The sequence below is a fragment of the Azospirillum sp. UENF 111221 genome (genome assembly GCF_058780625.1).
Map to the genome: position 1 here is coordinate 1,410,363 of NZ_JBSNCH010000005.1, position 56,508 is coordinate 1,466,870.

48 protein-coding genes and 2 pseudogenes (2 of these 50 running past the window's edge) are annotated in these 56,508 nt (G+C 67.9%); 12 read left to right on the forward strand and 38 right to left on the reverse strand.

The window, feature by feature from the left end; genetic code table 11:
* Nucleotides 1-218, forward strand: the 3' portion of a protein-coding gene (locus ACWPN3_RS21210) for a DUF2934 domain-containing protein (protein ID WP_492241063.1). Its footprint begins 49 nt before the window's first position; only the last 218 of its 267 coding nucleotides appear in the window; its start codon lies off the left edge, out of view; its stop codon occupies nucleotides 216-218.
* A 17-nt stretch (nucleotides 219-235) separates the two neighbouring features.
* Here the strand turns inward: ACWPN3_RS21210 and ACWPN3_RS21215 are convergent, their stop codons facing one another.
* From ACWPN3_RS21215 to ACWPN3_RS21225, 3 genes are all read right to left on the reverse strand, one after another.
* A complete protein-coding gene (locus ACWPN3_RS21215; protein WP_452026619.1) occupies nucleotides 236-1,015 on the reverse strand; it encodes a cold-shock protein in 780 nt (259 codons plus the stop codon).
* Nucleotides 1,016-1,188: 173 nt separating this feature from the next.
* The gene (locus ACWPN3_RS21220; protein WP_109445473.1) at nucleotides 1,189-1,374 is read right to left on the reverse strand and encodes a hypothetical protein; all 186 of its coding nucleotides are present in this window, start codon (nucleotides 1,372-1,374) and stop codon (nucleotides 1,189-1,191) included.
* A 41-nt stretch (nucleotides 1,375-1,415) separates the two neighbouring features.
* On the reverse strand, nucleotides 1,416-2,000 hold the full coding sequence (locus tag ACWPN3_RS21225; protein ID WP_492241064.1) for a hypothetical protein: 585 nt from the start codon (nucleotides 1,998-2,000) through the stop codon (nucleotides 1,416-1,418).
* 242 nt (nucleotides 2,001-2,242) lie between these two features.
* On the opposite strand from ACWPN3_RS21225, the gene ACWPN3_RS21230 reads away from it, so the two are divergent.
* Nucleotides 2,243-3,190: a DMT family transporter gene (locus tag ACWPN3_RS21230; RefSeq protein WP_492241065.1), complete on the forward strand. Its 948-nt coding sequence runs from the start codon at nucleotides 2,243-2,245 to the stop codon at nucleotides 3,188-3,190.
* A 9-nt stretch (nucleotides 3,191-3,199) separates the two neighbouring features.
* Here ACWPN3_RS21230 and ACWPN3_RS21235 read toward each other — a convergent pair whose 3' ends face one another.
* The 7 genes and pseudogenes from ACWPN3_RS21235 to ACWPN3_RS21265 form a co-directional block, all read right to left on the reverse strand.
* Complete coding sequence (locus ACWPN3_RS21235) at nucleotides 3,200-5,764, reverse strand: ATP-binding protein (RefSeq protein ID WP_492241066.1); 2,565 nt, start codon at nucleotides 5,762-5,764, stop codon at nucleotides 3,200-3,202.
* Nucleotides 5,765-5,924: 160 nt separating this feature from the next.
* On the reverse strand, nucleotides 5,925-6,575 hold the full coding sequence (gene maiA, locus ACWPN3_RS21240; protein WP_109445470.1) for a maleylacetoacetate isomerase: 651 nt from the start codon (nucleotides 6,573-6,575) through the stop codon (nucleotides 5,925-5,927).
* Nucleotides 6,576-6,626: 51 nt separating this feature from the next.
* Nucleotides 6,627-7,332 (reverse strand): annotated as a pseudogene (locus tag ACWPN3_RS21245) (ABC transporter ATP-binding protein).
* Between the two features lie 12 nt (nucleotides 7,333-7,344).
* On the reverse strand, nucleotides 7,345-8,169 hold the full coding sequence (locus tag ACWPN3_RS21250) for an ABC transporter ATP-binding protein (protein ID WP_109445468.1): 825 nt from the start codon (nucleotides 8,167-8,169) through the stop codon (nucleotides 7,345-7,347).
* Nucleotides 8,166-9,113: a branched-chain amino acid ABC transporter permease gene (locus ACWPN3_RS21255; RefSeq protein ID WP_109445467.1), complete on the reverse strand. Its 948-nt coding sequence runs from the start codon at nucleotides 9,111-9,113 to the stop codon at nucleotides 8,166-8,168. The genes ACWPN3_RS21250 and ACWPN3_RS21255 overlap by 4 nt, the downstream gene beginning before the upstream one ends.
* A gap of 14 nt (nucleotides 9,114-9,127) precedes the next feature.
* Nucleotides 9,128-10,003 (reverse strand): branched-chain amino acid ABC transporter permease, encoded by an 876-nt coding sequence (locus ACWPN3_RS21260; RefSeq protein ID WP_492241067.1) that lies wholly within the window; start codon nucleotides 10,001-10,003, stop codon nucleotides 9,128-9,130.
* A 247-nt stretch (nucleotides 10,004-10,250) separates the two neighbouring features.
* Nucleotides 10,251-11,417: an ABC transporter substrate-binding protein gene (locus ACWPN3_RS21265; RefSeq protein ID WP_492241068.1), complete on the reverse strand. Its 1,167-nt coding sequence runs from the start codon at nucleotides 11,415-11,417 to the stop codon at nucleotides 10,251-10,253.
* Between the two features lie 442 nt (nucleotides 11,418-11,859).
* On the opposite strand from ACWPN3_RS21265, the gene paaX reads away from it, so the two are divergent.
* From paaX to ACWPN3_RS21285, 4 genes are all read left to right on the forward strand, one after another.
* Nucleotides 11,860-12,804 (forward strand): phenylacetic acid degradation operon negative regulatory protein PaaX, encoded by a 945-nt coding sequence (paaX, locus tag ACWPN3_RS21270; RefSeq protein WP_492241069.1) that lies wholly within the window; start codon nucleotides 11,860-11,862, stop codon nucleotides 12,802-12,804.
* A gap of 233 nt (nucleotides 12,805-13,037) precedes the next feature.
* Nucleotides 13,038-13,523, forward strand: a complete 486-nt coding sequence (locus ACWPN3_RS21275) for a BLUF domain-containing protein (protein ID WP_109445464.1) — start codon at nucleotides 13,038-13,040, stop codon at nucleotides 13,521-13,523.
* 252 nt (nucleotides 13,524-13,775) lie between these two features.
* Entirely contained in the window at nucleotides 13,776-14,804 is a 1,029-nt protein-coding gene (locus tag ACWPN3_RS21280) for a hypothetical protein (RefSeq protein WP_492241070.1), read from the forward strand.
* A 94-nt stretch (nucleotides 14,805-14,898) separates the two neighbouring features.
* The gene (locus ACWPN3_RS21285) at nucleotides 14,899-15,951 is read left to right on the forward strand and encodes a 2Fe-2S iron-sulfur cluster-binding protein (protein ID WP_492241071.1); all 1,053 of its coding nucleotides are present in this window, start codon (nucleotides 14,899-14,901) and stop codon (nucleotides 15,949-15,951) included.
* A 15-nt stretch (nucleotides 15,952-15,966) separates the two neighbouring features.
* Here the strand turns inward: ACWPN3_RS21285 and ACWPN3_RS21290 are convergent, their stop codons facing one another.
* From ACWPN3_RS21290 to ACWPN3_RS21300, 3 genes are all read right to left on the reverse strand, one after another.
* A complete protein-coding gene (locus ACWPN3_RS21290; RefSeq protein WP_492241072.1) occupies nucleotides 15,967-18,051 on the reverse strand; it encodes a methyl-accepting chemotaxis protein in 2,085 nt (694 codons plus the stop codon).
* A gap of 297 nt (nucleotides 18,052-18,348) precedes the next feature.
* Nucleotides 18,349-19,365 (reverse strand): fumarylacetoacetate hydrolase family protein, encoded by a 1,017-nt coding sequence (locus tag ACWPN3_RS21295; RefSeq protein ID WP_492241073.1) that lies wholly within the window; start codon nucleotides 19,363-19,365, stop codon nucleotides 18,349-18,351.
* A 64-nt stretch (nucleotides 19,366-19,429) separates the two neighbouring features.
* Entirely contained in the window at nucleotides 19,430-20,554 is a 1,125-nt protein-coding gene (locus tag ACWPN3_RS21300; RefSeq protein WP_492241074.1) for a homogentisate 1,2-dioxygenase, read from the reverse strand.
* A gap of 157 nt (nucleotides 20,555-20,711) precedes the next feature.
* Between ACWPN3_RS21300 and ACWPN3_RS21305 the strand changes: the two genes are divergently transcribed.
* On the forward strand, nucleotides 20,712-21,257 hold the full coding sequence (locus ACWPN3_RS21305; protein ID WP_455177504.1) for a MarR family winged helix-turn-helix transcriptional regulator: 546 nt from the start codon (nucleotides 20,712-20,714) through the stop codon (nucleotides 21,255-21,257).
* Nucleotides 21,258-21,266: 9 nt separating this feature from the next.
* Here ACWPN3_RS21305 and ACWPN3_RS21310 read toward each other — a convergent pair whose 3' ends face one another.
* Complete coding sequence (locus ACWPN3_RS21310; RefSeq protein ID WP_109452603.1) at nucleotides 21,267-21,893, reverse strand: acyltransferase; 627 nt, start codon at nucleotides 21,891-21,893, stop codon at nucleotides 21,267-21,269.
* A 245-nt stretch (nucleotides 21,894-22,138) separates the two neighbouring features.
* Here ACWPN3_RS21310 and ACWPN3_RS21315 point away from each other — a divergent pair, with 245 nt between their 5' ends.
* The 3 genes from ACWPN3_RS21315 (at nucleotide 22,139) to ACWPN3_RS21325 (ending at nucleotide 25,552) form a co-directional block, all read left to right on the forward strand.
* Nucleotides 22,139-23,806: an FAD-dependent oxidoreductase gene (locus tag ACWPN3_RS21315; protein ID WP_109445457.1), complete on the forward strand. Its 1,668-nt coding sequence runs from the start codon at nucleotides 22,139-22,141 to the stop codon at nucleotides 23,804-23,806.
* A 27-nt stretch (nucleotides 23,807-23,833) separates the two neighbouring features.
* Nucleotides 23,834-24,031, forward strand: coding sequence for a DUF2783 domain-containing protein (locus ACWPN3_RS21320; RefSeq protein ID WP_109445456.1), 198 nt, complete (start codon nucleotides 23,834-23,836; stop codon nucleotides 24,029-24,031).
* Nucleotides 24,032-24,148: 117 nt separating this feature from the next.
* Nucleotides 24,149-25,552: a CocE/NonD family hydrolase gene (locus ACWPN3_RS21325; protein ID WP_492241075.1), complete on the forward strand. Its 1,404-nt coding sequence runs from the start codon at nucleotides 24,149-24,151 to the stop codon at nucleotides 25,550-25,552.
* Between the two features lie 86 nt (nucleotides 25,553-25,638).
* Here the strand turns inward: ACWPN3_RS21325 and infC are convergent, their stop codons facing one another.
* From infC to ACWPN3_RS21350, 5 genes are all read right to left on the reverse strand, one after another.
* Nucleotides 25,639-26,166: a translation initiation factor IF-3 gene (gene infC, locus ACWPN3_RS21330; protein WP_042696225.1), complete on the reverse strand. Its 528-nt coding sequence runs from the start codon at nucleotides 26,164-26,166 to the stop codon at nucleotides 25,639-25,641.
* Nucleotides 26,167-26,250: 84 nt separating this feature from the next.
* On the reverse strand, nucleotides 26,251-28,215 hold the full coding sequence (thrS, locus tag ACWPN3_RS21335) for a threonine--tRNA ligase (protein ID WP_109048017.1): 1,965 nt from the start codon (nucleotides 28,213-28,215) through the stop codon (nucleotides 26,251-26,253).
* A 175-nt stretch (nucleotides 28,216-28,390) separates the two neighbouring features.
* A complete protein-coding gene (locus ACWPN3_RS21340) occupies nucleotides 28,391-29,668 on the reverse strand; it encodes an EAL domain-containing protein (protein ID WP_492241076.1) in 1,278 nt (425 codons plus the stop codon).
* A gap of 128 nt (nucleotides 29,669-29,796) precedes the next feature.
* Nucleotides 29,797-30,870: a quinone-dependent dihydroorotate dehydrogenase gene (locus ACWPN3_RS21345; RefSeq protein ID WP_492241077.1), complete on the reverse strand. Its 1,074-nt coding sequence runs from the start codon at nucleotides 30,868-30,870 to the stop codon at nucleotides 29,797-29,799.
* Entirely contained in the window at nucleotides 30,867-31,241 is a 375-nt protein-coding gene (locus ACWPN3_RS21350) for a DUF952 domain-containing protein (protein WP_109048020.1), read from the reverse strand. The genes ACWPN3_RS21345 and ACWPN3_RS21350 overlap by 4 nt, the downstream gene beginning before the upstream one ends.
* 343 nt (nucleotides 31,242-31,584) lie before the next feature.
* On the opposite strand from ACWPN3_RS21350, the gene ACWPN3_RS21355 reads away from it, so the two are divergent.
* A complete protein-coding gene (locus ACWPN3_RS21355; protein WP_109048021.1) occupies nucleotides 31,585-31,803 on the forward strand; it encodes a hypothetical protein in 219 nt (72 codons plus the stop codon).
* 13 nt (nucleotides 31,804-31,816) lie between these two features.
* On the opposite strand, the gene ACWPN3_RS21360 is transcribed toward ACWPN3_RS21355, so the two are convergent.
* From ACWPN3_RS21360 to ACWPN3_RS21440, 17 genes and pseudogenes are all read right to left on the reverse strand, one after another.
* Nucleotides 31,817-32,137, reverse strand: a complete 321-nt coding sequence (locus tag ACWPN3_RS21360) for a hypothetical protein (RefSeq protein WP_492241078.1) — start codon at nucleotides 32,135-32,137, stop codon at nucleotides 31,817-31,819.
* Nucleotides 32,138-32,171: 34 nt separating this feature from the next.
* Nucleotides 32,172-33,692 (reverse strand): phage terminase large subunit, encoded by a 1,521-nt coding sequence (gene terL, locus ACWPN3_RS21365; RefSeq protein WP_492241079.1) that lies wholly within the window; start codon nucleotides 33,690-33,692, stop codon nucleotides 32,172-32,174.
* Nucleotides 33,689-35,719 carry a glycosyl hydrolase family 28-related protein gene (locus ACWPN3_RS21370; protein ID WP_492241080.1) on the reverse strand — a complete coding sequence of 677 codons (2,031 nt, stop codon included), beginning with the start codon at nucleotides 35,717-35,719 and terminating at the stop codon, nucleotides 33,689-33,691. Before ACWPN3_RS21370 ends, terL begins: the two co-directional genes overlap by 4 nt.
* A gap of 33 nt (nucleotides 35,720-35,752) precedes the next feature.
* The gene (locus tag ACWPN3_RS21375; RefSeq protein WP_492241081.1) at nucleotides 35,753-36,538 is read right to left on the reverse strand and encodes a hypothetical protein; all 786 of its coding nucleotides are present in this window, start codon (nucleotides 36,536-36,538) and stop codon (nucleotides 35,753-35,755) included.
* Nucleotides 36,539-36,558: 20 nt separating this feature from the next.
* Entirely contained in the window at nucleotides 36,559-38,454 is a 1,896-nt protein-coding gene (locus ACWPN3_RS21380; RefSeq protein WP_492241082.1) for a phage tail protein, read from the reverse strand.
* 13 nt (nucleotides 38,455-38,467) lie between these two features.
* Complete coding sequence (locus ACWPN3_RS21385) at nucleotides 38,468-39,037, reverse strand: phage connector family protein (protein WP_492241083.1); 570 nt, start codon at nucleotides 39,035-39,037, stop codon at nucleotides 38,468-38,470.
* 69 nt (nucleotides 39,038-39,106) lie between these two features.
* Nucleotides 39,107-39,379: a hypothetical protein gene (locus ACWPN3_RS21390; RefSeq protein WP_492241084.1), complete on the reverse strand. Its 273-nt coding sequence runs from the start codon at nucleotides 39,377-39,379 to the stop codon at nucleotides 39,107-39,109.
* Between the two features lie 63 nt (nucleotides 39,380-39,442).
* A pseudogene (locus ACWPN3_RS21395) lies at nucleotides 39,443-39,610 on the reverse strand (phage capsid protein); the annotation flags it as partial.
* Nucleotides 39,611-39,991: 381 nt separating this feature from the next.
* Nucleotides 39,992-40,306: a hypothetical protein gene (locus ACWPN3_RS21400; RefSeq protein ID WP_492241085.1), complete on the reverse strand. Its 315-nt coding sequence runs from the start codon at nucleotides 40,304-40,306 to the stop codon at nucleotides 39,992-39,994.
* A gap of 16 nt (nucleotides 40,307-40,322) precedes the next feature.
* On the reverse strand, nucleotides 40,323-40,931 hold the full coding sequence (locus ACWPN3_RS21405) for a CatB-related O-acetyltransferase (protein ID WP_492261728.1): 609 nt from the start codon (nucleotides 40,929-40,931) through the stop codon (nucleotides 40,323-40,325).
* 203 nt (nucleotides 40,932-41,134) lie between these two features.
* On the reverse strand, nucleotides 41,135-41,722 hold the full coding sequence (locus tag ACWPN3_RS21410) for a glycoside hydrolase family 108 protein (RefSeq protein ID WP_492241087.1): 588 nt from the start codon (nucleotides 41,720-41,722) through the stop codon (nucleotides 41,135-41,137).
* 51 nt (nucleotides 41,723-41,773) lie between these two features.
* Entirely contained in the window at nucleotides 41,774-41,938 is a 165-nt protein-coding gene (locus tag ACWPN3_RS21415; RefSeq protein ID WP_492241088.1) for a hypothetical protein, read from the reverse strand.
* Between the two features lie 74 nt (nucleotides 41,939-42,012).
* The gene (locus tag ACWPN3_RS21420) at nucleotides 42,013-42,555 is read right to left on the reverse strand and encodes a hypothetical protein (protein WP_492241089.1); all 543 of its coding nucleotides are present in this window, start codon (nucleotides 42,553-42,555) and stop codon (nucleotides 42,013-42,015) included.
* Between the two features lie 10 nt (nucleotides 42,556-42,565).
* Entirely contained in the window at nucleotides 42,566-44,902 is a 2,337-nt protein-coding gene (locus ACWPN3_RS21425; RefSeq protein ID WP_492241090.1) for an SPRY domain-containing protein, read from the reverse strand.
* Nucleotides 44,899-45,861: a hypothetical protein gene (locus tag ACWPN3_RS21430; protein WP_492241091.1), complete on the reverse strand. Its 963-nt coding sequence runs from the start codon at nucleotides 45,859-45,861 to the stop codon at nucleotides 44,899-44,901. The genes ACWPN3_RS21425 and ACWPN3_RS21430 overlap by 4 nt, the downstream gene beginning before the upstream one ends.
* Nucleotides 45,862-45,863: 2 nt before the next feature.
* Nucleotides 45,864-47,447: a hypothetical protein gene (locus ACWPN3_RS21435; protein ID WP_492241092.1), complete on the reverse strand. Its 1,584-nt coding sequence runs from the start codon at nucleotides 47,445-47,447 to the stop codon at nucleotides 45,864-45,866.
* Nucleotides 47,448-47,458: 11 nt separating this feature from the next.
* Complete coding sequence (locus ACWPN3_RS21440) at nucleotides 47,459-55,408, reverse strand: transglycosylase SLT domain-containing protein (protein ID WP_492261729.1); 7,950 nt, start codon at nucleotides 55,406-55,408, stop codon at nucleotides 47,459-47,461.
* 274 nt (nucleotides 55,409-55,682) lie between these two features.
* Between ACWPN3_RS21440 and ACWPN3_RS21445 the strand changes: the two genes are divergently transcribed.
* The gene (locus ACWPN3_RS21445) at nucleotides 55,683-55,850 is read left to right on the forward strand and encodes a hypothetical protein (RefSeq protein WP_492261730.1); all 168 of its coding nucleotides are present in this window, start codon (nucleotides 55,683-55,685) and stop codon (nucleotides 55,848-55,850) included.
* A gap of 24 nt (nucleotides 55,851-55,874) precedes the next feature.
* On the opposite strand, the gene ACWPN3_RS21450 is transcribed toward ACWPN3_RS21445, so the two are convergent.
* Entirely contained in the window at nucleotides 55,875-56,426 is a 552-nt protein-coding gene (locus tag ACWPN3_RS21450; protein ID WP_492261731.1) for a hypothetical protein, read from the reverse strand.
* 18 nt (nucleotides 56,427-56,444) lie between these two features.
* On the reverse strand, nucleotides 56,445-56,508 hold the end of the coding sequence (locus ACWPN3_RS21455; RefSeq protein ID WP_492241094.1) for a hypothetical protein. Its footprint extends 686 nt past the window's final position; the window shows 64 of its 750 coding nt (coding positions 687-750); its start codon lies beyond the right edge, outside the window; it ends in the stop codon at nucleotides 56,445-56,447.

The window sequence follows — 56,508 nt, forward strand, 5'->3', positions numbered from 1 at the left end:
ATCGGCTTTGGGAAGAGGAAGGGCGGCCCGACGACCGCCATCTCGACCATTGGGCGCAGGCCGCCCGCGAGATCGGGGAGGAGGACCGCCGCAATGCCGGCGGCCCCCGCGTCAACAGCCCGGACGCCGGGCTGGCCGTTCCCGATGACGCCGCCGCCCGCAACCAGCGGGAAGCGGCGGCGCATCTGGGCCAGTCCTCGGTTCCGTCGGACAGTTGATCACCGGATGGAGGCGGTCACTCGATCTTGAGGCTGACCGCTTCCATCCCCTTTTCGCCCTGGCGGACGGTCATGCGCACGCGCTGCCCGTCATCCAGACCGCGCAGGCCGGCGCTCTCCAGCGCACGGGCCGGAATGAAGACGTCGCGCCCGCCGTCGTCGGGCTGCGCGAAGCCATAACCCTTACCGCCGTTGAACCACTTCACCGTGGCGCCCATTTCGCTGGTCGGACCGCTGGCCTGCTGCGGCCGGCGGGGGCCACCACGATCCTGGAAGCCACGGTCCTGGCCCCGGTCCTGGAAGCCACGGTCGGAGCCCCGATCCTGGAAACCGCGATCCTGGTTACGGCTCTGGAAGCCGCCACGATCACCACCACGGTCGCCGAAGCCCCGGTCGCGCGGACCGCCGGCATCGCGGCGCGCACCGAAGCCGCGATCTCCGCCCCGATCCCCACCCCGGTCACCGAAGCCCCGATCCCCGCGGTCCCCGAAGCTGCGCTCGCGCCCTTGCGGACGGGCCGGCGTGGCGGTGGAGAGGTCGACGGAATGCAGGACGCTGACCTGCTGGCCCTTGCGGTCCTCGACGAGGTCGACGACCACGGTGGCGCCGTCCGGCAAGGTGGTGTGGCCGGCGGGCACGACGAGCGAGGCCGGCAGCAGGGCGTCCTTGCCGCTGTCGCCGACCTTGACGAAGCCGTAGCCACGTTCGGGGTTGAACCATTTCACGGTGGCCGTCACCTGGGTGGCGACGACGTTGGGCTGGCGATAGACGTGGCTGCGGGGCGGCTGATTGTGCATGGGAAACCCGAACTCCGGCAAACAGAAGCGGCGCCCTTGCCGGTCCATCTCATGGACCGGTGGACGCCAACCCCTGACACATCGCCCGTCCGCGCGCTCTTGGCAAGTCGGGACCGCTCCGAATAAGCCGGACAGGCCGTTAAATCACACCCGTGGGCCCCGGTGGACCGGTCTCAGCCCATCAGGCGGTCCATCAGGCGGTCCGGCGCCGGCGGCGGCTCGCGAGGCGGAACCGGGATCGGGCCCGGCGGCTCGCCCAGCGGCGGACGCGCCGGATCGCCCGGCACCGGCATCGAGTCATCCGGCACCGACGGTTCGCGCGGCGGCGCGGGCGGATAGGGTCCAAGCTCAAAGATCATGCGCGGTTCCTCAAAGTCATTGATTAAGGCAATCGACGTCGTCAGCCGCCATGACCGCCGGGGGCGGTCCGCGACAGGCGCCGGGCATCGTTCAGGCTGGTCATGCAGCGGGTCTCGTCGCCGTCGCGGGCGGCGCTGCGGGCGGCGGTGACCAGCGATTCCACCTGGGCGTTCCGCGCCGCCTGCCCCATCGGCCCGTCGCCACTGCCGGAGCCGCCGGGACCGCTGTCCGGTGCCGTCCGCGATTTGGCCTGCGGGCCGGGTTGCGGGCTGATGGACGGAGCGGTCGGCATGTTGCTGCCGATGGCCGGCGGCTCGACCACCGACCGGTCGCCGACGGCGGGGGGCGCCACCATGCCGCCGGATTGGGCAAGCCGGTCGCTGCCGCTGCCGGACCCCGGTTCGTCGCGCGGTGTGGAGCCCGACAGGCCGGGCGCACCGTTGCCGGGGACGGCGACCGGCGGCGGTTCGGTCGACAGGCCGAGATCGGCGGCGAACTGATCCACCATCGCGCCGCAACTCGCCTGGGCCGCGGCACCCGTCTGGGCCGCAGCTCCCTGGGCGGCGAGGAGCCCGGCCGCCATGACGAGGGCGACGGGGCCGAACCTTGTGAAATTTGTCCGCATCGGTCGCGTGCTCCTCGGGTTGGCGCCTCGGGTTGGCCTCTCGAATTGGCCATGTCCATCCATGCCCATGGCGATCCCGCTCAGGGGCGTGTTCCGATGGAATCAACGGTCGTGGGCGGGGCACGGTTCCGGCGGACCGGTCGAAGATCTGCCCGGCCATGCATCTTGCTCATTTCGCAGGCAGTGGGCGTCGGCTGTAGAGTGCCTGTCCCCCTCCTCAACCAACGGTCCGCATTTCCATCATGATCGCCAACATGGCCGCGCTGGGCGCGGCGCTGTGCTGGGCCGCGGGCGGCCTGATCGCCATCGGCCCGGTGCGGGTGCTCGGCTCCATCGCCTTCAACCGCGTGCGCCTGACCATCGTCGCCGCGGCCCTGTTGGTCGCCACCACCCTGCTGGGCGGCTGGCAGACGCTGGACACCGGGGCCGCGCTGACGCTGGCATTGTCGGGGTTGCTGGGGATCGTGGTGGGGGACATGGCGCTGTTCTGGTCGCTCAGCCGGCTGGGGCCGCGCCGCAATGTGGTGATCTATGCCGCCAACGCGCCGCTGACCGCCCTGCTCGCCTATGCCCTGCTGGGGGAGGCGCTGGGGCCGTGGACCGTTCTGGGCGTGGCGCTGGTCACGCTGGGGGTAATGCTGGCAGTGGCCCTGCGCTCCGGCTCCACCCACAGCTGGGAGGCGATCCAGGGCAATTTGCTGGCCGGAGTGTCGGTCTGCCTGCTGGCGGCGGTCGGTCAGGCCGCCGGCTCGATCATCGCCAAGCCGGTGATGGCGGCGGGCGCCGATCCGATTGCGTCGGCCGCGGTGCGGGTCACCACGGCGGCCCTGATGTTCACGGCCATCGGCGTCCTGTCGACGGTTCGCGCTGGGGTTCGCGAGGGGGCTCGCGGCAGTGCGGCGGTGGCAGGCGCCGGTGGGCTCGGCGGGCTGCTGGTCCCCCGCGGGTTGACGCCCAAGCTGATGCTGCAGATCGCCGGCAACGGACTGCTCGGCGTCGGGCTGGGGATGACGCTGCTGCTGGTCGGGCTTGCCCACGGCAATGCCGGGGTGGTCGCCACCCTGTCGGCGCTCAGCCCGGTCCTGATCCTGCCGATGATGTGGCTGCTGACCGGCCAGCGCCCGTCGCTGGGCGCCTGGGCCGGCGCCGCGGTTGCGGTGGCCGGTGTCGCCCTGATCGTCAACAGATAGATGGGCGGCTCAGCGGGCCGTCTCCACCGCCACGCCCAGGGTGGGCAGCGCCGCCTGGAGTGCGGAGGAGGCGCGGTTGACGGCATCGCGCAATTCAAGCTTCAGCACCGGCTCATCCGGCCATTGCTGCTCGCAGGCATGCTGAAGCTTGCGGGCGGTGCGCGACAATTCCAGGAGGCCGACATTGCCGGCCAGCGACACCATGGCATGGGCATCGGCCGCGGCGGCCTTCGACGAGTCCGCCTCGCTGATGCGGTCGGCGCGCAGGGCCAGTTCGGCCAAGGTGCCGGCGATGAAGCGGGGCAGCACATCCGCGCCCAGCGTTTCGGCCAGCGTGTCCAGCGTGGCGCGGTTCAGCACCGGCGCGCTGTCCGACACCGTCGCCACCCCGGCCAGCACCGTCGCCTCTTCCACGGCATCCTCCTCCGGCAGGGCCCCATCCGCCTCGGCGTCGAGCCAGCGGTCGACCGCGGACAGCAGCGTGTCGCGCTCGATCGGCTTGGTCACATGATCGTTCATGCCGACATCCAGGCAAAGCTGGAGCTGATCGGTCAGCGCGTTGGCGGTCAGCGCAATGATGGGCACGGCGCCGCGCCGCCCGCCAAGCTGACGGATCGCCGCAGTCGCCTGCAAGCCGTCCATCCGCGGCATCTGCATGTCCATCAGGACAAGGTCGAACGTGCCCCGGCGCATCGCCTCCACCGCCAGGATGCCGTCCTCCGCCACCTCGACCGTATGGCCGGCCTTGCAGAGGATGGAGGAGGTGACGATCTGGTTCATCGGCACGTCTTCGGCCAGCAGGATGCGGGCGCTGCGGGTCGGTGCTGCGTCCTTGCGCTCGACGGCGGGCAGCCCTGGCGCGGTGGCGACCGGCAGCGGCAGCTCGAACCAGAAGGTGCTGCCCACCCCCGGACTGCTCTGCACGCCGATATGCCCGCCCATCAGCTCCGACAGCTGCTTGGAGATGATGAGGCCGAGCCCGGTGCCGCCATAGCGCCGGGTGGTGGAACGGTCGCCCTGGCTGAAGCGCTGGAACAGGTTGCCCTGATCGGCAGCCGGGATGCCGGGGCCGGTGTCGCTGACCGAGAGCCGCACATGCGCCGCCGGAACGGCCTCTCCCTCGCCGGTCCCCTGCCCCGACAGCAGCCCGGCCGACACCAGCACCGAGCCGCGTTCGGTGAATTTCACCGCATTGCCGACGAGGTTCAGCAGGATCTGGCGGATGCGCGCCTCGTCGCCGCGGACATAGCGCGGAACGGTGCCGCCCAGCGACAGCTGCAGCAGCAGCCCCTTCTGCGAGGCGGCGTTGCTCATCAGGTCGCGGCAGTCGCGCAGCAGCCGGTGCAGGTCGAAGGCGCGCTCGTCCAACTCCAGCTTGCCGGCCTCGATCTTCGAATAATCCAGGATGTCGCCGATGATCGCCAGCAGCCCGCGCCCGGCCTCGCGCTGGAGCGACACATACTGGCGCTGTTCCGCCGTCAGCTCGGTGCCCAGCAGCAGGTCGGCAAAGCCGATGACGCCGTTCAGCGGCGTGCGGATCTCATGGCTCATCGACGCCAGGAATTCCGACTTCACGCGGTTGGCCGCCTCCGCCTCGGCGCGGGCGGCGGATAGCTCCTCCTCGTAGCGCTTGCGCTCGGTCACGTCACGGACCACGCCGACCACCACGAAGCGGCCGTCGGACCCCACCGTCGGGCGCATGCTGGACTCGACCCACAGGTAGTGGCCGTCGCGGTGGCGCAGCCGGTGGGTGAAGGTGACGGGGGGCGACCCCGGCTGCAACCCGGCAAAGGCCAGCGCCGCGCTCTCCAGATCGTCCGGGTGCAGCAGGTTGGCCGGAGCGGAGCCGACGATCTCCGCCGGGTCGTGGCCCAGAATGTCGCGCACCGACGGCGACAGGTAGCGCACCGCCCCGTCGGCCTTCATCTCCAGGATCATGTCGGTGGCGTTGTCGGCCAGCAGGCGGTACCGCGCCTCGCTCTCGCCCAGCCGCCGTTCGGCGTCGTGGTGGCGCTGCTCGCGCAGCAGCAGGCCGCCCAGGAACAGGGTGCCGAGCGGGATGATGGCCAGCAGCGCCGGCGCCGTGCGCTGCCCCACCTGCAAGGCAAGCTCCCAGCTGGGCAGCAGCAGCAGGGTCGATGTCGACACCAGCGTCAGCAGCAGCCCGAAGCCCAGCAGCGAGCCGACGCCCATCGCCATCCCGCGCCGCTTCGACCACATCGCGAAGCCGATGCCGGTCAGGAAGGACAGCAGCGCATTGGCGACGCCGGCCTCCATCCCCACCCCGCCCAGATAGATGCGGTACCCCGCGACCGTCACCGCGGTGATGGCGGAGGAGAGCGGACCGCCGAACAGCGCGCTCAGCCCGACCAGCGGAGCCCGCGCGTCGATGAAGATGCCCGGTCCGATATGGATGGGGTGGACCATCGAGAAGATGGCGGTCAGCGCCATCACCGCGCCGAAGACGATCTGGCGGGTGTAGATGCTCCAGCCGCCGGACCGGCGGATCAGAAACGTGTAGGCAAGAACGACGAAGGCGCTCGCCGCGATGTTCTCGGCAAGGTCGTACGCCATCGAAGAGAAGTTGCCCAACATCGCCCGGCCGCCGTCCCCACCCGATTTCCCGTTACCTCTATACCACGGAAGGATGTCACGAAACCGCTAACACCAACGGAAGACGTGTGATCTGGCGGGGACAAAGGTCGGGCTTGCGATGCCGGCAGGGTGCGGCGTCTCAGGCCTCCGCGTCGGGCTGGCGGTCCGGAAGGGCGGCGGCGAAGGCCGGCAGGGCGCGGCAGGCCGCGTCGATGCGCAGCAGCGTGGGGTAGCCGTCCAGCGGGCAGTCCAGGCGGCGGGCGTTCGCCATCTGCGGCACCAGCAGGATGTCGGCCAGACCGGGCTCGTCGCCGTGGCAGAAGCGGCCGGTGCGCGGATCGCCGGCCAGCTGCGCCTCCAGCGCCGTCAGGCCGATGGCGATCCAGTGCCGGTACCAGCCGTCGACCTCCTCCTGGCTGTGGCCCATGGTCTTCAGGTGGTTCAGCACCCGAAGATTGTTCAGCGGATGAAGGTCGCAGGCCACCGCCAGGGCGAGCGCCCGCACCCGCGCCCGGCCCAGCGGGTCGGCCGGCAGCAGCGCCGGGGCGGGATGCGTCTCGTCCAGATATTCGATGATGGCGAGCGACTGGGTCAGCACATGATGGCCGTCCGGCCCGTCGACCTCCAGCGCCGGCACCAGATGTTCCGGGTTGAGGTCGGAATAGGGCGGCTTGGCCTGCTCGCCCTTGCGCAGATGGACGAAGGCCTGGTCCGGCGTCAGCCCCTTCAGGTTCAGGGCGATGCGCACGCGGTAGGCGGCGGAGGAGCGGAAATAGGTGTGGAGTTTCAAGGGGGGGGTGTCCGTTGAAGTGTCACGGCGGTGATCGGATACGGGACCCTATCACAGCCCCAGATAGGCCTGCCGCACCCGCTCGTTGCTCAGCAGGGCGGCACCGCTGTCGCTCAGCACGATCTCGCCGGTCTCGATCACATAGCCGCGGTCGGCGATGGCGAGGGCCGCATGGGCGTTCTGCTCGACCAGCAGGATGGTGGTGCCCTCGCGCTTCAGCCGCTGCACGGCATCGAAGATCTCCGCGACCAGCAGCGGCGCCAGCCCCATGCTGGGTTCGTCGAGCAGCAGCAGGCGCGGCTTCGCCATCAGGGCGCGGCCAAGGGCGACGATCTGCTGCTGGCCGCCCGACAGGGTGCCGGCGGGCTGGTCGCGCTTGATCTTCAGCACCGGGAACATCTCGTAGAGCCGGTCGATATCGTCGTCCGGCTTGCCGCTGCCCCGGCGGTAGGCGCCGAGGCGGAGATTGTCCTCCACGCTCTGCGGGCCGAACAGCTGCCGGCCCTCCGGCACCTGCACCACCCCTTCGGCGACGCGGCGCGACGCCTTCATCCGGGTGATGTCGCAGCCGTCGAAGGTGATGCGGCCGCTGCTGGCGGGATGGACGCCCGACAGGGTGCGCAGCAGCGTCGTCTCTGCCGGCCCCGTTGGCGCCGACCAGCGCCACCAGTTCGCCCTCCCGCACCGTCAGGCTGGCCGATTTCAGCGCATGGATGCGGCCGTAATGGCTGTTGAGGCCCTCGATCTCCAGAAGCATGGGTGGCCCTCCTTACGGTGCGGCGCCGAGATAGGCGGCGATGACGTCCGGGTTGGCCCCCACCTCCTGCGGCGTGCCTTCGGCCAGCATGCGGCCCTGGTTCAGCGCGGTGATCCGGTGGGAGATACCCATCACCATCTTCATGTCATGCTCCACCAGGACGATGGTCACGCCGCTGGCCGCGACCGTCTTGATGACCTCGTCGATCTCGCGGCTTTCGGTGGCGTTCAGGCCGGCCGCCGGCTCGTCCAGCAGAAGCAGCTTCGGCTCCGACGCCAGCGCGCGGGCGATCTCCAGACGCTTCAGCGCGCCGTAGGGCATGGAGGCGGCATCGGCGTCGACATACTTCTCCAGCCCGACATCGGCCATCAGCTGCGCCGCCCGGTCCTTCGCCTCGCGGTCCTTGCGCACCAGCGACGGGAAACGGAACAGCGCCGGCAGGAGCCGGGTGTTCAGGTGCAGGTGCCGCCCCACCATGACATTCTCCAGCGCCGTCATGTTGAAGAAGATCTGCAGGTTCTGGAAGGTGCGCGACATGCCGCGGGCCGCCAGCCTGTAGGGCGCCATGCCCGACACGTCGGCCCCGTCGAACAGCACCCGGCCGCCCGACGGCTTGTAGACACCGGTCACCAGATTGAACAAAGTGGTCTTGCCCGCCCCGTTCGGCCCGATGATCGAATGGATGTCGCCGGCGGCGATGGAGAAGCTGAGGTCGCCGATGGCGAGCACGCCGCCGAACTCGCGGCTGAGATGCTCCACCTTCAGGATCGGCGGGCCGACGCGGCGGGCCTGGGTCGTGGTGTCGGGAGAAAGGTCCGTGGTCGCCAGCATCTTCATGCCCGCCTCCGCGCCGGGAGCAGCGCCGCCAGGGTGGGAAGCAGCCCCTTGGGCATGAACACCATCGTCGCCATCAGGATGCCGCCCAGCACGATCTGCTGGTAATCCTGGAAGATCGTCAGCGCCTGCGGCAGCAGTGTCAGCACCACCGCACCGACGACGGCGCCGAAGGTCGAGGCCATGCCGCCGAACACCACCATGGTCACCAGCTCGATCGACTTGAAGAAGTCGGCCTTGGCCGGGGTGATCAGGCCGGCATAATGGGCGAACAGGCTGCCCGCCACGCTGGCGAACACCGCCGACAGCACGAAGACGAGCACCTTGAAGCGCGCGGTGTCGACGCCGACCACCTCGGCCGCCACCTCGGACCCGTGGACGGCGCGGAGCGCCCGGCCCATCGGGCTGTCGATCAGGTTCAGCGACAGCCAGACCACGCCGACCAGCAGCACGCCGACCACCCAGTACCAGACCTTCTCGCCATACAGCTCGACGCCGAAGATCTTGAACGGCTCCACCATCATGCCGTCGGGACCGCCGGTCAGGCCGCTTTCGGTGCGCAGGACGATGGACACGATGATGCCGATGCCGAGCGTCGCCATGGCGAGGTAATGACCCTTCAGCCGCAGGATCGGCTTGGCGACCAGGAAGGCCAGCAGCCCGACGAAGGCGGCACCGGCCAGCAGCGCCACGATCGGCGGCCAGCCGTACGTGCCGACCAGCACGCCGGACGCGTAGGCGCCGATGCCGAAGAAGCCGGCATGGCCAAGGCTGATCTGCCCGGCATAGCCGATCAGCAGGTTCAGCCCGACGCAGACCACGGCGTTGAAGCCGGCCAGGATGGCGATGTCGAGATAGAAGTTGTTGGGCAGGAAGGCCGGCAGGATTGCGATCGCGGCAGCCAGCGCCAGAAGCCCGGTCAGCCGCCCGTGAAGGAGTGCGTTCATCGGTTGTACGGTCCTTACACCCGTTCGGTGCCGCGCTTGCCGAACAGCCCGTTCGGCATGAAGAGGAGGACGGCCAGGATGATGACGAAGGCCACCGCATCCTTGTAGGCCGAGGAGATGTAGCCGGCGCCCAGCGCCTCGGCGATGCCGACGATCAACCCGCCGGCAACCGCACCCGGCCCGTGGCCGAGCCCGCCCAGAACCGCTGCGGTGAAGCCCTTCAGCCCCAGCATGATGCCCATCTCGGTGTAGGAGAAGGTGATGGGGGCGACCACAGCACCACCGACCGCACCCAGCGCCGCCGACAGCGCGAAGGAGGCCAGCACCACCCGCTTCACGTCGATGCCGACCAGCTGGGCGGCCAGCCGGTTGTGCGAGGTGGCGAGGATCGCCTTGCCGGTCAGCGTCCTGGCGAAGAACAGGCCGATGGCGACGATCAGCACGCCCGCGGTGCCCACCACCCACAGCGACTGCGGCTGCATCGAGGCGCCCAGGATCTGGATCGGCGTCTCGCCCGAGAAGGCGTCCAGCCGCTTGAAATCCTTGCCCCAGACCAGCTCGGCGACGCCACGCAGGAAGATCGAGGCGCCGATGGTGATGATGATCAGCGTGACGGTGGAGGCGTTGCGGGCGCGTTCGACCGCGAACTTCGCCACCAGGACGCCGACCAGCATGGCGCCGCCGCAGCCGATCATGATCGCCAGCGGGAGCGGCACGCCCGACGCCGTCAGGGTGGCCGACGCCATGCCGCCGATCATGATGAACTCGCCCTGGGCGAAGTTGATGACGTGGCTGGCGTTGTAGATGATCGAGAAGCCGAGCCCCGCCAGCGCATAGATCGCGCCGATGGTCAGCCCCGACAACAGATATTGCAGCAGTTCCGCGAACATCGTTGGGTTCCTGATGTTCCTCTCCCGCGCACATCTCCCCCTCTCCCCCCGGGGAGAGGGCCGGGGTGAGTGGGGTGCGGAGGGTGGATTTTTGGGAAGCGGAGTGGCTTTTACTTGAAAATCCTCGCCGAGCATCCCCCTCACCCTAGCCCTCTCCCCGCTTTCGGCGGACCGGAGGTCCGCCTGTCGCGTCAGCGCAAACGAAGTTTGCGCGTGAGCGGGGGAGAGGGGGGCAGGGCTGCGCTCGTCACTTCACCAGCGCCCAGTCACCCTGCTTGACCTCCACCATGTGGAAGGCGTCCAGCGTCAGGCCCATGTGGTCCTTGGCGCTCATGGTCACGGTGCCGCCGGTGCCGACATAGCCCTTGGTTTGCTCGATGGCGTCGCGCAGCTTGGCCTTGTCGGTGCCGCCGGCGCGCTTCACGGCATCCAGCGCGATCATCAGCCCGTCATAGGCGTGGCCGGCGAAGGTCGACACCTCGGTGCTGAAGCTGTCCTCGTAAACCTTGGTGAATTCGGTCACGACCTTCTTCTGCGGGTCGCTGTCCGCCAGCTGTGCCGCGACGACCAGACCGGCGGCCGGCAGGCGCACACCCTCGGCGGCACCGCCGGCCAGGCGGATGTATTCCTTCGACGCGACGCCGTGCGACTGGTAGAGCGGCAGCGTGATGCCGAGCTGGCGGTAGTTCTTGGTCACAACCGCCGGCCCCTGGCCCAGGCCGAACACCAGCACCGCCTGCGCTGCGGCGTTGTTCTTGACCTTGGTCAGCTGGGCGGTGACATCGGTGTCCTTGGCGCCGTAGGTCTCGTCGGCGACCAGCTCGATCCCGCGCTCCTTGGCGACAGCGACGGTCTGCTCGCGGCCCGACTTGCCGAAGCCGCTGTCCTCCGACAGCAGCGCCAGCTTGGTCAGCCCGCGCTTCTTCATGTCCTCCATAACCTTTTCCGCGGCCATGCGGTCGGTGTGGGGGGTCTTGAACACCCACTTCTTCACCGGCTCGACGATCACCACGGCGCCGGCCAGCGAGATGAAGGGCACGCCGGCGCGTTCCACCAGCGGCACCGCCGCCATGGTCGCCGCGGTCGTGGTGCCGCCGACGATCACGTCGACGCCGTCGCTCTCGATCAGGCGCTTGGTGAAGGAGGCCGCCTTGTCCGCCGCACCGCCATCGTCATAGACGGTCAGCTGCACCGGCCGGCCGCCGACGCCGCCCGCCTGGTTGATGCGGTCGGCATACAGCTCCAGCACCTTCTTCTCCGGATCGCCCAGGAAGGAGGCCGGACCGGTGGCCGAGACGATGGCGCCGACCTTGATCGGATCCGCGGCCTGGGCGGCCCCCGGCATCAGACCGGACACCGCTGTCATGGCGGTCATGGCAGTGAAGGCGATGGTGGCAAGCAGGCGATTGCGCATGATGTCCTCCCTGATGCTGTCCCGCTTGTCGCCGGACCGGGCGGCGGCCCGATCCCGGCGCTGCGGAACGATTTGCTCCACATAATGTTTCAAACGAAATGGTTGCGAAAGAAAAAATTCAGCCGGCGTAACCACAATCGAATTGCGGATGTTGCCGCCTGCCTCCCCTTTCCTTTGCGATCCCTCCGGCTTGGCACCGGGAAATCGTCATTTCGTTTTATGACACAAATTTACTTTCAGACACAAAGCTAGTGTATCACATTAATGATTGTCAAACGGAAAGTCCGGGTTGCCTCCTATCGGCGGCGGACCTGCTTTCCGCCTCCCGGTCCGCGCTGTCGTGGCACTGGCCCAACCGGTCCCAGGTTTCGTATACAACTCCGTCGCACCCCCCGTTTCGACACACGACTCAAAGCCGCATCGATAAGGACACCCCCTCCGCATGGCCCGCCCGCGCCGCCCCGAAGACCTTGCCGCCCAGCTGACCGAGACCATCGCGCCGCGGGCGAAGTCGCTGATCATCACCGTCTATGGCGATGCGGTGCTACCGCATGGCGGATCGCTGTGGCTGGGCAGCCTGATAGAGTTGACGGGCCTGTTCGGCATGAGCGAGCGGATCGTCCGCACCTCGGTCTTCCGGCTGTGCAAGGACGACTGGCTGACCAACACCCAGATCGGCCGGCGCAGCTTCTACCGCGTCACCGACAGCGGGAAGGAACGCTTCGCAGCGGCCGAACGGCGGATCTACGCCCCGCTGGCCCGCGAATGGGACCGCGGCTGGGATCTGCTGATGGTGCCGCCCAACGCGCTGGATGCCGAGACGCGCGACGCCCTGCGGCGGGAGTTGACCTGGCAGGGCTTCGGCGCGGCGTCGGCCACCGTCTATGCCCACCCCAACTGCGACGAGGCGGCGATGCACCGTTCGCTGGCGGAGCTGGGCGTGGCCGACAGGATCGTCCACATGAAGGCCAGCCTGGACCGGGCGGAGGGGTTCGGGGCGTTGCGCGATCTGGTGCGCGGCTGCTGGGACATCGATCAACTCGAACACGATTATGCCGCGTTTCTGGATCACTTCCGTCCGGTCTGGGCAGCCGTCGATGCCGCCGAGACGCCGGACCCGGCCGCCTGCTTTGTCCTGCGCACGCTGATGATCCACGATTTCCGCCGCATCCTGCTGCGCGACCCGATGCTGCCGCCCGACCTGTTGCCGGCGGACTGGCCGGGTCAGGAATCGCGGATGCTGACGCGCAACCTCTACCGCCGCCTCGCCGGCCCGTCGGAAGCCTTCCTGATGCAGGCGGCAACCACCGCCAACGGCCCGTTGCCGGAAGCCCAGCCCGCCTTCCAGGGCCGGTTCGGCGGTCTGGAGACCATTGCCGCCGGCTAGAGTGCGATCGCTTCAAGCGGAATCGCTTGAAACGTGAATCACACGGAAAACCAAAAGTTTAGAGTTTGTCTGGTGCTTCAATAAGCATCAGACAAACTCTAATATAAGCATTCCCGGATCGGGCGTTTTCCGCGTCCTGGGAGCAGTCACACCAAAACACCACACGCCAGAGCCAGAAAAAGGCGATACAGTCGACGATCATTCCCAATCGACCGAAGGCCGGAAAGCTGTCGATGCTGACCATCGTCTACCGCAGCGAGGCCATCGACCGGCTTCCCTACAGTGCGCTTGCCGACATCTGTCTGTTCAGCGCCCGCAAGAACTCTGCACAAGGCATCACCGGCTTCCTGGTCGAGCTCGAGGGCATCTTCCTCCAGGTTCTGGAAGGCGAAGCGGAGGTGGTGGACCGGCTGTTTGCCCGCATCGTCGACGATCCGCGCCATCGCGACGTGACGCCTCTGCTGCGGGAGGCCTCGGGCGGGCCGCCCGAATTCGGCTTCTGGGCGATGAATTTCGGCCCGCTCGACACGCCGACCTTCTGGCAGGCGATCTTCGGCACTCCGATGCGGAGCGGGGAATTCCGGCAACGGTCGCACGGGGTCGGCTTCGCGCGCGATGTGCTGAGCCGCGCCTACATGCACGCCTGTATCGTCGCCGATGTCGACCCCGCCGCCCGTGACATGGTGCGCGGCAACATTCCCGTCCTCGTCCGGTCCTGAGCGCGGCCCTGCCCGCCGGGCATCCTGATACCCGCCCTGAGATTTCTGTTGGCTGATCGAACGAATTGATCTGGATCAATTCGCCGCCTTCCTGTGCTTATGTTTTCAAATCAATGGATTACATGGGCAATCCTCCCGATCTGAAATGATACACATGCCGTTGATATCGATCAATTTCTGTGTCATATAAAGACCATAGGGCGCCGATGGAAATGTGAGCGCCCGCCGAAATGCCCCGGAGGAAACGCCCCCATGTCCAAGGACTACACCCCCATCGCCAACACGATGGATTTGCCCCCCGCCACGCCGCAGCCGAACGTCTACCCGCTGTCCTGGGTGTCGCAGACCAAGAAATTGGAAGAGGTCTATGCCGCCGCCCAGCGCGAGAACTGGGACCCGGCCAAGCTGCCCTGGGACAGCTTCGACGTGTCGCGCTACAGCTGGGAGGAGCGGGAGGCCATCGCCTATTGGTGGACCATCCTGTCGGTGTTCGACGCCTCCGCCCCGCCGGTCTTCGCCCATGCCCTGATCAAGACCTACGAGGTGCATGAGGAGGACCCGGTCCGCCGTTGCTTCTTCTCGGTCACCCGCGACGAGCAGAACCACGAGCAGATGTGCGGGCTCGCCATCACCAAACTGCTGGAGGCCACCAGCCCGCTGACCTACGAGCCGAGGACGGATCTCGGCCGCCGGTTGCAGAAGAACGCCCACTGGCTCTACTACAATGGCGGGCGCTATTGGGACGGCTACAAGAAAGCGGTTCCGAAATATTCCCTGGCCGTGCTGTTCAGCTCTTTCCTGATGGGCGAGATCGCGGCGGCGACCATCTTCCACCAGATGGCAGCCGGTTGCAGCGAGCCGGTGTTCAAGGAGGCCTTCCGCAACATCGGCCGCGACGAGGGCCGCCACATGGCGATCTGCATGTCGGTGATGGAGCGCGACTATCCCCATCTGGCGATGGAGGACCGCTCGATCATCACCAAGCAGATCCGCGCCGGCTACCTGTTCCTGTCCGCTGTCCTGTTCGAGCCGCCGCCCCAGTTCTGGGACCTGCCCGACGACTTCATCGCCACCCAGCGCGAGGCCGAGGCCATCGCCCGCAACGCCGGTTTCCACATCCCGGATTACGAGGCGAAGAAGGAGAACTGGCGCAACGCCATGCTGAACCTGAAGGGCGTGCTGGACCGCTACGGCATCCCGTTCCCGGCCATCCCCGAGGTCGGCATCACCGGCGAGGAAGTCCGGGACGTCGACATGGACGAGATCATCCCGGTGTTCTGAGCAAGCCTGCCTGAACGCTCCCCTCCCACCTCATCGACGGGGAGGGAGGGGCATCGCGCCCTCACGTCTCCAATACCGCCCAAGGATCCCGCCGGTGAGCCGCATCCGCCTCCACCCCTCGGGCCGCACGGTCGAGTGCCGTGACGGCGAGACCGTCCTGTCGGCGCTGGAACAGGCCGGCTACGCCCTGCCCAACAACTGCCGCGCCGGCGCCTGCGGCGAATGCAAGGTCAAGGTCCTCAGCGGCCAGTTCGACCAGGGCATGGTCCTCGACATGGCGCTGTCCCAGCCCGAGCGGAAGGACGGCTATGGCCTGATGTGCATGGCCAAGCCGATCTCCGGCGAGCTGGTGATCGAATACGGCACCGCCGACGCCCAGCCCAAGCTGTTCCCGCCGCGCGAGAACGTGCTGTTCATCGTCACCGACCGCATCCCGCGCACGCCCCGCATCGTGGAGCTGCGCCTGCGCCCGCTGGGCCAGCCGCTGCGCTACTGGCCGGGCCAGTATGTGATGCTGGGCGATGCCGCCGCCGGGGCGCCGCCGCGCTGCTATTCCATCGCCAACGCGCCCCGTCCGGACGGCGAGATCGTGCTGCAGGTGACCCGCGTCGACGGCGGCCCGACCAGCGGCTGGATCCACGACCGGCTTTCGGTCGGCAGCATGGTCAAGCTGTCCGGCCCCTACGGCACCTTCATCGGCGACCCGTCGGTCGACAGCCCGGTGCTGTGCATGGCCGCCGGCTCCGGCCTCGCCCCCATCCTGGCGCTGACCGATGCGGCGCTGCGCCGCGGCTACCGCCCGCCGGTGACGCTGCTGTTCTCCGCCTGCACGCGGGCCGACATGTATGAGCTGGGTCTGCTGAGCTACTGGCAGGCCAAATACCGCAACTTCAAGGTCAAGGTGACCCTGACGCGCGAGGAGGCCGCCGGCCATCTGACGGGCCGCATCCCCGCGATCCTGCCCGGCCTGTTCCCCGACCTGTCCGGCCACGCCATCTTCACCGCCGGCAGCCCCGCCTTCGTCGAGGCTTGCGTCACCGCCGCCCGCGCGTTGGGCGCCAGGGACGACCGCATCCACAGCGAAGGCTATGTTTCGCAGCACATCCCGGAAGCGCTGCCGGCCGACCGGCTGATGGCGGTGGGGTAACGGCGAACAGGCGCCTCAGGCCTTGCGGACACCGGCGATGAAGCCGTCGATCTCGCGGGTCAGGTCCTTCGACTGGCCGGCGAGTGCGGCGGCGGCGGCGAGCAGCTGGTCGGCGGCCGCACCGGTTTCGCCGGCACCTGCCCGGATGTTGCCCATGCCGCCGCTGACCTCCTGCGCCCCGTCGGCCGCCCGGATCACGCTGCGGGCGATCTCCTGGGTCGCCGCCGCCTGCTGATCCACCGCCGCGGCGATCCCCGACGCGATGCGGCTGACCTGGGCGATGGTCTCGTTGATGCCGTGGACGGCGGTCACCGCCTCCTGCGTCGCATCGCGGATGCCCTTGATCTGTCCGACGATGTCCTCGGTCGCCTTGGCGGTCTGGTTGGCGAGGCCCTTGACCTCCGACGCCACGACGGCGAAGCCCTTGCCTGCTTCACCGGCGCGTGCCGCTTCGATGGTGGCGTTCAGCGCCAGCAGGTTGGTCTGGCCGGCGATGGAGTTGATCAGTTCCACCACGGCGCCGATCCGTTCGGCGCTCTCCGCCAGAACGGTGACCGCCTCGTCGGCCCGCTTCACGTCGGACACCGCGGCATCGGCGATCCGGGCGGACTCCGCCACCTGCCGGCCGATGTCCTGGACCGAGGCGGACAGTTCCTCCGTCGCCGCGGCGGCGGTCTGCACGCTGTCGGCGGCGGCGCTGGCGGAGGCGGCCACCTGCTCCGACCGGCCGAGGCTCTGGTCGGCGATGCCGGTCAGGGCGCGGGCGGTCGATTCGAGCTGCTGGGCGGACGAGGCCAGCGCCCCGGTCAGGCCGCCGACGCGGACCTCGAAGCTCCTCTGCAAATCGGCCAGCGCCGCGACGCGGGCCTCCTTGGCATGCCAATCGGCCTGCTGCTGGCGGTCGAGTTCCTTTGCCCGGACCAGCCCTTCCTTGAACACCTCGACGGCGCGGGCCATGCCGCCGGCCTCGTCGTCGCGGTCGGCACCCGGCACCGTCACCGCCAGATCGCCGGCCGCCAGCCGGTCCATGGCGACGGTGACGGCGCTGACCGGCCGGGCGATGCCGTCGCCGACCTTCCAGGCCACCACGCATCCCAGCGCGACGCAGCCCAGGCTGACCAGCACGATCAGGACGGCGAGCCGGTTCGCGTCCGCCATCACGCTGGACTGCGGCGCCGCCACCATGAAGGACCAGGCGCCGTCCGCGCCGGAGAAGCGCACCGGCGCCAGCCGCAGGTAATGCGGCGCCCCGGCAAGCGTGACGAGGCCGTCGAACGCGCGGCCTTCGGCGACGGCGCGGCGGGCGGCCTCCGGCAGGTCGTCGGCGGTCTTCGACAGCCTGCCGTCGTCGGGATGGGCGACATAGAGACCGGAGCCGGTCAGCACCGCGGCGAACCCGTCGCCATAGGGCTTCACCGAGCGGACGAGGTCGGTCAGGCCGCTCAGCGCCATGTCGACCCCGGTGACGCCGATCACCCGCCCCCCGCCTGCCGCCCCGTCGATCACCGGGGCGGCGGCGCTGGTCATCAGCCGCTTGGTGAAATCGTCGAGATAGGGCTCGGTCAGGACCGGCTTCCGCGCGGCGGCGGCCGACTTGTAATATTCCTTCTCCTGCACGTCCGCGAAGGGATAGCCCTCGCTGTCGTCGGCATGAACCCCCTTGTCCCCCGGCAGCCACAGCAGGCTCATCCGGCCGGTCTTGGGCAGGCCGAGAATCTCGGTCGAGCGGTCATGGTCGGCGAAGGCCGCATCCCGGCCGTCGAACCCGTCGTCGGCCATGTCCACCCACACCCCGGCATAGAGCGGGTTGGCTTCGGCAACGCGGCGCAGGTAGCGGTTCACCGTTTCGCGCCGCGGGCTTCCGGTCGACCGTTCGACCTCCACGAGGGCCGCGGCGGCACGGGCGGCGTCGAGTGCGGCGGACAGGTCGGCGGCGACCCGCGCCCCATGGCGGTCCGCCATCTCGGCCGCCAGGGTCTGGGCGGCCTTGTGCCCGGCGTCGCGCGACAGGGTGAGCGACACCGCCGTCACCGCGGCGGCGCCCGCCGCCAGAACCGCCGCAACGCCAATGATGATCTTCGTCCTGAACCGAGCCTTCATGCCGCACACCTTTTTCCGGTCCGCCAGATGTTCCGGAATGAACGGCAAGGCGGCGCCAAATAGGGGTAAGGGGCGGCACCTTATAATCGATAACGGTCGGAAGGCACGTCAATTCTCATGATTTGACGCCTGGCGGCTCAACCTTGAAATGGATTCCGGACCGTATGCTGTGCCTGCCCGGTCAAGCCATGGAAATTGCTGCAACTGCGAAAAGTAGCATCGGCAGGGTAAGGAAACCCCGCCGATGCATCGTCCACAACCAGCAATGCAAGAGGCCATCGGCGCTGGTGGCTCCCCTTACGGCCCCTCGTACCGCACCACCTGCTGGTCGATGGCGCCGAACACGCTGGCGCCGGTGGCGTCGAACAGCTCGATCCGCACCCGGTCGCCGAAGCGCATGAAGGGGGTCTTCGGCGCGCCATGCTCGATGGTCTCGATCATCCGAAGCTCGGCCAAGCATGAATAGCCGACGCCGCCGGCATCGACCGGCTGGCCGGGACCGCCATCCAGCTTGTTCGACACCGTGCCCGACCCGACGATGCTGCCGGCCGCCAGATGGCGGGTCTTGGCGGCATGCGCGATCAGCGTCGGGAAGTCGAAGGTCATGTCGACCCCGGCATCCGGCTTGCCGAAGGGCTCGCCGTTCAGCGTCGTCAGCAGCGGGCGGTGCAGCTTGCCGCCATCCCAGGCCTCGCCCAACTCGTCCGGCGTCACCGCGACGGGGGAGAAGCTGGAGGCCGGCTTGGACTGGAAGAAGCCGAAACCCTTGCCCAGCTCCGCCGGGATCAGGTTGCGCAAGGACACGTCGTTGACCAGCATCAGCAGCCTGATCTGCCCGCGCGCCGCCTCGGCCGAAACGCCCATCGGCACGTCCCCGGTGATGACGGCGATCTCCGCCTCGAAATCGATGCCCCAGGCTTCGGTCGCCGCCGGGATCGGGTCGGTCGGCGCCAGGAAGCTGTCGGAACAGCCCTGATACATCAGCGGGTCGGTCCAGAAGCTGGGCGGCATCTCGGCCCCCCGCGCCTTGCGGACCAGTTCCACATGGTTGACGTAGGCCGACCCGTCCGCCCACTGATAGGCGCGCGGCAGCGGCGAGGCCGCCAGCGCCGGGTCGAAAGGCTGGCCGGACGCCGGATCGGCGTTCAGCGCGCGATAGGCCTCCTCCAGCCTGGGCGCCAGCGCCGTCCAGTCGTCCAGCGCCGCCTGCAATGTGCGGGCGATGTCCGGCACCGGGACGGCGCGGGTCAGGTCGCGCGACACCACGACCAGGGTGCCGTCGCGCCCGCCCGCCTTCAAACTTGCCAGCTTCATTCGTCTCTTCCCTTCCTCAGAATTCAGCGTCCGGCGGCCTTGGTCCCGGTTTGCAGGTGGCCGCTCATTTCGCCATCCAACTGTCGGCGTATCCGCCCCATTCGACGCCGTCCATCGCCGGATAGACGTCCAGCGGATCGCGGGTGTCGATCATCACCGCGACCTCGTCGGTCTCCTTGCGCTCGAACTTCTGCGCCACCTCGTAGGCCTTCGGGTGCGGCCCGTGCGGGAAGCCCGAGGGGTGGTAGGTGACCATGCCGGGATGGATGTTGTCGCGCGAGAAGAACTGGCCGCGGTGATAGAACAGCACCTCGTCGAAATCCTCGTTCGAGTGATAGTAGGGCAGCTTCAGCGCCTCCGGGTCCGACTCGATGGGCCGCGGCACGAAGGTGCAGACGATGAAGCGCCCCGCGATCCAGGTGCTGTGCGCCGACGGCGGCAGATGGTAACGGTGGCTCATCAGCGGCCTGATGTCGCGCCAGTTCAGCCGCACCGGGGCGAGGTCGCCATGCCAGCCCACCGCGTCCAGCGGGTTGAACGGATAGGTCATGGCGCAGAGCTGCCCGCGCTTCTTCACCCGAACCAGCGTCTCGCGCTCGTGCTTCTGCGCCTGGAAGGCGTCGTCCAGCGCCGGGACGTCCAGAACCGCCGGATCGAAGATGGCATGGGTGCCGACCAGCCCCTTGTGCGGCAGCTTGTAGGCGTCGTTTGTTGCCTCCACCATCAGCACCATCACCGCCTCGTCGGTTTCCAGCCGCCAGCAGGTGTTGCGCGGCAGCACGACATAGTCGCCCTCGCGCACCTCGAGATAACCGTAGTCGCAGAACAGGTGCCCGCCGCCGTGGTGGAAGAACAGCAAATCGTCGCCGTCGGCGTTACGGACGAGATGCTCCATCCTGCCCTTGAAGCGCCACAGCCGGACCTGGGTCGCCCCGTTGCCCATCAGGGCCGGCGCCTCCAACGGGCAGCCCGGCATGGTATCGACATGGTTCAGGTCGAAGGCGCGCGGGCGCAGCGGCCCGTCGAAGCTGGTCCAGCCGGTCGGCGGATGGGCATGGTGCATCTGGGTCGCCGGGCCGAAGAAGCCCTCGCGCCCCATCTCGCGCTCGTAGGTGCCGGCGGGAAGCCGGACATGGGCCTGACGCGACGCGGTGCCCTCGACCTTCGGAAACGAAATCCAGTTCTTCATGGCGCTTCCCCACTCACTGCCGCCGGCATTTCCGCATCGGGCGCCGGCAGGCTTGTTCCGTTGCCGCCATTTTAGTTTCGTTTGAAACTGTTGCAAGAGCCAAATTACAGCGCAGGATGGGGCACCCGCGACCCTCCCTACAGACGATGCGCCGCCGATGCCGCCTGCCCGCCGTTCCCGCACCGCCTCCCCCAGCCCCGCATCCGGCCAGACGGATTTGCCGGCGCTGCATCTGACGCGCTTCCTGCCCTACCGGCTGTCGGTGCTGGCCAACACGGTCAGCCACACGCTGGCCAAGCTGTACGAGAAGCGGTTCGGCATCACGATCCCGGAATGGCGGATCATCGCCGTGCTGGGCGGCGGCGAGACGATGAGCGCCGGCGAGATCGCGCAGCGCACGGCGATGGACAAGGTGCAGGTCAGCCGCGCCATCAGCCGCATGCTGGATTCGGCGCTGATCCTGCGCGAGTCGGGCGACACCGACCGGCGCAAGGCCCTGCTGACCCTGACGCCCAAGGCGCTGGCGATCTATGCGGAGATCGTGCCGATGGCGCTGACCTACGAGGAAGAGGTCACCGACGCCCTGTCGATCGACGAGCGGGCGCAGCTCGACACGCTGCTGTCCAAGCTCCAGGCCCGCGCCGACCAGCTCGCCGCCCGCCCGGCGCCGGCCGGCGCGCAAGCCGAGGCGGCGGGCGAGTAAGGACGCCGCTCAGGCCCCTTTCACCTTGTGCAGCGGCTGGCTGGTGCCGGCATCGACGCGGCCGCGGCCGGGTTCCTCCGCCTCCAAGGGGGCGCAGGCGACCATGGTGGCGAGCGAGCGACGGGCGAGGCGCTGGTATTCCTCCGTCCCCTCCGACTTCCAGGCGACCTCGTCGGGGCGCAACTCGCGCATCACCTTGGCCGGCAGGCCGGCGACCAGGGTGCGCGGCGGCACAACGAAGCCGGCCTTGACGAAGGCCATGGCGGCGACGATGGACTCCTCGCCGATCTCCGCCCCATCCATCACCACCACATTCATGCCGACCAGCGCGTTGCGGCGGACGATGCAGCCGTGCAGCACCGCGCCATGGCCGACATGGCCGTCCTCCTCGACGATGGCATCATGGCCGGGGAAGGCGTGGATCGTGCAGTTGTCCTGCACGTTGCTTCCCCGGTGCAGCACGATCCGGCCAAAATCGCCGCGCAGGCTGGCGCAGGGGCCGACATAGCAGCCGGGTCCGACGACCACGTCGCCGATCAGCACGGCGGAGGGGTGGACGAAGGCGGTCGGGTCGATGACGGGGATCACGCCGTCTATGGCGTAGACGGTCGGGCGCGGCAAGGTTGGGGCGGTCATGAGCGGGCGTTCCTCGGTGTCACGGTTCGGCTGTCTGCGGCCGATCTTTTGCCGCAAGGCTACACCGCCGCAGGCTGTACGCGATACTGATTTTCCGCCATAGTGAGCATACCTGTATCGCTTCTCCGACTCCCTTGCCGAGAGTGACGCGAAAGCTTGATTGGTATCAAATGAAACTGTATCGTTGGCAACAATAACAATCCGCCAACGCGCCCTGTCATGGTTTCCGGGGGAGGAAACGCCCGATGCACGCGACCTTCAGCTATCCGAAATACAGCTTCACACCGTCGGACGAACAGCGCACCGGCAACGTCCGGCGCCATCCGGTGGTGATCGTCGGCGCCGGCCCGGTCGGGCTGACCGCGGCCCTCGACTTCGCGCGCAAGGGCGTGCCGGTGGTGGTGCTGGATGCCGAGGACACCGTCAGCGTCGGTAGCCGCGCCGTCTGCTACGCCAAGCGCGCGCTGGAGGTGTGGGACCGGCTGGGCGTTGGCCAGCGCATGATCGACAAGGGTGTTGTCTGGAAGATCGGCAAGGTCTTCAACGGCGACCGCATGGTCTACCAGTTCGACCTGCTGCCGGAGCCGGACCATAAGATCCCCGCCTTCATCAACCTCCAGCAATATTACCTGGAGGATTTCCTGGTCGCGCAAGCCCGCAAGAGCGACCTGATCGACCTGCGTTGGCTCTCCCGCGTCATCTCCGCCAGGCAGGAGGCCGACCATGTCGTGCTTCAGGTGGAGACGCCGGATGGCGTCCATGCGGTCGAGGCCGATTGGGTCATCGCTTGCGACGGCGCCAAGTCGTCGGTGCGCAAGATGATGGGGCTGGAGTTCCAGGGCGAGGTGTTCAAGGACCGCTTCCTGATCGCCGACGTGGTGATGAAGGCCGATTTCCCGGCGGAACGCTGGTTCTGGTTCGACCCGCCCTTCCACCGCAAGCAGTCGGCCCTGCTGCACATGCAGCCGGACAATGTCTGGCGCCTGGATTTCCAGCTGGGCTGGGACGCCGACCCGGAGGAGGAGAAGAAGCCGGAGCGCGTCATCCCCCGCGTCCAGGCGATGCTGGGCGCCGACACGCCGTTCGAGCTGGAGTGGGTGTCGGTCTACACCTTCCAGTGCCGCCGGTTGGACCGCTTCCGCCATGGCCGCATCCTGTTCGCCGGCGACAGCGCCCACCAGGTCTCGCCCTTCGGCGCCCGCGGCGCCAACAGCGGTGTGCCGGATGCCGACAATCTGGTGTGGAAGCTGGCGCTGGTGCTGGACGGCAAGGCGCCCGAGTCGCTGCTGGACAGCTATTGTGACGAGCGGGTGGCAGCGGCGAAGGAGAACATCCTGAATTCCACCCGCTCTACCGACTTCATCACGCCGAAGAGCGAGATGAGCCGCGTCTTCCGCGACGCCGTGCTGGAGCTGGCGGTCGACCAGCCCTTTGCCCGCGCGCTGGTCAATTCCGGCCGCTTGTCCACCCCCACCACCTACACCGACAGCCCGCTCAACACGCCGGACGGCGACCGCTTCGCCGGAAGGATGGTGCCGGGCGCCCCCGCCACCGACGCGCCGGTGGAGCGTGACGGCCTGTCCGGCTGGCTGATGGAGGTGCTGGATGGCCGCTTCACCGTCCTCTACGCCGCAGGTGACGGGCCGGTCCCGGCCGAGGTGGCGGAGGCGCTGGACGGCCTTGCCGCCGGACCGCTGCCGCTGGCCTGGCACGCGGTGACCGACCGCCGCCGCGGCATCGCCGGGGAACTGGTGGACAGCGCCGGCCGGCTGCGCGAACGCTACGACCTGACGCCGGGCAGCGTCTATCTGATCCGCCCCGACCAGCACATCGCCGCCCGCTGGCGCCGCTTCGATGCCGCGGCGCTGTCCGCCGCGCTGGACCGCGCGGTCGGCCACACGGTCAGCCGCTGATTCCCTGACATTCCCGGAGCACTTCCCATGGCCAAACTGATGACCGAGCAGCGCTTCGCCAGCCCGGACGACGTCTACCAGCTGCTGATCGACAGCCACCGCGACCTGACGCCTGAGCAGAGCACCCGCCTGAACGCCAAGCTGATCCTGCTGCTGGCCAACCACATCGGCGACGCGGAGGTTCTGGCCGAGGCGCTGCGGGTGGCGCGGCAGGGGATCGAGTAGAAGAACGGGGAAGGGAGGGGGCAATCGTCAGCCGCCCCTTCCCTCCCCGCTGACGCCAAGTCCAAGATGGCGTACAAAGGCGCAAGAGCCCTTTCCTTGCGGAGACTGCGCCAGCCCATGACTTCCGCCATGACCCTGCGCCGCCTGTTCGCCCTATTCTTCCTGCTGCTGTGCTGCGGTCCCGCCCTGGCCGAGGGGTTGACGCAGACGATGCTGCCGATCCCGGCGCGCTTCCCCGACGGCACATCCGCCACGCTGGAGGCGATGCTGCTGCGGCCGGACGGGCCCGGCCCCTACCCCATCGCCATCCTCAGCCACGGCACGCCGCGCGACGCGGCGGAGCGGGCGCAGATGACGCCGTTGCGCTACCTGCCGGAAGCGCGCGAGTTCGCGCGGCGCGGCTGGGCCGTGGTGGCGGTGATGCGGCGCGGCTATGGCGGGTCGGACGGCCCCTACAGCGAAACGACCGGCCCCTGCAACAACCCGGACTATCTGCGCTCCGCCCGCCAGAGTGCGGAGGATCTGCGGCAGGCCATCCGCTATGTGGCGGAGCAGCCCTTCGCCGACGCCAGCCGCATCCTGGCGGTGGGCGTGTCGGCCGGCGGGCTCGCCAGCATCGCGCTCAGCGCCGATCCGCCGCCGGGACTGAAGGCGGTCATCAGCTTCGCCGGCGGCCGCGGCTCCATCGCCGACAACCAGGTCTGCCAGGAGGACCGGCTGGTCGGCGCCTTCGGCACGATGGGCCGCACGTCGCGCGTTCCCACGCTGTGGATCTATGCCGAGAACGACCTGTTCTTCGGCCCCGGCCTCGCGCGGCGCCTGTGGGAGGCCTTCACCCAGGCTGGTGGGCGGGCGGAGTTCGTCGCCGCACCGCCGAATGGCAAGGACGGGCATTTTTACTTCAGCGCCGCCATCCCGGAATGGACGCCGACGGTCGACCGCTTCCTGACGAAGACCGGGTTGGCTCCGCGCGGCACGCCGATCGCGCTGTCGTTCCCGGCGCTGCCGCCGCCACCGGAACTGTCGGCCGCCAACCGGGCCAAATTCCCCGCCTATGTCGAAGCCGGCGGCAACAAGGCCTTCGCCGTCTCGCCCGACGGCGCTTATGGCTGGAAGGCCGGCCTGCGCAGCCTGGACGAGGCGCAGAAGGGGGCGATGGAAAACTGCATGTCGCACACCCAGAAGGGATGCCGCGTCGCCTATCTCAACGACCGGCCGGCCGGTGGTGCCGCCGACATGGCGGCTGTTCCGCCGACGGCTGTCGCGCCGGATGGGCCGCGCGGCACGCGCGTCAGGCTTGAGCCGCCGCCTGAGCTGTCCGCGTCCGGACGCGAGAAGTTCGACGCCTATGTCTCGGCGGCCGGACGCAAGGCCTTCGCCGTGTCGCAGGACGGCGCCTTCGGCTGGAAGTCGGGCATGGCGAGCGAGGACGCCGCCCGCCGCGCCGCACTCGACAACTGCGCCAAATTCACCCGCCACACCTGCTATGTCGTGATCGTCGACGACCGTCCGCTGCGCTGAGGCGGTTCCCTCGTCACCGCAAATGAAAAGGCCCGTCCGGCATCCCGGACGGGCCTTTTTCACAAGCGGCAGTCCCGACCTCCGCGTCAGCGCGGAGCCAGCACCATGACCATCTGGCGGCCTTCGAGCTTCGGCATCTGCTCGACCTTCGCCAGCGCCTCCAGCTCGTCGCGGACGCGGACCAGCACGTTCATACCCAGATCCTGGTGCGCCATTTCACGGCCGCGGAAACGCAGGGTCACCTTGACCTTGTCGCCTTCCTCAAGGAAACGGCGCGCCGAGCGCATCTTCACGTCATAGTCGTTGTCATCGATGTTCGGCCGGAGCTTGATCTCCTTGACCTCGATGATCTTCTGCTTCTTGCGGGCCTCGTTCGCCTTCTTCTGCGCCTCGTACTTGAACTTGCCATAGTCGAGGATTTTGCAGACGGGCGGTTCAGCCTGGGGAGCGATCTCGACCAGGTCGAGACCGGCATCCTCGGCAGCCAGCAAAGCATCGCGCAACGACACCACCCCGATCATCTCGCCATCTGCACCGACGAGACGAACGGAACGAGCCGAGATCTCCCGGTTAACCCGCGGGCCATCGCGGGTCGGGGCGGCTTCGGACGGGATCCTGGCTATGGACGCTTCTCCATGGTCTGTGACCACGGAGAAGCCGGCCGTCCAGAGGAGCGGCCGGCAGCGTCGCGCGGTCGGTTAAAACGGCGAATCGGTCACGGTCTCGCCGGCCGGCGATCTCGCTTCCTCCAACAGTTTAGCAACCGCCGCATCGAGGGCAAGAATTTCCTGATCCTTGCCGCCCAGCACGCGGAGCGCGACCGTTCGCTCTTCCGCTTCCCGCTTTCCGACAACCAGCATCAGCGGGACCTTCTGCAGGCTGTGTTCGCGGACCTTCAGGTTGATCTTCTCGTTGCGGGTATCGAGTTCGACGCGCAGCCCCTTGCGCTTCAGCAGCTTGGCCACTTCCTCGGCATAGCCGTCGGCCTCGCTGGTGATGGTGGCGACGGTCACCTGGACCGGCGACAGCCACAGCGGGAACTTGCCGGCGTAATGCTCGATCAGCATGCCGATGAAGCGCTCCATCGACCCCAGGATCGCGCGGTGCAGCATGATCGGCCGATGGCGGGCGCCATCCTCGCCGATATAGCTGGCATCCAGTCGTTCCGGCAGGTTCGGATCGTACTGCAAGGTGCCGCACTGCCAGGTCCGGCCGATGGCGTCGGTCAGGTGGAACTCCACCTTCGGGCCGTAGAAGGCGCCCTCGCCGGGCAGCTCCTCATACTCCAGCCCGGCGTCGCGCAGCGCCTGGGCCAGCGCGCCTTCCGCCCGGTCCCACAGCTCGTCGGCGCCGGTGCGGACGTCCGGACGCAGCGCCAGCTTGACCGAGATCTTGTCGAAGCCCAGGTCCTTGTAGACGCCGAGCTGCAGCTTGAAATACTCGGCCGCCTCGCTCTGCACCTGATCCTCGGTGCAGAAGATGTGGGCGTCGTCCTGGGTGAAGGCGCGCACGCGCATGATGCCGTGCAAGGCACCCGACGGCTCGTTGCGGTGGCAGGCGCCGAACTCCGCCATGCGGATCGGAAGGTCGCGGTAGGAGCGCAGGCCATGGCGGAAGATCTGGACATGGCCGGGGCAGTTCATCGGCTTGATGCCCAGCAGCTTCTCGCCGCCGTCGGCCTCGACCTTGAACATGTTGTCGCCATACATGTCCCAGTGGCCCGACGCCTTAAACAGCGAGCTGTCGATCAGCTGCGGCGTCTTCACCTCGACATAGCCGGCCGACTTCAGCTTGGTGCGGATGTAGTTTTCCAGCGTCTGGTAGAGCGTCCAGCCCTTCGGATGCCAGAAGACCGAGCCGACCGCCTCTTCCTGGACATGGAACAGGTCGAGTTCCTTGCCCAGCTTGCGGTGGTCGCGCTTCTCCGCCTCCTCGATCTGGTGCAGGTAGGCCTTCAGCTCCTTCTCGTCGCGCCAGGCGGTGCCGTAGATGCGCTGGAGCATCGGGTTGCGGCTGTCGCCGCGCCAATAGGCGCCGGCCACCTTCATCAGCTTGAAGCCCTGGCCGACCTTGCCGGTGGTCATGGCATGGGGGCCGCGGCACAGATCCAGCCAGTCGCCCTGGCGGTAGATCGACACCGGCTCGCCCTGCGGGATCGCCTCGATCAGCTCGGCCTTGTAATGCTCGCCAAGCTTCTTGAAGTAGGCGACCGCCTCGTCGCGGTCCCAGACCTCGCGGACGATCGGGATGTCGGCCCCGACGATCTCGCGCATCTTCGCCTCGATCTTCTCCAGATCCTCGGGCGTGAACGGCTCGTCGCGCGCGAAGTCATAGTAGAAGCCGGTGGCGATCGACGGGCCGATGGTGACCTGCGTGCCGGGATAGAGCTTCTGCACCGCGTCGGCCAGCACATGGGCGGCGTCGTGGCGGATGACCTCGAGAGCGTCGCCGTGGTTGCGCGTGACGATCTCGATCTTGGCGTTGGTAGTGACGGTGGTGGTGAGGTCCTTCACCGTGCCGTCGATCTTGACGGCAAGCGCATCTTTGGCCAGGCGCGAACCGATGGACTGGGCAATCTCGAGCCCCGTCACCGGCCGGTCGAACTCCCGCACGCTGCCGTCGGGCAGCGTGATGGCGATGTTGGACGTCACCGAAGTCACCATTTAATAGTGTTGGTCTCACCCGCATCGGGTGCCCGGACTTGGCCGGGAACGCGAAATTTCCATCGCCGCGTGGGGGAATGTCAAGCGTGGCTGCGGAAATCAAGGCTGTCGAAAGGCCAACGCTGCATTGCCGCCACAACCCGGTATCGGTCAGATGCGGGCGCTCGCCCCAACGTTACTCCGGCTTCCGGCTCAGCCGCGGTTCGCCGAACAGATAGCCCTGGCCGAAGTCGAAGCCGGTGTCGAGCACGTCGACCAGCTGGTTCTCCGTCTCGATCTTCTCGACGATCAGGTCGATGCCTTCGGCGGCGCAGCGGTGGCGCAGCTCGCGGATGCGCCCGGCGTTGGCGGGATCCAGCACCAGCGCGCGGTCCAGCTTGATGCAGCGGAACTCGTGGCGCAGCAGACGGTCGATGTCGATGGACAGGTCGGTCACCTGGTCCATCGAGAAGCGGAAGCCCAGCCGCGCCAGCTGCGACAGGATGCCCATCGTCACCGCCCCGCCCGCGCTCACCGCGTGCTGGCTCAGCTCGAACACCAGCTTGGGCACCAGGGCATGGTTCTGCGCCATCATGTTCAGGAACTGGCGCATGAACTCCGCATCGGCCAGCGTCGCGGCGGAGATGTTGGCGAAGAAGCCGATGGCATGCTGGCGCCGTTCCGTCTCGCGGATCAGCTGGACGCAACGGACCAGCTGCAGATTGTCGATGGTGGCAATCAGCCCCTCGCGCTCGGCGATGTCGAGATAGCGGTCGGGCATGATCTGCTGCCCGTCGGCGGCCCGCACCCGCGAGAACACCTCGTAGAAGCGATGCTTGCGCTGGGGCAGGCTGACAATGGGCTGGAGATAGACGTCGATGCGGTCGGCCTTCAGCGCATCGCGCACCGCCTCCAGCACCGCTGCATCGTCCATCGGGGCCGGCGCGGCGGGAACGGGCGCGGCAGAGGGCGGTGCGGCAGGCGGTACGGACGACGCGGGACGGCGCTCTCCACTGGCGGCCGGTGGACGGGGGGCACGCCGCTCGGTCAGGCGGGCGACCAGCGACTGCAGAAGCTTCACCTCCTGCATCACCGCGTCGTACCGCACCCCGCCGTCGGGCTGGGCGCCGGGATCGGCCGCAAGTCGCCGCTCCAGCAGCAGGGCCAGCTCCTCCACCCGGTCATTCAGGCGGGCGATGCGGCGGGCGGCCTTGCGCTCGCGCTCCAGCCGCGTGACCGCCTCATGGACCAGCGCGCCGGCCAGCACCACCAACGCCCCCACCAGCCACGCCACCAGCGGGTCGGCCTCCGGACGCAGCGCCCACAGGGCGGCTCCGGCCGAACCGCCGGCGATCAGATAGGCCAGCGCATAGACAAGGTGCGTCAGCAGGGTCATGGCGGGAACCGGAATGGTGGGCGCCGCCGTGGTCGGGACGGCGGCGCCGGGGCGGAAATCGGCGGTCAGGGCCTTCACGGGTTCGCAGCCTCCGGCAGGAGCATGATGCGGACCTTGCGGGCGTCCCGACTGAGTGACCCACTGTCGGGACGCCCGCTTGACGATCCGTTAATGCTACGCCGCCGCCGGCCCCGCCCTGCGCGGGATCAGCGGTGATCGGCCCCCACCGCTTCGGCCACCGAGGGGAAGCCGTCGCGGCGCAGCAGCTCCGCCAGTTCGCGGCGGATGCGGTGGACCACCGCCGGCCCGGCATAGACCATCGCCGAATAGAGTTGCACCAGCGAGGCACCGGCGCGGATCTTGGCATAGGCCTCCTCGCCGGTCGCCACACCGCCGACGCCGACGATCGGCAGCTTGCCGCCGGTCAGCGCATAGATCTCGCGCAGGACCGAGGTGGAGGCCTCGAACAGAGGACGGCCGGACAGGCCGCCGGCCTCGCTGCGCATCGCCGCCGGGATGCTGTCGGGCCGGGCGATGGTGGTGTTGGAGACGATCAGCCCGTCGATACCGGACTCCAGCGCCACCGCGGCGATGTCGCTCTTGTCCTCCACCGTCAGGTCGGGGGCGATCTTCAGCAGCAGCGGCGGATTGCGGGTCAGGCCGCAGGACGCCCGCGCCTCCAGCACCCGCTCCAGCAGGGCGCGCAGCGGGTCGCGGCCCTGAAGCGCGCGCAGGCCCGGCGTGTTGGGGGAGGAGACGTTGACGACCAGATAGTCGGCCAGCGGCGCCAGCCGGCGCACACCGATCACATAGTCGTCGGCGGCGTCCACCGTGTCCTTGTTCTTGCCCAGATTGGCGCCGACGATGCCGGGCGCGCGCTTGGCCGCTTCACGGCGACGCTCCAGCCGCTGGGCGAAGGCCTCGAGCCCCTCGTTGTTGAATCCCATGCGGTTGATCACCGCGCGCTGCTCCACCAGCCGGAACAGGCGGGGGCGCGGATTGCCGGGCTGGGGCCGCGGGGTGACGCTGCCGGGTTCGACGAAGCCGAAACCCAAATTCAGCATGGCGTCGACCACCTCGGCATTCTTGTCGAAGCCGGCGGCCAGCCCAACCGGGTTGGCGAAATCCAGCCCCCAGACGCGGGTATGCAGCGCCGGCTCGTCCCTGCCGCGGGCCGGCGGCACCAGTCCGGACTTCAGCGCCTTGATGGTCAGGCCATGCGCGGTCTCAGGGTCGAAGCGGAACAGCAGCGGCCCGGCAAGCGGATAGAGGTCGATCACGGAACGAGGTCCTGAAGGGTGAAGGGAAAGCCGGCCGGGAAGACGTGGCGCCCGTCCGGCCCCAGCGGCAGCGGATCGACCCGCAGCGCGGCGTCCACCGGCAGCGGCCCGTAGAGGTGCGGGAAGAGCTGGCCGCCGCGCGACGGTTCCCAGCGCAGGGCGTCGCCCAGCCGGTCGGCGTCCACCGTCAGCAGCAGCAGGCCGTCCTGGCCGGCGCGGTGCTTGGCGGCGCTCTCCACCACCTGTGCGGCGGTCGAGAAATGGATAAAGCCGTCCTGGACATCCTGGGACGAGCCGGGATAGCGGCCGGCCGGGCGGGCGGCATCCCACTCGTCCGCGCGGCACATGTGGTGAATGATTCGGTCGGTCATGACGGTCGGACACTAACGCAATGCATGCCCAGCGGCCAGAGACCTCGAAGCCGCAGCTTGGCCGTAACGGGTCGCAGTTCGGGGATCGCGAGCGGCGGCACAACGCAAGATCGACTCCCCGATTGCAATTCCGCACGCTTCGCGCGTTGCATTTTGCAAAGCACGCTCGAAACTATTCGGCATTTTGCGGGTATTTTTGAAATTCGGCGGCGGCATTCGTCCTCGGATTATGGGCATTGCCCGCTCAACCCCTGCGAATCCCCCGGAATTCCTGGATTTGAGCCGCTTCATGCGGTTGGCACCGCTTTTGCTGTGACAGAAGCAAGTCAACGGAGGACCCGCCATGAACGCCATCTCCATGAGCCTGCTGAAGAAGACCTCGTCCTGCGAAACGGATCTGGGCGCGTCGGTCACCGCCATGGGCGCGCTGTGCGAGCCGGGTCAGACCGCGGTCCCGCTGAAACCGAGCGCCACCATGCTGGCGGCCGGTGCGCGGGCCGGCGGCGTGTCGGTGGAAATCGCCTGGAAGATCTACCAGGCGATGATCCACCACGCCGACTGACCAGGCTTTCCAGTCAGCGCCGTCCGCCTTCGAACGGCATGAAGCCCGAATCGAGCTTGGTCTCTATCCGCAGCAGATGGTCGGTCAGACGCTGCTCGACGTCCTTGAGAGTTGCGAAGGAGACATAGGTCTTCGCGACCTCCAGCTTGTATGCGGCAAGGCTCTCGCGCACCTGCGCCTGGGCCTCCTCCGCCCGGTTGCGCAGTTCGTCCAGCGCGCCGTCCGCATCCTTGCGCACCCGCGCGATCAGCCAGAACAGCCCGCCCATCGCCGGCAACTCGACGGCGGTGATCCACCAGGCGAGATCCAGGCTCGCGGTCAGGGACTCATGCATCGGGGTCTCCCGTTCGTGTTGATGTGGAAACGACTCAAAGCTCCCAGTCCGCAGGGGCCACCACGGCCTCCGCACCGCGCCAGTCCGGGCGGCGTTCGGGTGCCGTGGTGCTGCGGTCGAAGCGGCAAGGTTCGGCACCCAGGCAGCCGGCCACCGCGTCCAGCCCGTCGTCGGGCCCGCGATAGCGGCCGTCCGGGCGCCAGTCGCGCATTTCGCGGATCAGCGGCGTTTGCCAGACCTGCCGGTGGGCCAGAAGGCGGCGGTCGGCCAGCAGGGCGTCGAAGGCCTTGATGATGCGCGCCGCCTTGGGGGTGCGGCTGTTCTGCTCGACCACGCCGGCGGCCAGCCGGTCGTCGCGCAGCCGCTTGCGCAGCAGTCCGGGCAGGAAACGGCCGAGACCGTTGATCTCGATGTGGACCGCCGGCAGATGGTTGTCGGCAAGGAAGCGGGAAACCTGCCTGCATTGCTGGTCGGCCTCCGTCTCCTCCGCCCTGGGATCGACGGACAGATACAGCACCCGGTGCAGGTAGAAGTGCTCGTTCTCCCCGGCGAAGACGGCGGCGACCACGCTGCCGTCGCCGCCTTTGGACCTGCCGTCCTCCGCCGGCCGGGCGAAGGCCGGATCCCACCAGCAGGTGGCGGAGACCATCTTCACCCCGTCCAGCGTCAGCACCGCGCGCCCCAGCGCCTCGCGATACTCCAGCTCCGCGTCGTAGCGCCCGAGCTTTTCGACATTCAGCACCCCGTCGGTGACGCTGACCGGACGCAGCAGCATCTGGCTGGTGAACTTGTTGGGACCGGTCGATTTGCGGATGCGGGCGACATGCGCCTCACCGAAGCGCTCCTTCCAGGCATAGCGGCGGTTGCCCTCGGCATCCTCGGTGTAGACGGGCAGGACCAGCCGCTCGAACCCGTCCAGGAAGGACGGGCTGCCGTCGTCGCTCTCCTCCGCATAAAGGCTGTCCTGCGCATGCGGCGTGCCGACATAGAGCTGCGCCCCGCCCGGCACCAGCACATACTCCAGCTCCGACAGCCGTTCGCGCAGGGCAGCGCGCTTCACCGCGGTGTCGGCGTTGCGCGGCACCTCCACGTCGTCGCAGATCACCACGTCGGCACGGCTGCCGGTGATGTTGCCGCCGATGCCGGCCGCCGCCATCGACGGGTCGCGCAGTTCCATTGGCCGCACCACGGTGAAGCGGTCGGCCGCCCACTGGTCGCGCTCCCTGGAGGAAGGCTTCAGGTGGCTGCAATCGGGATGTCGTTCCAGGATGCGCTTGACGTTGCGCACCATCTTCATCGCCAGCTTCAGGTCGGCGGCCAGCACCAGCAGCCGCCGGTTGGGGTCGCGCAGCAGCAGCCAGGCCGCGAACAGCCCGACCAGCGTCGATTTGCCGGAGCCGCGGAAGGCCATCAGCAGCATGCGCCGGTTCTGCCCGGCCATATGCCGCTCCAGCCAGCCCGCCATCTCCGTGTGGTGGGACGGAGTCTTCAAGTCCACCATGGCGTTCCAGCCCTGGACGAAGGCGCGGAAACCGTCGTCGTCCTTCTCATTCATGGATTCCGCCCCAGGATGTGCCAGCCGGCACCGTTCGACATCGCCGTCACCGCATGGCCCTGCGCGGTCAGCGCGATGGCCTCGCTGTCCGGACCGCCGCCGCCGGACTGGGTGACGGTGACGCGGTTGCCGCCGGTGTCGGACTTCTTGACGGTGACCGTGCGGCCGACCGCATGCGGGGCCGAGGGCGCCGGCAGCCGCACCTCCACCGCCCCGTTCCAGGCGCTGACCAGATAGAGCTGCTGGTTCAGGTCCGGCTCGAACAGGCCGGGAGCCTCGTGATAGCGGGCGTTGCCGGGCGGGTTGTTGCTGGCGACGATCCACCAGCCGGCCCCGTTCGACACCAGCGTCACGAAGTCGTAGCGGTTGCCAAGCGACAGCACCCGCCCGTCCGGCCCCGGCCCGCCGCTCTCGGTCACCGTCAGCGGGTTGGTCGACGCATCGGTGCGCTTGATCGTCACCGCATGGCCGTTGGCGTCCTCGGCCTTGGGGAGCCGCAACTCCACCGCCCCGGCATAGGCGCTGGCCAGATAGACCGAACTCGTCAGGTCCAGCGACACCACGCCGCCACCGGCCGGCTCCACATACTCGGTGTCGTAGCGCAGCGCCTCCACCACAAGTTCGGTGACGCGGCTGCGCTGGAGCCGGTTCTTCTCCGGGTAGCCGGCATTGACCGCCGTGTAGCGCCCACCCGACCGGTCGAGGATCGCCGGACCGGCGGCGGCGGAGAACAGGTTGACGACCGCCGTCTCCACCGATCCGGCATCCAGTTGCAGGTTCGGCAGGGCACCCAGCGATTCGGCGTAGAAATTCACGATCAGCGTTTTGTCGGTGACGGCCCCGACACGGAAACAGGCTTCCGCCTCGGGCCACAGGTTGGCCTCGCAGTCGAAGAAGGCGTTGTTGAAGCGCCCCTGCTCGACGAAGAAGCCGCAGCCGCTCATCGGTGCCGACAGCGAATAGACCCGCACGGCCTGGAAGCGGTTGGCGTTCGGCGTGTCGCCCGCCCCTGTCCGCGTCAGCCACACCCCATGCCGCGACGGCCGCGCCACCAGCACGCGGGCGATGTTGTTCCAATAGCAGGGCAGGTTCGGGTCGGTGTGGCCGTCGAAGACCAGCCCTACCTCCGGCTCCCACAACGTCAGGTCGGTCAGGCTGTTCTGCACGCAAGGACCGTCGCGCCCGAACAGCCGCACCCCAACCCGGCCCTGCTCCAGCCGTAGGCCCGACAGGGTGGCGTAGCCGTCCGGCAGATGGATCAGGTCGAAGCCGTTCGACGCCCCCCGGATCACCGACGCCTGCCCCGCCCCGTACAGCGTCTGGCCATGACCGAGCGTCAGCGTGTTGGCGATGCGGTAGGTCCCCGGCGGCACGAACACCGCGCGGGCGGAGGTCAGCGCCGCCTGCAAGGCCAGCGTGTCGTCGACCAGCCCGTCGCCCACCGCGCCGAAATCCTTCACCGACACGAGATCGGCCAGCTTGTCGCGCACCGGCCGGGCGGTGGCGCCGGCCCCCGGCGGCACATAGGTCGCCAGCGCCTCCTCGTCCACCGGCGGACGGACCGTCGGGTTGCCGGCACTGTCGAAGGCCAGCAGCTTGCCGCGGCGCAAGGCCCGCTCCGGCAGCAGGGGGGAGGCCGGCAGGTCGCTGTCGCCATAGCGCAGCATCAACTCCTGATCGCCCGCCACCTGCTGGAGCATGGCCGTCAGCCGGTCCAGCTCGCCGTTGAGCGCTGCGGCCGGCAGCGGCCCGCTCTCGCCGAAATCGCTGCGCCGTTCGATGGGCAGCCGCCGGCGCAGCAGCACGACGGTCCCCTCGGCCGGCGGGGCGGCGAAGGTCACCGCCCCGCCGGCAGTCGCACCGGCTCCGCTGACCGCATAGCCGGTGCTCTGGAGTGCCGCGCCCAGGAAGACCTGGAGATCCTCGGCGGCGAAGATCGGGAACGGGTAGGTGAAGACCCGCTGCAAGCCGTCGGCGAGATACTGCACGCGCGGCGTTCCGCGCGGGATGAGAAGCGGCGTGGACATCGGGGGTGGGTCTCCGGTTGATGGAGCCGTTCCTCAGAAGAACTTGCTCATGTATTCCAGCCGTTGACGGTCGGCGAGTTGCGACAACTCCAGCAGGTTGCGGCGCTTGGCATCGTCCAGCCCCTGCTGGATGGCCGCGCGCTTCAGCTGGTCGGTGGCCTGGGCATCCTTGCGCTCGGTGTCGCTGGAGTTGGTCAGACCCAGCAGGATCGCCTCGCCCGACCCGTCCTGCGCGGTGACACCCCGCGCACCCAGCCCGGCGCGGGTCTTGCTGACCGCTTGGCGCAAGGCTGCCAGCCGCCGCTGTTCGGCGGCATCCGCCGCGGCGGTCAGCTGGGCGAGCTGGGTCTGCGCGTCGGTCTCCCTGGCGCGGACGGCCTCCTCCTGGCCGGCGCGCAGTTGGGCCAGCGTCTGCTCCTGGGCTCCGCGGAAGTCATCCATCTCCTTGGCACGCGCCGCCGCAGCGGCAGCCGCCGCGGTTTCGTCCTTCTGGCGCTGAAGCTCCTGTTCCTGTTGACGCAACTCGGCGTCATGCGCCCACTGGCGGGCCTGCACCTCGGCCTCCAGCTGGGCCTGCTGCTGGCGGGCCGTCGCCGCCGCCTGGGCGCTGCGCTCGGCCGCCGTCGCTTCCTCGCGGTACTTCTGTTCCAGCGCCGCCTGCGCGGCCGCGGCCTGCGCCGCATCCTGCTGGCGCTTGTAGTCGAGTTCAGCCGCGGCCTGCTGGGCGGCGGCCTGCTGCGTGGCGGCTCTGGACGACGCGGCGCCGGCATTGCGCACGGTGCCGATGACGGAGTTCGCCAGCGGCAATGCCGTGGTCACGAGGGGAGTTATTCCACCCATCAGTCATTCACCTTCAGTTCCATGGTCACGGAAAGCAGCGTGAAAGGCAGCGGCGCATCCTGCTCGATGCGCCAAAGCGGGACGTCGGTGTCATGGCGCCAGCCGAGCGCCCGCAGTCGGCGGTCGCCCGATACCCGCGGCGGCACCCCGCCGGCCGGTTGCGGTCCAAGCCGGTGAAGCGGAAGTTCCTGCAACCCACGCCCCAGATCGACGCGCAACGCCGCCGTCTCCTCCAGCCGGAAGGTGACGGCGACCAGCCGGACGATGTCGGCCCCTGTCGCCTGCCCCAGCAGATTGGGCGGCAGCGGCTCGATCCGGTGGGTGTAGGGCAGTCCGATCTCGACCTTGCGGGCCGGCGGGTCGAGGGTGACGCTGCCGGACTGGACGGTGGCGGGGTTGCGGATCACGCGATCGGCGACGACGGCGACCGTCCGCCCCTCCAGATGCGCCAGCCCGCCCCAGACGGCGGTTGCCTCCGCCCGCTCCGCCGTGACGGCGGTGTCGAGGTTCAGCGCGTCGTCGAAGCGCTCGACCGTCCACACGCCCCGCCGCTCGACCAGCGTGTAGACCTCGTCCCCCACCGCGGCGACGGAGCGCACCGCCCCGTCGGTCTCCAGCAGGGTCCAGGCGGTGACATCCTCCGCCCGGTAGGCGGTCAGCGCCCCCAGCGTGCCGTCCTCCATCGCGACGAACAGCAGCCGGCGGCTCTGGTCGTAGTCCTGGTCGCGCGGGCCGGCCATCAGGTGGCGGGCCAGCAATGCCAGGTCATTCGCCTGATAGGCGGCCTCGGTGTCGGTGTAGAGGAATTCGCGGATTTCGCGCCGGTTGCGCGGCACGAATAGCGTCGCCCCCTCCACGTCGCGCGGCGGGATGGCGCGGTCCATCGGCGAGCCGATGCGCGTCTGCCGGTTGACCTGCATGCTCTGCGGGGTCAGCGGGTCGCCGGTCACCATATACTCGGCGCCCGAGGTGAAGACCTGCAGATGCCGGCCGGAGAAGACGGCGCGCACCGCATTCACCTGATCGGACAGGATGCCGAACTCGATGGCCTGATCGTCCAGCCCCTCGCCCAGGTCGAAATTCCAGATCTGGGCGGAGCGCGACAGCCACAGCCGGTTGGGCAGGTCGCGCGACCCGCCGATCACCAGCCGGTCCTGATGAAAGGCCGCCGACACCGGCCAGCCCCGCAAGGCGGAGAAGGCCTGCTCTTCCCATTGGGTGGTCGGCTGGGTGTCGGCCAGCGCCTCCTTCACCGTGGCATTCACCTGCGTTGCCGACACCACGCCGGTCACCAGCAGCTGCTTGCCCTTGATGCGGATCCGGGTGCCGTCATGGCGCGGATCGAAGACCGGAGCCGACGCGGTGACCGCAATCGCCCCGGTGGTGCCGGACGGCGTCAGCGTCACCGCCGGATCGCCGAAGCGGTGGAAGGGGATGCGCGCCAGCTCGCCCTCGACCGCGAAGGCCCACTCCGCCAGCGTCCACCCGCCATCGTCGCCGCGCGTCAACTTGCGCGGCGGCAGGTCGGGATGGCAGACCAGCAGCGTGTCGGCGCTCTGCGTCCAGGTGATCTGCGCCAGTTGCGTCAACGTCCAGGGGGCGGCGACCGACGCCAGCGGGGTGCCGCCCTGGAACACGTCGATCCAACGGTCGGTGAAGACCAGCAGATAGGTCTGCTCGGCATTGCGCTCGAACGCCACCAGCCGCCCGTCGCCACGCGCCAACGCCGAGAAGGCGAGCCCCGACCGCCGCGTCACCCCGCCGGTCGGATCGATGAACAGGTTGCGCAAGGCCAGCGCGCCGTTGTCGTAGGCCTTGAGGTCGCCGCGCCCCAGCAGGCGGCGCGACACCTCGCCCGCGGTGAAGTTGGTCTTGACCTGATGCAGCCGTCCCATCGCATCCTCCCCGTCACGCCCGCGCGTCGATCAGGGTGAAGTCCTCGAAGCCGGGCTGGCTGTCCTGCTGGGCGTCGATCTGGCGGGCGCGGCGGAACTCGCCCTCGGCCTGCTGCGCCAACAGCTCCGCCCGCGTCGAGCTTTCGGTCAGCGGGATGCAGAACTCGGCCGCTAGGCGGGCGATCAGCGCCTGATCGAAGAAGGCCGGGAAATCCTCCTCCGCCGGGCGGCCGATGTAGGACAGGGTGACGGTGCCGGCATCGCACAGCAGCGTACGGCCGACGATGCGGTAGGACAGGCCGCGCCCCCGCCCCTCGCCGCCCGCCCCCAGCGCCCGCAGGAAGCCGGCCGGCAGTTGGAAGGCGCAGGCATAATCGGCGACCGGCGGCTCGGCCAGCCGCGGCAGCGTGGCCTGCACGCTGGCGAAGCTCCAGGGGTTGGCCGACAGCAGCGCATCGCGCGTCGGCCCATAAAGCGCGGCGGCCACCTCCGCCTCGGCGGAGCCGTCGTCGAAGGAGGCGATGGCGGTGGCGCCAAGCTTGATCAGCGCACGGCCGCACAGGCCGATGGCGGTCAGGGCCATAGATGTGTCTCCGGATGTCGGACGTGAAGCGGAAGGCGCCGGCGGTGCGGCGCCCTTCCCCTCGGCGGATCAGTCGCTGTTGACGCCACCGAACGGCGTCAGGTTGGCGACATCGACCGCGCCGTTGGCGCTGGCCGCCACCACCAGCACGCCGGTGGCGGGGATGGCGCTGCCGACCGCGCAATTGGCCAGCAGCATGTCGCCCACCCGCAGCAGGTCGGCTGCCCCGTTGAAATAGCCGGCGGTGTCGACGTCGGTCGCCACGTCGCGCGTGGTGTAGTGCCAGAGCGTGAAGCCGTTCGCATAGGCGAGCACGCTCAAATCCTTGGACGCATAGGCCATGGATCGAAGACTCCGGATTTTGTGTGGGGGATGCGGAAGGGAGGGCAGCTCGCCCTCCTCCGTTCAGCTCTCCAGGCAGCGCAGGGTGACCACGCCGCTGGTGTCGATCAGCGCGGCGCCCTGGCTCATCATGTTGTTGACGAAATGCGCCGCACGGTCGCCGTGCCAGGTGATGTCGGTCTTCACGTCGGCACCCGCCGCATGGCCGACCGCCGTCTTGTGGTACCAGTGGCGGGCAGCCAATCCAGCAATTTCAATTAGTTAGAATGCTGTTTTGCAGAACATTTTGCAGCAGAATGAGAACATCGAAGTCTTTTGCTAGACCATTTGTTCTTTCCGTGTTCTCTGCGCTCCCATGACAAGCGCCACCCCGGCGGCGGGGCGTCCGGATCGCCCCATCGCCGCAGCGATCCCCGTCAAAGCGCTGGTGGCCCCTACCCACGTTACGCGGGCGGTATCAGAGGGCAGACGGTCACCCAACCGGCGTGGCGCTGACTCCCCACGTCGCTCCGGTTGGCCCAGGTGCAAGGCCCGGACAGGTGGTTGAGTAAATGCCATACATTTGCACGCACAGCAACCGGCATGAACCAACACATGCAGCCAGGATTCGTTTTATATCCGAGTATTTTCTTGTTCGGTTGTGGTTGATTTTGGAAGCAGGAGGGGAGTCGCTTCACGGTTAAAGCCCAAGCTCAGCCCGTTGTTGGTGGCGTAAGCATTCTGGATATGCTCGACATTTCCGTCGCCATGTCTGGAGCTGAAGGAGCAATCCATGAAGCCGGCGCACCGCTGGCCGAGCACTTGGACACCACCGGAAGCGCAATCATTCCGCACCTGACATTCTTCCGGCGATAGGAGCTGATCGCCGAAGTCGGCCCAATAGACTTGCTCCGCCGCGCCAATCTCCAGGAAAAGAGTCAGTAGCATGGCTGCCTTAATGATGTCATTGTTCGTTAACTTTTCGGATAACAGCCGCCCGAAATGCATTGATATCGCCACCATCAAATATGTATGGAGCGAATTCACGAATGGAATCTTTATTCCAAGTCCACCAATGGATCGACAGAAGGAAGTCAATATCCTCTTTTGCAAAACGCTTACGAACTTCTCTTGCCGGGTTGCCAACAGCTACACTGTAGGGCGGAATGTCACGGGATACGACAGCGCGAGCGCCGATTACAGCCCCGTCGCCAATAGTGACACCAGACAGGATCGTTGCGCCCTCCCCGATCCAAACGTCGTTGCCAATGACGACAGGTCCCTTGCTAAAGGTCGAGCGCACTACAGGAATCCCCGGAAGAAATTCCAACAACTTCTCTGCCGGGTAAGTTGATACTCCATCCATGGAATGCATGCCGCCAAAGAAAATATGCACATTATCAGCGATGGAACAAAACCTTCCGATCTGGATTTCACCGCTTTCGCCGTATGTAACGAGCTCCAAAGGACCAGAACAATAAGTGAAGCCACCAATTGAAATTTGGCAAGGGGTCTCATTCAACTCAATTTTATAATGAGTGTCTTTCTCATTTTGCTTATGATTGAGACCCATGTGCATAAATAATCGCCCTTAAGGTGGATAAGCCTGATTGATGTCGCAACCTTATCAAAAATCCTGGATCGGGCAACCCGGTTGCGAGTATGCGTTGCGCTGCCATTCTCAATACCGTTCAGCGATGTCGTAGCTGCTAGCGGCGTAAGGATTCGGCCGACAAAGCGCCGACGGTGGATTTCAAGACGGGGAACATCCGCGTTTCACACCTCCATAAACTCGGCCAGCCGGTTCAGCCAGCCGGCGGCGTTCAGCGCCTGATCGTCGGTGCGACCACGCTTCCGGGCATCGCCCGAGATCAGGTCACCGTAGAAGCACATCCGGGCCACGAAGACAGAGCGCCACAGCCCAGCCGGGTCAGCGCCGTTCACCGCGGCCAGCGTCTTCGGTCCGACGGCGCCGTCGACCTTCAGCACCGGCCGGCCGGCCAGATCGTTCACCGCATCCTGCAACCACGTCCCGGCGCGGGCCGGGCCATGGTTGACGCCCGAGTCGATTACCAGGGCGCGCAGGGTGTCGTCGGCGATGCCAGCGAAGCCCGGCTTCTCGATGTAGTTGGCGCGGTAGATGGCCCGCACCTCGGCCTCGTCCAGCGCAGCGACGTCGGCCGCCGTGACCGGGCGCTTCCGCCAGCTCGTCAGCGTCTCCAGGGTGATGCCGCCCTTCGTCGGCCCGCCGCGGTCGCTGGACCGGTCGGTGTAACGCGGCCAGCCTTCCCGGCGGAGGATGTTGTCGATGACGGCTTCGGTGGGGTCGCGCGGGATCGCCGCGCCGGTGGGCGTGGTGGTCATGATGGTCTCCAGGGTTGGGGAATTATGCGTTACAGGGCGCCTGTAACGCCTTTATCGCCGGTCGGCCGGCGGCAGCCGCAGCAGCCCAGCGGACAGTCCGCCGCGGGCAACGTTGAGCAGATGAGCGAGCAGCAGGAGGGCAGCGTCTTTATCGCCGCCGCAGGCATCAAGCGCCTGCTGGACATCCTGCTCGGCAGGGGATCGGGCATTGCACATGGGCGACCTCCAGGCATGAAAAAGGCCGCACGCGGCGGCCGGGTCGATCAGGAGTTGGAGTGTTGTCGCGGCGCTCAGGGAACCGGGTACGTGGCGCTATCCCGCGCTGCCTGGATCGCCTCCAGCGTGTCGGCCGCGGCGATGGTGTCGTTGACCCGCTCGCGCTCTCGCTCGATCTGCCGGCCGACCACCTCCCACGCCGCGGTGACGGCTTCCCACTCCGCCAGCACCTCGGCGACCGTGACGGTGCGCAGGTCGGCGCGGTCGCCGGCCCACGGGTAAGCGGTGGCAAGCACATTGGCCGGGCGGCCCGCCTCGATCCAGCGCGCCACCTCCGCCTGCTTGGCGGCGTAGGTCGTGGCTTGGCCGGGGACGGCGGTCAGGTAGGCTTCACGGGCCTTCCCGGCAGCCGTGTTGTTGGCTACGACCGCGGTCGCGCGGGCAGCAGTCAGGATGGCGGCGATTTCCTCCGGCGGGATCGGCTCCACGTCCCACTCCCTCTTGGTCCGGCTGTACTCAACTCCTTCAATTTCGATGACCTCTTCGGTTTCGGTGAAGGTAGCGGCCTGCCGATGAGTGCGCGCGTCGAAGGACGGCACGATTTCGAAGATGTTCATGCGTCACCTATCAAGCCTGAGGAGAGAACCCGGACGGCATGGTGTAAACGAAATCCAACGGGCTGAACCGGCCGCGATATACTGGCGCAAGATTTGCCGATGCCACCGGGAATACCTGTTGAGTAATGCCGGTAATCGCAGGATTGGCGCCTGAGACCGGATCTCCGCCACCTTGCCAAACGCCGTTTTTACCGATCCAGAGGCTTCCCGTCCCGCCGGTCGGCCTTTTGAACCCGAACATCATGGTATCGCCCCCGCCCCAGGATGCGCCGAAAGCCGTGCTGCCAGATGTCTTCTGAAGAGAGCCGTCCGTCCGGTATGCGCCGATGGAGATTGGGCGGCTGACGAAATCCGAGAAACTGGCATCGACGATGCCCAACAGCCCGCTATCTGCTCCGACGCTCGGGAAGGACAGGCAAGAGACCTCCCAATATGTGTTCCCGTCGGGTAATGCGTTGACACCCCGCACCGTCTGATAGGCCGATGTATTCTGGTTGAGAGTTGCCCGCAGATTGCCTTCCGACAGGACGACGCCGCCGGAAATTGCCGTCGTGCTCCATTGCTGTGCGGTAGCGAACCCAATGCCACCGATGGAATTCCATCCGGCCCCGTCGCACACGAGGATCACGGATTGCCTACTGGCAAGCAGCCCCGTCAGAGCTTGATCGACAAGCTCGCTCCCATTGGGATCGATCGTGATCAGTCCGGTTCCGGTGTTCTTGACGGCCACCGTGAAGCCGCTGCCGGCTGATGCCGCGGCAGGCAAACCGAGCGTCCATGTGCCGGTGGCGACGATCAGCTTGCCGGCGTCGGATGATGTGACCGTGTAGGCGGCACTCTTCGGCAGGGTTGGGAACTTGACAGACGAGCCCAGTGCTACGCCGTTGACGGTTGGGGCAACCTTAAAGTCGATGCCCGTCGGCGCAGCGCCTGTACGCGTCACCTCCAACCAGTTGTTGGTCGTGGTCCAGGCATCATTCATCAGCTGGAAGATGATCTTGTTGCCCGAAGTATAAATCTGCGATTTCTTTTCATCCGCATTTGCAGCGGTGTTCTCAAAGTAATAGCCCGAAGAACCTGCGCCGACAACATAGTGATACGTAGACTGCGTTTGTCCGGTTGCAGTCAAAGCCCCCGTGACATTGACCTTGGCGTTAGCAGATGTGAGCGTGAGGTCTCCGCCAGAGGTCGTGACGGTGGGATTTCCCCCATTGGACGCGGAAAAAATAAACCAGCGATTGGCGCCTGCAATGTACTTGAACAGTGCCACCAGCAGATTGCCCGTACGGACTTCGGCATCATGGTTAGAGAAACTACCCATGACCACAGTCCCAGCACCGGTGGGGCCAAACATGCCCTTCACAGTCCCGGCCGCGTCCATAATCGCCAGCCAGCACCCGACCAGATAAGACGTGAGATCAGCAACGCGGAGCCGCTCAACACCGCCGGTCACCACCGACAGCGTGTCGGCGCCGCTGACCTGGGCCAGACCGGTGTTGCTGTCGCCCGTTACCGCCCACCCAGGCGCAGCGGCGGTACCGGCTGAAAAGCTGGCGGGAGCGTCACCGGCCCGGCTGAAGCCCACAGCGACCGGGTCGCCAGCAGCGAAGCCCCCCGGCCCGGTTCCGCCGGTCACCGTGATCTTGCGGTAACCGGTGCCATCCACCACGGTGCCGGTGACCAGATATTCCACCCACTTGGTGGCATCGGTGCGGTGGGCAACCCGCAGCGTGCCCTTGGTCGTATTGGTGGCGGCGGTCCAGCGGTCCAGCACCGTGGTGATGCTGGCGCCCGCCACGTCCAGATTGTCGACATAGAGTGCAGTCGCGGCTGCTGCCGTGGCGCTGTTCAGCCTCACCTTGCCGTTGCCGGGGTCGGCATCGGCCGTGGCTGTGTCCCAGGTCAGGCGGACCGACGGGACAGACCCGCCGGCGGCATTGGCATTCTGATCCGCAAGGGTGGCACTGGCGGCGGCGGCCGATGCGCTGCCAGCCGCCGCACCGGCGCTCCCGGCCGCAGCGGTCGCGCTGCCACTGGCTGCCGTCGCGCTCCCAGCGGCGGCGGATGCACTCCCCGCGGCGGCGAGTTCGGAGGTGTGGGCAGCCGTGGCACTGCCGGCAGCAGCCGATGCAGAGCCCGCGGAGGCGGTCTGGCTGGTGGACGCGGCATCGGCCAGAGTGCCGACCGTCTCGCAGGCTGTGGCGATGTCCTTGGAGTGACGGCTCCAGTTGGCGGCCATACCGCCAACGCCAGACAGGCCGAATTTGTTGGAAGCGGCGTTGTAGACACCGAGATTGTATTGTTTCAGGCGGTCGATTGCGTCGAGCACCAGTTGCGAAAGGCTCATTCCTTGAACTCCTCCAGTTCGACACTGGTCGAGGTGTAGCGGGCGCTGACGTAGCTCTGGCTGTGGTCGGAAGATCGGCGGTACAGGCCGCCGTAGAGGAAGTTGGCGGCGGGATCGCCGAGGCTTGTCGGATCGGCCGGGTCGCCGATGCTGGGCAGGTACAGCAGCGGCTTCCGCTTGCCCGAGCGTAGCGCCATCTTGAAAAGCTCGTCGCGGAGCGTGCGGTCGGTCACCTCGCGGCCGATGGTGACGGTGCGCTTGGCGATGCCCTCTTCGACCCAGGCCGATCCGCCGGCGCCGGTGATGATCTCGTCGTTGTCCTTCACGCCTTCGCCCGATTTCCCGACATGCCGGGAGAAGATCAGGCCATCGCCCGCCCAGGCGAGGCCGATGCGATAGCCGGTGTCCTCGCTGCCGTCGGGCTGGAAGGCGCCGCCCCACAGGGTCCAACGGATCGCGACCACCGGAACCTGCGGCACCACACAGTGGATGTTGATCGGCAGCAGAGGGATGTCCCGCGGATCCAGATCGCCGCGCATCTGGTTGGGCGCGCCGGCCCGCATGGTCTCCGGATCGGTCAGAGGCGGGACGACGTTGGCGTCCACCCCATCGACCACGGACGTCGCCACCAGCTCCGTCATCGCGGCATCGCCGAATGCCTCCATCCGGTAAAAGGCCTCCTGGCGGAGGTTGGTGTTGAGGAGCGACGCAACCGACAGGAAGATCGGGAACTGCCATGTCAGAGTCACGATCACCGGGTTGATCGGCGCCCCGGTGGCATAGTCCACGTCGCCTTTGGTCAGGCACACCGCCCGGTCGGAGACCGGTGTCGTCAGCATCGACTCCAGAGGGGCGGTGGACGCCCAGGCGGCGGGGCTGGCGATGGTGACGGGATTGTCCAGCGGGCCGTTCTGCACCTCGTTCCGGTCGGCGAGGTAGGCGTAGATCAAGCCGGCCATGATCAGTGTTCCCCGTAGAGGGTGGCTCCGCCGCCGCGGTCGCGGTTGGTTCGGCCGGTGATGACCAGCGTCGCGCCATCCTCGAAGCCGGCGATGTCGTCCACGACGGTCACCGCCCCACCGATCCAGAGCCCAGGCGCTCCGTCCCGGACCTTCAGGCTGTAGGACTGCGGCGGCCATGCCTTCTCGGCCAGCCACAGCGGCGCCTCGGCGTCGGCGTCGGCCTTCAGGGTCAGGCAGGTCTCGATCCGCTCGGTCTTGCCCGACACGCCATAGGCGGCGGCGATCACCGGATCCGTCGCGCTATCCGACTCGCGCCACTGTTGGGTCCAGAGGGCGGCGTCCGCCGCCGTCGCATCAGCAACCGCGGTGGTGTTGGCGTTCGGGTTCTCCGCATAGAGGACGGTGACTTTCTTGGTGGGCACCACGTCGCTGCCGGCGGTGGGCTTCAGCCCGTCCGTTGACCCGCTGGCCTTGCTGTAGGCCCGCGTCGGCGTGACCGCGGTGGCGCGCGGCAGGCGGGTCACCACCAGCCGGTCGGCCAAGTCGATGAACCACCTCCCCCTCGGCACCGACCCGACCAGCTTGCCATAAGCGTCCCGGTGGGTCCGCCCGTCGCCGGCCGGCAGGTACAGTCCGACGGTGCGCGGCGTCGCGTCCATGCCGCTGACGTCGGCCGCAGTGACGATGCCGCCATGCTGGACGGCCAGGAAGGCGATCACCTCGCCGATATAACGGCGCCAGACGCCGCCGGTCTTGTCGCCCTTCACCTCCACCCGGAAGTCCTCGTAATGGACCGCCGTGTGGATCCTGCCGGTCGAGACATCGACGCGAAGCTGGTTGGAGCCCGGGATGCCGGCCGTCTTGGCGACGGCGGCACCGCCGGACCATCCCCGCGGCACGTCCTCGATGGGCAGCCCGCCATTGACCGACCAGACATGCAGCAGCCCGCCGTTGCCGCTGCCCTGGTCGATGATCCCGAGATAGGTCGGCTGCACCATGAAACAGTGCCCGATACAGCGCTCCTTCAACGTGTTCTTGAGGGTGGACGGCCCCTCATACCCACCGGTGCCGGCGTACTTCGCGTCGTCTTTCTGGATCGGCGCGTCAAAGTCGAGTTGCCTGTCGTAGACCGGCAGCCGCAGCTCGGTCCGATCAGGCGCGATCTTTCCGGCCTTGGCCTGCCAGACCGTCACCGCCGTGCTGAGGGGTGCGCCAGCCGCCACCACCCGCTCGGTCACCGACTGGACGATGTAATCGGTCAGCAGGACGTTGAGCGGCCGGACGCCCAACAGTACCCGCTCCCACACCCCGGTCGTGATGTTGAAGACGGAGGCGAACCGCGGCAGGTCGTCCGTCCGCCGGACGTTGATCAGCCTCAGGTCGTCGATCTGCGCCTTGGCGCCGTCGCCCGCTGCCGTGACCGCCACGGACGGCCATTGCCCGACGAGCGGCAGCCAGGTCGCGGACGCCGGGTCGTCGTCGCTCCGGGACTGGTAGGCCACCGATCCGGCGCAAAGCGGCCAGCGGTGAAGGTGTCCCGTCGCCCGGTGATAGGCGACAAGGTCGTACAGGTGGATTTCCATGGAAGCCTCCGTTACGCGGCGCGCTTGGCCTGCTGATCGCGCAGTTCGTCCAGCTGCTGGCGCATCAGCTTGAGTTCGTCCTGGGCGATGCGGCTGCGCTGGAACTGCGCCTCGCCCTCGGCCTCGTGGATTGCCTTCTCCAGCCGCTCGATCCGGCGAGCGATATCCCGCAGAACCGACAGGACTTCCCGGTTGTCCGAAACCACAGGGGCGGCCGGCGGTTGGATCGGGGTGATGTTGACCGGGTAGCGGTCGTTCGCCGCCGTCTGGTACATGCCGGCGATCCGCATGCTGTCGACCGACGACGCGACCGCCGCGCCGCCGCCCTGCCACAGCAGCTCCGGCCCGCGTTCTCCCACCCACACGGCGCCGGGCGGGGTGGACATGGTGCCGGAGGCAAAGCCCGGCACCCCGGCGGAATGAGCCGCGCCACGCACCGCCGCCTCGAACGCAGCGGCGTGGCCGAGCCGGACCCAGGCATTGAGTCCGGCATCAATCCCGCCGTCATAGCCGGCCGCCTTCACCGCGGCGAGTTGCTGCGCCTGGGTCAGCGCGTCCCAGGCCCGGCCGACATCCTCCGGAGCGCCATACCGCGCCCCGCTGCCGATGGTGGCGACATTGCCCTCGAAGGTCGCCGCCCGGCTCGTGTCGGCGGCCAGCCATAGGTTGAACGCCTCGTCCACCGATCCGCCCCAGCCCATGGCGCGGGCAATGCCGAACTGCTGCTCGGCCGACAGCCCGTCCCAGGCCGACTGAACCGACGCCGGTGCGCTGTAATGCGGCCGGGTGTCGGAGGTGCCGGTCAGCGCCAGGAGCGGAGTCAGCGCCGCCTGCCAGACGGCGAGGCTCTGACCCATCGTGTTCTTGAGGGTGTCGAGTGAACCGAGTTGCTTCTGACCGACGGCGGCGGCTTCTGCCCGGCCCTTCTGAAGCTCCTTGAGGGCGTCCTGGGCAGTCTTGAGTTGAGCACCGGCGGTCGCGGCAGCGCTGTCCGGGGCCACGGTGCCGAGTTCACCCAGCACCTTCATCACCTCGTCATAGAGCGACCGGGCGGTACCGCCGCTGTTCTCCTTCTCGATGCTGGTCAGCGTCTGGCCCAGGCTGATCAGATTCGAGCGGGCAGTGTCCCGATCCGCGTCGCTGGCGGTTGTCGACTGGACGGTGGCGAGGGCCGCATCCCACTGGCGTTTGGTCTCGGCCAGCCGCTCCTGCGGGCTGATCGGTGCGTCCTGGCTGATCGCCAGGGCATCGCGCGCGGCGGCGAACTGAGCCGCCGCCTGCGACACCTTCAGCGCCCCATCCTGCAGGTCGGAGATGAAGGTCTGGCGGGCGGTGATTTCCTGATCGTACCAGGACAGGACATCGGCCTGCGCCAACTCGAACGCCTTCAGACCGCGCTCCGCTGCCTGGACCTGAACCAACTGGCCCGTGTCGCGCCCGTCCTCTTTGGCCTTGAGCAGCTCCTGCCGCTGCTGCTCATCCAGCGTGATCAGCCCGGACCCGCGGGCATTGCCGAGTGCGGCATACATGCGGGAGTCCACGCCCGCGTTGAAGGTTCTGGTAGCCTCCGCCGTCGCGTCGTTGAGCTTCTTCATCGCCGCCGTCGCCGCGGTCACCACCTCCGGCGTGTCGGCGAAGGTGGTGATGATCTCCTGTAGGCTGGTGCTGGTGATCGACCCACTCTTGACCAGCCCTTCCATGCCGGCGGTCAGCGTGCCGGTGACCTTCGCCATCTGCTCTGCCCGGTCGGCGCCCTCCGGCCACAGCGCGTTGACGTCCTTCACCGCAGTCTTGTAGCTGTCGATCAGCCCGGTGGCCGAGTCGTAGCCCTCCTCGCCCTTCGCCTTGCGATAGGCGGTGTCCAGGCTGTTGCTGTAGGACTTCTGTTCCTTCTTCAGACCATTGGCGAAACCTTCGTTCAGCTTGGCAGCCAGTTCGTCGCCGACGATGCCCACCGAGGCGAAGGCTTTCACGAGATCCGTGGCCGTGTTCGACCACTTGCCCTTGAGTTGCTCGACCTTCTGTTGCTCAGGGCTGCTTTCGATTGTGGTGCCGGCCACCTCGTCCAGCAGGCGCTTCTTGACCGCGCCCAGCGCCTCCATCTGCTTGGTCGCGCCGAACAGTGCGTCGGGCACGGCTTGCCCGGCCGCGGTGTAGGCCGTGGCGGCCCGCTTCATATCGGCAGCGAGCGTGTCGAAGTCCTTGCCGATCGGCGAGAAGGTGCCATCGCCAAGGGACTGAACGATGGTGTTCAGCTCGTCGACGCGGTCCTGGGCCAGCCCGACGGCATCGAACTGGACCTGAAGCGCTGCCCGTTGAGCGGCCTTTTGCACTGCTGCATCCGCCGCGGCTTTTTCAGCCGCCGCAGTAGCATCCCGGTCAGCCGCAGCCCTGGTGTCGGCGGCGGCCAGATTGCTGCTGTACCGGTCGGGGTCGCCGCCATTTCGTGCGATGGCGCCCGATGCGGTGCTCGCAGTCCCCGTGGCGCCGGAAAACCTTCCGTTGGCGTCGATTGATCCGAGGGAGATGTGATCGACGCCCAGCTGGTCGGCCAGGGCTCCCAGCGCGAGGCCGAGGCCTGGAATGCCGGTCGCCAAGCTTGCGATGTCTCCGGCCAAACCGGCGGCATTGATGCTCAGTTGGGTGTTGTTCAGACCGGTCTCTGGATCGACGCCGATGGACTTGTTGATGTTCAGTCCATACTTCAGTGCGGCATTTTCCAGCCAGCCGGACAGCGATGTCCCGAACACGTTGTCGACAGCGGCAGCCGTTGCTGTGACCTGCTCGGAGGTCGGAGACGCATAGCTCGCGGCTCCGCCGAAGCCGATCGTGCTTGACCGATCATCCGCGGTGAACGAGCCGAAGCTGTAGCCCCCGTACGACTGCATGTCGCCTTGCGACATCGGCGTGCTGCTCGTCCTGCTGATCGACGGCCCTTCGCCCGCCGTCCCCGCTCCGCCGGAGTTGCCACCCGAGCCACCAGAGGAGTTGCCGCTCGATCCGCCGCCAGAGCCCGCCGACCCGCCGGAACCGGGGCTGCCATGATCCCCGCCGCCATACTCGAAACCGAGCAGGCCGGTTTCCGGGTTGATGGTGCCCGGATGGCCCAGCGCCCGACGAACCGCCGCCAGCTCGTCGCCGCCACGGAGGTGGATCAGGGTGTCATCCCGGCCTTGCCCCATCTGGGCAAGCATCTGGGCGCTTTCGCGGGCGTTCCAGATGCGCTCGCCGCCGGAAAGCCGCACAACCTCCGGGCCTTCTTCGCCGACGACGGCCCAGCCGGCGGGCGCCGACAGCGTTCCGCGAGCGAACCCCGGCAGCTTGGCGCCTTTGCTGACCGCGAAGACGGTCTGCGCATTGTCGACCACATCCAACAGCGTCTTGCCGAAGGTATTGGCGTCGTCCACACCGGCCTGGAATTGCGTGAACAGGTCGGAAATGCTGGACCGCAGGCCGGCGATCTGCCGGTCGAAGCCATTGGCGAACTCCAGGTGCCCCAGCGCCTCCTCCAGGCTGGTGGAGGTCTCATGGGCCAAGGCGTAGGCAACGGCCGGAACCGCCGACTGCATGCCCTTCAGCAGCTCGAGAGCGGCCTGCTCCGCGCTCTTCGTCTTGCTGTCGATGTAGCTGCCTTTGTTGGTCGGCGTGAGGTTCAGCCGGCCAATGATGTCATTCAGGCCTTTCGCGAGTTTGTTTGCGTCGCTGTTAAATCTCGTCGCGTCGCCGTCATTGTCCTGGGCAGAGGCGCCAAGCGCATAGCGGCCGTTGGCGCCCAGGGTGATGTGGCTGATGCTGTATTTGTCGCCCCGATCCTTGGCGCCCGACACGGCGGAGAGCAGAGCACCGCCGACGGACAGGACCGCACCGGCCGTCTTGGCGTAGCTGTTCTGCATGGTCATCAGCACGCCGCCGGCCGCGGTCAGGCCGCCGCCGATAACCTGTCCGGTCGAAGCTTGCTTCTGTGTCGCGGCGGTCAGGCCGCCGACCACTGCCAAGCCGCCCGTGGCGAGCTGGCTGTAGGTCGGGTTCCAGCCCCAGAGGCCGTCCGCCGCCGGCATTGGACCGACAAAATCCTTGGACGGTGCCGCCTGCTGTCCGAAAATCGGCTGGTCCAGCCATGATCCACCCGCCCCCTTCGTCGCCGGGGCAAAGCTGGTGGACCCATCGGCGTTCTTGATGACCTTCTGCTGCTGGCCGCCGCGGCCACCGAAGAGCTCGCTAATCCAATCGCCGGCCCCACCCAACAGCTTCTGGATGCCACCGAGGAAGGTGTCGGCTCCATCGTCCACCGCCGTGCTGAACTTTGTCGCGCTTTCGCCCGCCTGGGTCAGCCCGTCGCCTGCGGAGATGGCATTTTCGTTGATATGAGAGACGGCCCGGCTCTTCACCTCGATAACGGCAGAGGCGTCCTTGGTGACCGAGGTCAGCCCCAGCGCGCTATCCACCCACGATTGCTGTGTAGCGGTCATCGTCTGGGTGCTGTCGTTGGCGCCGCGTTGGACCTCTACCGCGTCAAGCTGTGCCTGGAGAGCGCGCTCCTGCGCCGCGGTCACGGTGTCGGTGCGGGCGCCCAGGGTCGCGACATCGGTGCCGACGCTCTTAACGGTTTTCCCGAACGTCTCGACGTACTTGACCGTTTCGCCCGGCAGCGCCCGACCCTTGGTCAGATATTGCTGCACCCGAGTTGGCCCGGCATTGTAGGCGGCTGCGGCCATGTTCCAGTCGCCATGGAACTGCCGACCGAGCATCGCAAGATACTTGATGCCGCCCCGGACATTTTCCTGGGTATCGGTCGCATCGACTCCCAGCCACTTTGCCGTGCCGGGCATCAGCTGCATCATACCCATAGCTCCGGCACTGGAGGTCAGAACGCTCCCGTCAGGGCGGAATTGCCGGAAGCCGCTTTCCATCTTGGTGATGGCGAGCGCCACCTCATCCGGCACCCCCTGCGCTCGCGCTTCCGACAGGACCAGCGACTGCGCCCGGACCAAGTCGGTGACCTGCCCGCCGTCCTTGATCGCCACAGGCAGAGGCCGGGCGTCCGTCGCGGACAGGGTGGCGATGCTGGCGACCGTGCCGCTCGCGGATGCCGCGGGCATTTGCCTGCCGGTCATGGCCTGCGGATCGAGCGCAACCGCAGCGGCAGACCCGGCAATCTGTACCCACATGGCATTGTCCGCGGAGGTGCCGAGACCGCCTTTCACGGTGCCGACGATGCGCTCCAGCCGTCCCGGGTCGTTGGCCGGCTTGGGCACGTTGTCGTTCGCGGTCGTGACGCCGCCGGACATCAGCTTGGTCAGCGTGCCGGTCAACCAAGTCTCAGCGGGCTTGGTGATGAGCGTGCGAACAAAGACCCGCTTCAGATCTTCAGCCAGGGCCTTGCCGGCATCGCTGGCCTTCTTGGCGCCGACAACCACATCCTCGAACGCCGTGGTGATCGGCTGGGCGATGTCGGCGGCTTGCTGGGCGGCGTCCTGCAACTGGCTGTTCACCCGCGCCAGCTCGCCGGCCTGCCGGATATAAGCCTGGGTGCCAGCGTCGGTCAGGTCGACGCCCTTGTCGCGCAACTCGTTCGTGGTCTGGATCACCGCCACGGCCTTGGCGCGCTCCGCGTTGCTCTGACCGAGCATGGCGTATTCGCTGTTGGCGAGTTCGACGGCCCGGCGCTGCTCCTCCGCCATCTGGGCGAACTGCTGCGAGCGCTGCGCCGAGTCGCGGGCCAGGATGCCGGCGCCGATGTCACGGATCTGGCCGGCGTCCTTGGTCGGGTCCAAGCCGCGCTTGCGGGCCTCGGCCAGGGCCTCGTTGGCGAGCGCTGCCTCCCGCGCCGCGTTGGCGCCCTGTCCCCAGGCGGCAGCCAACCGGTTGGCGTCCTCGGTCTGCTGCTTCAGCGTAGCGTCGAAAGACGCGGACTGGATTTTGCGCTGTGCATCGTCCAGTGACCGGAGCCGCGTCACGATGGCGTTGTACGGCTCGATGGTGCCGCGCGCCACCTCTGCCATGGCCTTGGTCTGGATCTCGGCCTCGCGCACTGCCGCGGTGGACTGGCCGTAGGCGCGGGCCACCAACTCGGCGCCAGCCACCTCGGCGGCGGCGGCTCGGTTGTTGTCGTTGACGGCGACCTCCAGTTGGAGCCGCGCTTCCCGCTGGCGGAGCAGGAGAAGGTTCTCCTTCGGAGTGCCCTCCAAGTGCTTATCCCGCACTTCGTCCTGCGCCCGCATCGCTGCGGTTGCCATGGCGCGGTCTACCGCGTTCCCGCGCAGGGCCTCGGAGAGGCGGTCCACCTCATGGGTCTGCGCCTTCACATACTCCGTGGCCTTGGCGTCCCGCGCCTTCCGGGCAGCGTCATCATCGGCGCCACCGGTGACGGAGGCGCCGTTCGGGTCTTTGGCCGGCGTAGCGGTTGCCGCGGCGGCCTTGGCCTTGCCGGTGATCGCATCGATCCGCTTTTCCAGGGCGGCGACTTCGGCACGGGCGCCCTCCAGCTCGGGCCGGAAGCCGCCACCCGGATCGCTGGCGCCGGCATGCGCCTCCAGATCGGCCACCCTGCTCTTGGCCTCGTCCAGCCGCTTCCGCAGGGCGGCCTCGTCCTCCGGACCGAACAGCCGGTTGGCGATGTAGCTGCCCACGATGGTCGGGCCCGGCGCGACCGCATAGGCGCCGATCTTCGCGATCTTGCCGAACCCTTCCAGGCTCGGGTTCGCGATGAAGTCGGCAACATCCCGGAAGGCGTCGGACACGGCGACCGTGATGGAGATGACGAGAGGCGACGTTGCGGCAGCATCCACCAGCCGGTTGAACTCCACGCCAAGCTCGTGCATGGCCGTGGCTGCCGGGCTCATGGCGTCCTTGCGCATGCCGTCGAAGCGGCGATGCAGGGCGTCCAGCGCCACGCCCAGCGCCTCGGACTGCCGGCCATGCTCCGCCATCACGCGGACAGCTTGAGCCTCCGCCGGGCTCAGGAAACCGATGGCCTCCTGAAGCTTCATGATCGCCGGGTAGCCGTCCGTCACCATGGCGGCCAGCTGCTTGGTCATCTCGTCGACCGAGCCGCCCATGCCGGCGGTGATGTCGCTGCCGAGCAACGCCAACTCGCGACCGCGGGAGGCAGAAAGGCCGCGGGTGGATGCTAGAACTTTCGAGGTGGCGAAACTCTCGCCCCGGTCGGCCCCGCCCTCGTAAAGCGCCTTGCCGACATCGCGCAGGTATCCGGCGGTCGCCTGCGACTCGGTGCCATAGGTCCGCATCGTGGCGGTGAGATCGCGGATCTGGCTGTTGATCTGGATTGCCCGCGTGCCGACCAGCGCGAAGGCGCCCACCACCGTCGTGATGCCGAGCGCGACCAGCGCGACGGGCGAGACCAGCAGCGCCCAGGCGCGGGACAGACCACCCACGGCACCGACAGCCTGCGGCGCCTGCTGAAGCATGGCCGTGATGGCGCTCTGGCCGCTGCCGACCTGCACCACGAAGTCCTGGATCTGGTAGCCGAGGTTCAGCGACTCGTGCGCGGCCAGCTTCGTGCTGGAGGCGGCGCGGGTGGAAAGCTCGTGCTGATCCTTGAGCTTCGCCGACAGGGCGGCATGCTCCTGGGCGGTCAGCCTGATCCCGCCGACGCCGTCGGTCAGAGCCTTGTCGAGTTGCTGCTGCGAGGCGGCCAGCTTCTCGTCGGCGCCGAAGGTCTTATCCAGCGTGCCGATCAGCGAGCGGAGGGCCGTTTCCTCGGCCTTCACCGCGGCAGCGGTCTCCTTTTCGGCTGCGATGATCATGGCCGCATCCGCTTCGCGCTCCCGCACCGCGGCGTCCCAATCGGCCGACATCTTCGCCAGGGCAGCGCGCTCCGCCTGCTCAACCTCCTTCGCGGCGGTCGCATGTGCGGTGGCAAGATCCTTGGCCTTCCTGATCGCCGGATCGTGGGCAGCCGCATAGGCGGTCAGCAGCCGGGTTGCCTCGGCCTCGTCCACGCCCGCCCGGCGGATCGTCGCCTGAAGCTCCGCCAGCCCGGTTTCGCACCGCTGCTGGGCAACGTCGGTCAGCCCGAGGGAGGCGCGGTAGCTGTCCAGCTTGGCGTCGGCCTCGGCGAAGGCGGCGGTGATGTCGTCCAGGCGCTGCGCGCTGCCGTCATCCCCGAAGGTGATGGAGCCGGTCCCGCTCGATCCCCGGCCGGTGGTGGCGTAGCGCGTCGGGCCAATGACCGCGGCGTTTGCCGTCTGGCGGGACAGACCGACCGAGTCGTTGATGGCCTTCTGCGCCGCGGACACGCCGCGCAAGCTGGCCTCCAACCCCTTCGCCCCGGCCGCCCATTCGGTCATCTCAGCATGGCCGGACAGGAAATCGGCGTTCAGCGCCCGCAACGCGCGGGCGGCCTGGGTCAGGCCGTTGGTCGCGCTGCCGGCCGTCTCGTAGACCTTGCCCAGCGCGCCGGCCCAGCTACCGGCCGATGCAGTGGCGGCGATCATGCCGGCCGACATCCCGCCGGCGGATGCGGTCGCAGCGGCAGCTCCGGCCTCGATGTCCGCGAAGAACTTCGCGACCCTGGCCCGAGCGCGCTCCGTCGCGCCCTCGATCTTCGCCATGATGGCCGCGCGCTGCTCCTCCTTTGCGGCGGCGGACGCGCTGGATTGCTCCAGAATCCTCCAGGTCTTTCCGGTAGCGCGCCGTGGCCTTGGCGATCTCGTTCGCCTCGCGCTTGGTGCGGTCGTACTTGTTGGCGAGCTGGTCCGCCGTCTGGGTATGCCGCTTCACACGCTCGTCGGCGCGCTCCACGGTGCCAGCATAGGCGTCGATGGCCTTCCCGGCGGCGGCGGCACCGGCAGCAACCTCGTCGGTCGCCTTCTTCGTGCCCTTGCCGGCACGCTCCGCCTTCGCCTCGGTGGCGCTGAAGGCGTCGCCCAGGCCCGTGACCGCGTCGGTCGCCTTCTTGGCGCCAGCCGACACACCGTCTTGGAAGCCTACGTCAAGGCTCTCGATCTGATCAGTCATGGGCGGTCCTCGGGTGCATCAGCGGCGGGGCTGGATGATCAGGGCGGGGCTTTCCACGCGCGTGCCTTGCCGGCCACGGGAA

Excerpts from the sequence above, each read along its gene's own strand:
- ACWPN3_RS21400 (WP_492241085.1), bottom strand. The coding sequence starts at position 40,306 with ATGCTACTGACTCTTTTCCTGGAGATTGGCGCGGCGGAGCAAGTCTAT.
- ACWPN3_RS21320 (WP_109445456.1), top strand. The coding sequence starts at position 23,834 with ATGGCCAAACTGATGACCGAGCAGCGCTTCGCCAGCCCGGACGACGTC.
- ACWPN3_RS21235 (WP_492241066.1), bottom strand. The coding sequence starts at position 5,764 with ATGGCGTACGACCTTGCCGAGAACATCGCGGCGAGCGCCTTCGTCGTT.
- ACWPN3_RS21350 (WP_109048020.1), bottom strand. The coding sequence starts at position 31,241 with ATGACCGACCGAATCATTCACCACATGTGCCGCGCGGACGAGTGGGAT.
- ACWPN3_RS21290 (WP_492241072.1), bottom strand. The coding sequence starts at position 18,051 with ATGAAGGCTCGGTTCAGGACGAAGATCATCATTGGCGTTGCGGCGGTT.
- ACWPN3_RS21415 (WP_492241088.1), bottom strand. The coding sequence starts at position 41,938 with ATGTGCAATGCCCGATCCCCTGCCGAGCAGGATGTCCAGCAGGCGCTT.
- ACWPN3_RS21405 (WP_492261728.1), bottom strand. The coding sequence starts at position 40,931 with ATGGGTCTCAATCATAAGCAAAATGAGAAAGACACTCATTATAAAATT.
- ACWPN3_RS21300 (WP_492241074.1), bottom strand. The coding sequence starts at position 20,554 with ATGAAGAACTGGATTTCGTTTCCGAAGGTCGAGGGCACCGCGTCGCGT.
- paaX (WP_492241069.1), top strand. The coding sequence starts at position 11,860 with ATGGCCCGCCCGCGCCGCCCCGAAGACCTTGCCGCCCAGCTGACCGAG.
- ACWPN3_RS21250 (WP_109445468.1), bottom strand. The coding sequence starts at position 8,169 with ATGAAGATGCTGGCGACCACGGACCTTTCTCCCGACACCACGACCCAG.
- ACWPN3_RS21425 (WP_492241090.1), bottom strand. The coding sequence starts at position 44,902 with ATGAGCCTTTCGCAACTGGTGCTCGACGCAATCGACCGCCTGAAACAA.
- ACWPN3_RS21230 (WP_492241065.1), top strand. The coding sequence starts at position 2,243 with ATGATCGCCAACATGGCCGCGCTGGGCGCGGCGCTGTGCTGGGCCGCG.
- ACWPN3_RS21325 (WP_492241075.1), top strand. The coding sequence starts at position 24,149 with ATGACTTCCGCCATGACCCTGCGCCGCCTGTTCGCCCTATTCTTCCTG.
- ACWPN3_RS21315 (WP_109445457.1), top strand. The coding sequence starts at position 22,139 with ATGCACGCGACCTTCAGCTATCCGAAATACAGCTTCACACCGTCGGAC.
- ACWPN3_RS21295 (WP_492241073.1), bottom strand. The coding sequence starts at position 19,365 with ATGAAGCTGGCAAGTTTGAAGGCGGGCGGGCGCGACGGCACCCTGGTC.
- ACWPN3_RS21255 (WP_109445467.1), bottom strand. The coding sequence starts at position 9,113 with ATGAACGCACTCCTTCACGGGCGGCTGACCGGGCTTCTGGCGCTGGCT.
- ACWPN3_RS21390 (WP_492241084.1), bottom strand. The coding sequence starts at position 39,379 with ATGGCCTATGCGTCCAAGGATTTGAGCGTGCTCGCCTATGCGAACGGC.
- ACWPN3_RS21260 (WP_492241067.1), bottom strand. The coding sequence starts at position 10,003 with ATGTTCGCGGAACTGCTGCAATATCTGTTGTCGGGGCTGACCATCGGC.
- ACWPN3_RS21445 (WP_492261730.1), top strand. The coding sequence starts at position 55,683 with ATGGCCTTCTGCGCCGCGGACACGCCGCGCAAGCTGGCCTCCAACCCC.
- ACWPN3_RS21280 (WP_492241070.1), top strand. The coding sequence starts at position 13,776 with ATGTCCAAGGACTACACCCCCATCGCCAACACGATGGATTTGCCCCCC.
- ACWPN3_RS21360 (WP_492241078.1), bottom strand. The coding sequence starts at position 32,137 with ATGCATGAGTCCCTGACCGCGAGCCTGGATCTCGCCTGGTGGATCACC.
- ACWPN3_RS21225 (WP_492241064.1), bottom strand. The coding sequence starts at position 2,000 with ATGCGGACAAATTTCACAAGGTTCGGCCCCGTCGCCCTCGTCATGGCG.
- ACWPN3_RS21265 (WP_492241068.1), bottom strand. The coding sequence starts at position 11,417 with ATGCGCAATCGCCTGCTTGCCACCATCGCCTTCACTGCCATGACCGCC.
- ACWPN3_RS21215 (WP_452026619.1), bottom strand. The coding sequence starts at position 1,015 with ATGCACAATCAGCCGCCCCGCAGCCACGTCTATCGCCAGCCCAACGTC.
- ACWPN3_RS21420 (WP_492241089.1), bottom strand. The coding sequence starts at position 42,555 with ATGAACATCTTCGAAATCGTGCCGTCCTTCGACGCGCGCACTCATCGG.
- ACWPN3_RS21370 (WP_492241080.1), bottom strand. The coding sequence starts at position 35,719 with ATGTCCACGCCGCTTCTCATCCCGCGCGGAACGCCGCGCGTGCAGTAT.
- ACWPN3_RS21380 (WP_492241082.1), bottom strand. The coding sequence starts at position 38,454 with ATGGGACGGCTGCATCAGGTCAAGACCAACTTCACCGCGGGCGAGGTG.
- ACWPN3_RS21435 (WP_492241092.1), bottom strand. The coding sequence starts at position 47,447 with ATGGAAATCCACCTGTACGACCTTGTCGCCTATCACCGGGCGACGGGA.
- ACWPN3_RS21355 (WP_109048021.1), top strand. The coding sequence starts at position 31,585 with ATGAACGCCATCTCCATGAGCCTGCTGAAGAAGACCTCGTCCTGCGAA.
- ACWPN3_RS21410 (WP_492241087.1), bottom strand. The coding sequence starts at position 41,722 with ATGACCACCACGCCCACCGGCGCGGCGATCCCGCGCGACCCCACCGAA.
- terL (WP_492241079.1), bottom strand. The coding sequence starts at position 33,692 with ATGAATGAGAAGGACGACGACGGTTTCCGCGCCTTCGTCCAGGGCTGG.
- ACWPN3_RS21220 (WP_109445473.1), bottom strand. The coding sequence starts at position 1,374 with ATGATCTTTGAGCTTGGACCCTATCCGCCCGCGCCGCCGCGCGAACCG.
- ACWPN3_RS21305 (WP_455177504.1), top strand. The coding sequence starts at position 20,712 with ATGCCGCCTGCCCGCCGTTCCCGCACCGCCTCCCCCAGCCCCGCATCC.
- ACWPN3_RS21275 (WP_109445464.1), top strand. The coding sequence starts at position 13,038 with ATGCTGACCATCGTCTACCGCAGCGAGGCCATCGACCGGCTTCCCTAC.
- ACWPN3_RS21450 (WP_492261731.1), bottom strand. The coding sequence starts at position 56,426 with ATGACTGATCAGATCGAGAGCCTTGACGTAGGCTTCCAAGACGGTGTG.
- ACWPN3_RS21385 (WP_492241083.1), bottom strand. The coding sequence starts at position 39,037 with ATGGCCCTGACCGCCATCGGCCTGTGCGGCCGTGCGCTGATCAAGCTT.
- ACWPN3_RS21430 (WP_492241091.1), bottom strand. The coding sequence starts at position 45,861 with ATGGCCGGCTTGATCTACGCCTACCTCGCCGACCGGAACGAGGTGCAG.
- ACWPN3_RS21310 (WP_109452603.1), bottom strand. The coding sequence starts at position 21,893 with ATGACCGCCCCAACCTTGCCGCGCCCGACCGTCTACGCCATAGACGGC.
- thrS (WP_109048017.1), bottom strand. The coding sequence starts at position 28,215 with ATGGTGACTTCGGTGACGTCCAACATCGCCATCACGCTGCCCGACGGC.